This is a genomic window from Corynebacterium sp. BF-R-2 (assembly GCF_024586525.1).
Classification (GTDB): domain Bacteria; phylum Actinomycetota; class Actinomycetes; order Mycobacteriales; family Mycobacteriaceae; genus Corynebacterium; species Corynebacterium singulare.
This window is the reverse complement of the sequence record NZ_JAMFTP010000008.1, coordinates 113,415-160,859: the sequence shown is the minus strand read 5'-3', so window position 1 is coordinate 160,859 and position 47,445 is coordinate 113,415. Positions and strand designations below refer to the sequence as shown.

Here is a 47,445-nt window from a genome sequence, read left to right as displayed (position 1 = left end):
AGCAGCAGGGAAACGCCCGGACCCATTCCGAACCCGGAAGCTAAGCCTGCCCGCGCTGATGGTACTGCAACCGGGAGGTTGTGGGAGAGTAAGAAACCGCCGACACCAAACAACAACAAACAACTCAATACAACGAAAAGAGACCGTTGAAGCAACACCGCTTCAACGGTCCCTTCCGGTTTTCCACAAACCCACCGCACCCACGCCGGGACACTTCATCAACCCCGCCGATGTAAAAGTACAGACCCAAAAGGCGACACACCCAGCTGGCGAAACACCCACCCAACAGCCCCGGCACACCACCACCTGCAGGTCTGCACTTCCACGTCTGGACACATAGAATCCACACCAAAAGAGGAGGTGCTGATACGTCCAGAGCTTTGCTGGGGGAAGTGGCAAAGGGCGTCACATGGATACCCGCCAACCCAAAAGCTGGGCTAGCGGGCTATTTGTATAAAGGTAAAAGCTGGAGGTTGGGCTTAGGCGCTTAACCCTTCTTGCATCCGCGGGTGTCATGCAAACCGCACTGAGGAATACCAAGGAACGACAGCGCGATAGATGAGAGCGTGACTGGGATAGCGATGATGCCGTAAATAGGGGAGTCGACGACGAGCTCATTGAGATCGGTGGACGGGCCCTGGTTGGAGTTGTGCAGTGTGCTGTCTTCAGCGTGGGCAGTGGGGGCTGCTGTCATAAGCAGTACGGTGGCGCCGATGATAGCTAGGGGCTTTTTCATCCTGACAGGTCCTTTCGGATAGGGAAGTATAGGGGATTCCTAGGCTATCGGACCGAAAAGTCAAAAGCAATGGGTCGCCAGCTAGCGCAACACTCACCGAAAACACCGGGATATCGCGACCTGTAGGTCGGTACTTCCACGTCTGGACACATAGATGATTCCGCAGCTGCGAGCAGAGGGGCCGCGACGATGATCGCCTGGGCGTGCTCGCCACTACTTAAGGTTGCATCGTCAGGATCATAAACAGGCACACCGTGAGTAGCGAGTAGATCATTGATTGGTTTCATGGGTATCAGTCTTTCCTTAGTGGTGGACGCGCATGCGCAATCACTAGAAAATATTTTCTATAAGTGCTTTATTAAACAGGATGCTGCATCGGTCGTCGCGTGCACGCTGACCCCAATCTGAGTGTTCCCGATACTGCCCAGGAGCAGCGAGCCCATATGACTACTTGTTCAAGCCGGTTAGAGTCCAAGCACTACCCGGATTATCCAGAGAAAAACTGAGAGCAACTGTCGTTGACTCCATGATTACAGAAGGCGGACTTGATGGAGAACACAGATCGAGAGCCTGTCGAGAGAACCTCACCCATTGTTCGCTGTCGCCCTTTCCTCTAAGAAAGAGGAAGTTTTCGTGATCGTCGAAGCCGTGTTCTGGAACAGGGGGATCATCAACCATAAGTGTTTCTTTGACTGTTTGATACGGAGTGTATGGGCACACGAGCGAAAACTCAGTCCACTCTGGTCCGTAGAGTTCCTCCAGTGTGATGGACTCAGTAACGGGGATTGCATGTCCCGATCGTCCTAGGGACGCGAGATGAGAAGCCAATGGGTCATTAAAACTACAAGAGGAGAGTGATAGGGAGACAATACTAGTGAACCCTATCCGTGCCATCATGCGTCTCATTAACATAGCCTCCTTCTCGTGCCTATCCTAGGATAGTGTATCGGGACCCACACCCACATCACGCGCGACCAGGCTAACTGCCTCGCCTGCAGCCACTCGCTCAATAGCAGCATCTTTAACATCCTTCGGAGTCCAACGCGTCACAACTACCTCCCGGTCGAAGTGGCGCATTCACCCCTTGACAGCACGGCTTAATGAGTCGCCTTCCAGGTCTGGACATGTGCAACCCCACCACACACCGCACGACCACAACACCCGCCCACCCAGCAGGGCGCGCGCTTACCCCATAAGGCCACACGCCATTAGCAGTACCCACACATCCCCAACACTGCGCCCACACCCAATACCTAGCTCGCTACAACGTCAGCGGCCACTACGCCGCCAAAAACATCGCGGTACCCTCTGATGCTGCTAGGAGAAAACTAGCGCCGCCGGGGTACTTCCGGAGCGGTCATTCTGGAGTAGGCGGTTAGTACAAATGCGAGTGGAACGTGAGGCGTACGGCGTGTTCGAATCGTTCGGTCGGGGTTCCGAAGGCGGGTTCGTAGTGCGGTTGTGACATGTGAGCTAAGTTTGTGAGGCTTAGCGGGGCCCGCCGGTTAGCCGGGGTATTCTCCCCAAAGTGGACTAGATCCCCAGAACTGATTTTGCGATGAGGAAGTAGATAATCAGGCCCGTCGCATCGCAGAACGTGGAAATAAACGGGTTAGAAAAGACTGCCGGGTCCGCACCCACGGTCTTGGCAACGATGGGCATAAGACCGCCGACTGTTGCCGAAATGGAGCAGATGAGAAAGAGGGTCGAACCGATCACGATTCCGATGTCGAGTCCGTAGACCAGGGTGGCGAGCACCAGTCCTGCTGATCCGAGGACGGCGCCGAGTAACATGCCGACGCGTAACTCGCGCCACATGACGGCGATGAGGTCGCGCGTGCGGACGTCGCCAAGCGCCAGCGCACGGGTTACCGTCGTTGCTGCCTGGTTTCCCGTATTACCGCCGGTTCCTGTCAATAGCGGGATAAACAGGGACAACACGACGGCCTTCGCCAGAGTTCCCTCGAAAGAGTCGAGTACCTGCACCGTGAGCAACGCGGAAACCGCCAACACCAGTAGCCATACGATGCGCGAGCGCACCAGCTTGAGCAAAGGCGTGGAGAGATAGGGCTGCTGCAGAGCCTCAGTACCACCGGCGCGCGCGGAGTCCTCACTATCAGCCTCTTCAACGATGTCCGTGGCATCGTCCCACGTGAGCAGACCCACCAAGCGGTGCGAGTCATCGACGATGGGAAGCGCGAGGATATCCAGGGGCAGGAACCAACGCACGGTTTCCTCGGCGTCATCGCTGGCATGGGCGTAGATCGGATCCTGCATGATGGATTCGATCAGAACACCTGATTGCGTAACGAAGATTTCGCGCAAGCTGACGACACCGACCAATCGGCGGTCAGATCGCGTAACCGGAATGGTGTAGATGGTTTCCAGCTCATCGGCGGTATCACGCAGGGTGCTCAACGCATCATCAACGGTCATAGACGGCAGAATCTCGGGGACTTCCGGCGACATTCGGCGGCCCACCGAACCTTTCGTGTACCCCAGAACCACACCGGTGACATCGCGGTCAGTCTGGTTGAGAGAACGTAGGAGGCGGTCCGCAATTTCCGCGGGCAGCTCATCGAGCAGCGCCACGCGGTCTTCGGGATCAAGCTCATCGAAGAACTCATAGACATCGGCGTTGCCTAGTTCATCAATGACGTCAGCTTGGTGCTTGGCATCGAGTGCATCGAAAACCGCAATGGACTGTGCTCGCGGCAGCAAGCGCAGCGCCAACGCGGCACGCACAGCATTTTGGCGCTCCACGATGGCAATAAGCTCCTGCCGAGGTACCTCAGCGAGAAGCTTCTGCAACTTTGGTGCTTTCTTCGGGTCGATGGCATCGTCCTGCTTCAGCCAGGCCTCGACGACTTCGCTGGCCTGCTCAGTTGTATCTGCCATTGCCCAGCGCCTTTCTTCTCGACGTCTAACCCCCTCAGACTACGCTAGAACTGTGACGGCGTTAGTATTGCTCACATGCTGTCGCTCTACCGTGATTTTCCCGACGATGAGATCCTTCAGGCAACTCTCACCAATGAGGCAGCGGAGTTCTTATTCATCGCCCCTACAGCCCCGCAGAGGTCAGAAAGCGAATCACCTTACTCCGAAGATAGGACGCACATTCAGCTATTGAGCATGGGCGGTCTCGCCCTCCGGTTCTTGCCGGATGGAGAGCTGATTACTGGTGACATCGACGTGCGCTACCCACAGCTTTTTCAGACCTCCGGAGGAAAAACGATATGGGATCCGCGGGAGCTCGCTGATTTAGAGCCTTTCACCGTGTACCGCGCGCGGGGAGCACGCCATTTCCATGAGAGAAGTCAGCAGCATTATGTCGATATTTGGGAGATTCTTCCTACTATCGCGGATCCTGCTATGGACGCCTTGGTGGCCAAGCTCGCGGCTCCGGTCATCCTTAACTCCGACCACGGGCCATTGGTGCTCGATCGTGCGTCGAACACGTTCGACGGGCGGGCCGAGGACCTCGGAGTGGATATCAGCATCGTGTATGAGGGGGAGGAGCTTCTCCTTGCGGACACAAAGAAGAACTTTAAAGCACAGCTGAAAATAATCAACAAGGTTGTGAACGCTGGTTTCCTTGATAAGGCGCGTCGCTTAGCCGCGAAGAAAACCCTCGCTGCAGCCAACCGCTGGCGCACCGATGTGGCGCAGGCAGAGGGCATAGATGCTCCCATCCCAGAGCTGAGCGTGGAGGACGTCTACCGCGCAGTGACACCGGTTGCCGTCGAGGTCCCCCAACGCGGGCACATTATCGTCGAGTTCGATGACGGCTACCTCTTCGGCGGCCATCCCGTCACGGTGACGACGAGGAGAAACGGCACGCCCGTAGGATGTGAGCTGGACGCCTAGCGCTGCTCGCGCATCCGTGTGAGCACGTTCTGGGCGGAAATGAGACACATCGGCACGCCCACGCCGGGCACCGTGGTGCCTCCGGCATAGTACAGGTTAGAGAGCTTGCGCGACACGTTGCGTCCGCGGAAGAACGCCGACTGCCGCAGCGTGTGCGCAGGGCCCACGGCGCCGCCGGACCACGAGTTGTACTGCTCGGCAAAGTCGCTGGGGCCGAGCGTGCGCTTGACGACGACCCTCCCCTCCAGATCCTCAATCCCCAACCAGGACCCCAGTTGCGCCACGGCAGCGTTAGCAATGGCACTTACTCGGGCAGATTCTTCAGCACCATAGGCATCGCCATGGCCATAGGATTCGTCCGCCGGGACGGGAACGAGGATAAAGAGGTTCTCATAGCCCGCGGGTGCCACAGTCGGATCGGTTGCGGATGTCTTTGATACATAAATTGACTCAGAGGCTCCCAGCGGTCGCGTTGGCTCTGGTCCGTGGTAGACGGCTTTGAAGTCGGGCGTCCAATCTTTGCTGAACAGCAGCGTATGGTGCGCAAGCTGCGGGACAGAGCCTTTCACGCCCAGAAAGACTAAGACCGTGCCCAGACCAGGATTTCGCCGCGCGAAGTAGCACTCGGGGTAGGTTCGTGCTTCGTCGGGAAGCAACGCGGTTTCGGTATGGCGCAGGTCAGCGGCGGAGATAACGGCATCGGCGGGGATGACGTGGCCATCGGCCAGCGTGACGCCCGTTGCGCGGCCATGGGCGCAGTTGATCGCCGTCACCGCCGTGCCCAGGTGAAACTTTGCCCCCGCTGCCTGCCGCGCAATCGCCTCCACTACCGCGGCGAACCCGCCCTGCGGATAGCGCACGCCCTCCACTAAGTCGGTATGGCTCATCAGCGAATACAGCGCCGGGGCAGCCTTCGGCTCGGTGGAGAGAAACACTGCCGGATAGGTCAGAATCTGCCGCAGACGGTAGTTCTGAAACCGCGCCGCCACTAGGCCATCGAGAGAACGCGTGAGCAGCAGAGTGAGCGTGCCCAGCCGGCTGAGAACATCCCGCGCGAGAAGCTCCGTCGGGCGGGAAAACGTGGTGTAGAGAAAGTTGCGCAGCGCGACAGCATAGACGTTGGACGCCTGCGTTAGGTACGCCCGCACCCGCGCGCCAGCGCCTGGCTCCACGGCCTCAAAAAGCTGAGCGACCTTCTCCACGCCGGTTTCCACGTCGAGAAACTCGCCGTCCTCGTTGTACACCCGGTACGCCGGGGAGAGGTCAACCAGCTCTAACTCGCGTTCAGTACTCGTTCCGCAGGCCCGGAAGAACTCTTCGAACGCTTCCGGCATGAGGTACCACGATGGTCCCGTGTCGAAGCGGAAGCCGTCCACCTCCAGCTTCCCCGCGCGCCCACCGACGCTGCTCTGCTTATCGACGACCACCACGTCCCACCCCTCACGCTGCAACAATGCCGCAGTGGCCAGGCCAGCGATGCCCGCGCCAATAACAACGGCCCTCACCTCAACGCTCCTGCTGCAGCTCGGCTCACCAAGATGGCCTTACGCGCAGCCGGAACCGACACGCGAGTCTCCATGATGTCAGCGGCGGGCGTGGCCTCGAGCAGGTCGGTGAGCTCGGTGAACAACGCCGTGGCTGCAGCCACGCCGATGCGTGAGCCGCGCGGCAACAACGTCGTGGCGGTGCGCGCCTCGGCGAGATCTGTGCGAATATCCGCGATAATTGCGGCCTTTGCCTCCTCATCCAATCGTGTGGGATCCGGCAGGGAGGGGAAATACGACCGACCCAACTCTGCCGAGTCCTCGTGAAGATCTCGCAGGAAGTTAATCTTCTGAAAGGCAGCGCCTAAGCGCCGAGCGCCGTTGTCCACACCCTCCGGCCGCGGCCCACCCGAGAAGAAGGCATCCACGCACAGCAACCCAATGACCTCTGCGGAACCACAGATGTAGTCCTCGAAGGACTCCTGCGTGTGCGTGCTCCGGGTCAGATCGCTGCGCATCGAGGAGAAAAACTGCGCCACATGGTCGTCCTTAAATCCACAGCGCCGAGCTGATAGTGCATACGCATGCACTATGGGATCGGTGTGGAAGCGCTGGGAAGGGGAGTGGCGGACGGTGGCCTCGTAGGCGTCGAGAAGCGCGGCGGCGTCGTGGGGATCAAGCCCCGCATCGACGATTTCATCGGCCGTGCGCACCATGGCGTACAGGTTACGGATATCCACTCTCACCTGGGGTGAAAGTAGCCGGGTGGCCAGGGAAAAGCTGGTGGAGTAGTGGCGCATCACCTGCGCCGCGGCGGCCACGGCGCTGCGGTCATAGCGTTCCAAAGCGGAAAGAGAAGCGCGCATGGCCCATATTTTAGACCACATGCGTCACACAACTCACCTTGAGCAAGATAGGGTAGTGACGTTACTTTCCCCATCTATAAGGAGAACACGTCCATGACCACCCCAACGATGACTGCTGCGGCCCGCGCCGTTGACCTGTTTAAGCAATACGGGCAGGGAGACACCGCAGTTACCGCGTTGGACCACGTCAACGTTGAGTTTGCGCGCAACGCCTTCACCGCCATCATGGGCCCGTCTGGTTCCGGTAAGTCCACTCTCATGCACACCATGGCGGGTCTGGACTCCGCGACGTCCGGCTCGGCCTTCATCGGTGACACCGACATGTCCCAGCTCAGCGATAAGGACATCACCGCACTGCGTCGCGACCGCCTCGGCTTCATTTTCCAGTCCTTCAACCTCGTGCCTACGTTGACCGCGGCAGAAAACATCACCCTGCCGACCGACATTGCGGGCAAGAAAGTTGACAAGGAGTGGTTCGATGAGGTCACCACGCGCCTTGGTTTGGCCAAGCGCCTGGAGCACCGCCCGGCGGAGCTTTCCGGTGGTCAGCAGCAGCGTGTGGCCTGCGCCCGCGCGTTGGTGTCGCGCCCGGAAATCATCTTCGGTGATGAGCCCACCGGTAACCTCGACTCCAACTCCTCCGCCGAGGTGCTCGATATTCTGCGCACCGCCGTCGATAAGGACGGCCAGACCGTCGTCATCGTCACCCACGATGCCAAGGCCGCGTCGTATGCCGATCGCGTGGTGTTCTTGGCCGATGGCCGCCTCGTCAACGAACTACACAACCCGACTATGGAGTCCATCCACGCTGTGATGGCAGAAATCGAGGGCTAAAGCATGGCCACGAAGAACTCCATGCGCACGGTATCCGTGCGCAACATTCTGGCGCACAAGCTGCGCCTTGCCCTGACGCTGTTGGCAGTGGTGCTGGGTACCGCGTTCATTTCCGGTTCCTTCATGTTCACCAACGCGTTGTCCAATACCTTCGACTCCGCCGTGGACACCGCCTTTACCGGCGTGGATGCCGCGGTCAGTCAGAAGGAGGGCGGACCGGTTCTGGATAGCAAAATGCGAGAGGACATCGCACACGATCCGGAGGTCCGCGCAGTTAACGTGCAGAGCAGCCAGACCGTCGTTGTTGCCAACAAGGACGCCGAGGCTTTTCAGACCGGCGGCGGCACCTCGAGCGTGCAGCCGTATTATTCCGCGGATCAGTCTGTAGGCGAGCCCGCCGAGCTTGTCGACGGCTCCGAGCCCCACGGCACCGGTGAAGTCGTCATCAATGATTCCGCGGCCGAGAAGTTCGGTATCACTATCGGTGACACTATTCTCGTAGTCCACCCAGACCAGCGCGATGAGGTGAAGGTCGTCGGTGTGGTCAAGCCCGCCGTGGATCAAGGGGCCAGCCTGACACTGCACATGGACCACGAAGGATTCACCGAACGCTACGGTGATTCCTCCCAGCTTAAGGTCGCCGCCGCTGAGGGAGTGAGCGCCGAGGAACTCGTGGATCACCTCAACGAAACCTTTGAGGTGGAGGCCGAGTCCGGTGAAGAGCTGGCCAAGGAAATCTCTGACCAGATTTCCTCTGCGCTGAAGTTCGTCAACTACTTCCTCATCGCCTTCGGCCTTATTGCGCTGCTCGTGGGCACGTTCATCATTGCGAATACGTTCTCTATGATCGTCGCCCAGCGCACGAAGGAATTTGCGCTGCTGCGCGCACTGGGCGCCTCCCGCGGCCAGATCACGCGTTCGGTGGTCACTGAGGCCATCATCGTGGGCATCGTGGGCTCTGCGGTCGGCGTTGTCGCTGGTGTGGGGCTTGTCGCGGCGATTAAGGCGGTGTTCACCGCGCAAGGTATGCCGATGGGTGGCGGCTTGGGCTTGAGCCTGAGTGCTGTCATCGTGCCGCTGATTCTGGGCACGGTAGTCACCGTGATTTCTGCGTGGGCGCCGGCTCGCCGCGCCGGTGCAGTCAAGCCGGTGGAGGCCATGCGTACCACCGAATCCGCCGCCGGTTCCTCCCTGATGGTGCGTACGGTACTGGGTGCGCTGTTGCTCGTTGCCGGCATTGCCTTCGCGGTGTTGGGCGTGCTTATCGACGCCAAGACGGGCCTTCGCGCCGCCCTCGTCGGCCTCGGTTCCCTGAACCTTATTGTTGGTTTCTTCCTTGCTGGTCCGGCGATATCGCTGCCGATTGTGCCGTCGATTGGGCGCGTCGTGGGCGCTCCCTTTGGCGCCGTGGGCAAGTTGGCGGCGACGAACTCTGCGCGTAACCCGCGGCGCACCGCGGCGACCGCTTTTGCTCTCATGCTGGGCGTGGCGCTGGTGACGGCCATCGGCATGCTGGGCGCGACGATGAAGGCCTCGGTCTCCGATGCCATCGATGAAGATATTCGCGCCGATTACCTGCTGGCCGGCCCCACCACCGGCAACTTCCCTACGCCGAACGAAACCGCCCAACGCGCTCGCGATACTGAGGGCGCTGGACAGGTTGTGGCGATGAGCTCTGCGCCGCTGCAGGTGGATGGGCAGGCCTCGATGAACTATGGCCCGGAGCTTGCCATCAGCCAGGTCATTGGTGGCAACGCCGATGACATCCTCAACCTCACTGTGGCGGAGGGCTCGTTGAAGTTGGGTGATGAATCCGGATTCATCGCCGATACCGACCTTGCAGCCGAGCAGGGATGGCAGGTGGGCCAGAGCTATGAGCTCACTGGCATGGACCCGAACCGTACCGCACAGGTGACACTCATCGGTACCTATGAGCCGTTCCAAATGCTTCCGCGCCTGGCTGTATCCGAATCCGCGGCAACCGAGGTGATCAACCCCGAGGGCCTCGACACGATGATGGTGGCGGTCAATGCCGCCGAGGGCTTCGACAAGGAGAAGCTGCGCTCCAACCTGGAGGAGTCCGTCAAGGACCTCGTCGTGGTGCAGGTGCGCACTGGTGAAGAGTATGCGGGCGAGGCAGCCGGCATGATCGATCAGATGCTCACCATCCTCTATGCGCTGCTGGCGCTGGCGGTGATCATCGCCATCTTGGGCATCGTCAACACCTTGACCTTGGGGGTTATTGAGCGCCGCCAGGAGATCGGCATGTTGCGCGCCGTGGGTACTCAGCGCCGCCAGATTCGCACGATGATCACGGTGGAATCGGTCCAGATTGCCTTGTTCGGCGCCATCATGGGCATGCTCCTCGGCCTCGGCTTGGGCTGGGCGTTCATCTCCGTGCTTGCCGACGACGGCCTCGACTCCGCCACCGTCCCGTGGCCGATGCTCATCATCATGTTCGTCGGTTCGGCTCTCGTGGGCGTGCTCGCCGCCATCTGGCCGGCGCAGCGCGCGGCGAAAACCCCGCCTCTCGACGCCATCGCGGATTAAAAGTCGGGTACTCCGGCTAGGCCAGGAGGGAGCCTACCCAGGCTCCGCGCCAGGCCGCCACGATACCCAGGCCAACCGTCCAGAAGAGGTAACGAGCCAGGCGCCACCAGCGCTTGGCTTTTATCATTTCTCCGAGTTCCTTGGCCAGCGTGGACCAAGTTGATAAGCCGCCTGCTAATCCTGCCGCCAGCAGTGGGAGTAGATACTCAGGGGCTTGTGTATGCGCGGCATAGCCATAGGCCACGCCAGCGACCGCCGCGCCCGTAATATTCGCTGCAAACGTGCAGGTGGGGGAAGGCAAAATGCGGGTCAGGGCGAAACGCCCGCAACCGCCCAGAAAACCACCAACAAGCACGGCGAGGGCAGAGATGATGATCATGCGGGCCTCCGGGAGACGTCGCCAAGCACGTATGCCCCCGTACACCCCACCACGGTGGCCAGCACGTACGCGCCCGCCTGTGCCGGGTCGAACCCAGAGGTGAGGAAGGCAAACGTGGCGAAGCTGGTAAACCCGCCCAAGAAGCCCGTGCCCCAAAAAGCCGACGGCTTGGTGTAGCCCATAACGGCGCTGCCCACCACGTTGATGAGCAGCAGCGGCAGTGCACCACCGCCGAGGATAGTGGAGAGGGCGAAACGAGCCAGCGCCCCGAGCGCCGCCCCGCAGCCCACAAGAATGGTTTGTGGCATGCGCACCATCCTAATTGGGATGCGAAACCTCTGCGAAGAAGGCAAGCTAAAGGTATATCCACGTCTCAAGGAGGAAACAATGGCACACGAGCGCGCCGGCCAACTAGCCCAGCCTTCCGATCTCATCGACATCGCGGAGCTGGTCACCGCCTACTACACCCGCACCCCCGACGCTGACAATCCCGACCAGCAGGTCGCCTTCGGCACCTCCGGCCACCGTGGCTCCGCTCTGGACACCGCGTTCAACGAGGCCCACATCCTGGCCATTACCCAGGCCATCGTGGACTACCGCACTGAACAGGGCACGACCGGCGCCATCTTCATCGGCCGTGATACTCATGCCCTGTCGGAGCCCGCTATGGTCTCCGCCCTCGAGGTCCTTCTGGCCAATGAGGTGGAGGTTCGCGTCGATGACCGCGGCCGCTACACCCCGACCCCGGCCGTCTCCCACGCCATCCTCACCAACCCGGGCACCGACGGCATCGTTATCACCCCGTCCCACAACCCACCGCGCGATGGTGGCTTCAAGTACAACCCACCCACGGGTGGGCCGGCTGACACCGATGCCACCGACTGGATTGCTGCCAAGGCCAACGAGTATCTGCGCGCCGGGCTGGAAGGCGTGAAGCGCGTGCCGGTATCGGGTGTGCTTGATGAACGCTGCGTGAAGCACAACTACCTGGACACTTACGTGGCGGACCTCGAGAACGTCGTGGACATGAAGGCCATCAAGGAGGCCGGCGTGCGCATCGGCGCGGACCCGATGGGTGGCGCGTCCGTGGACTACTGGGCGGCGATTGCGGAGCACTACGGGCTCGCCATGACCGTGGTGAACCCGGAGGTGGACGGCACTTTCCGCTTCATGACGCTGGATACTGATGGCAAGATCCGCATGGACTGCTCCTCGCCGAACGCGATGGCGTCGTTGGTGGACAACCGCGCGAAGTACGACCTGGCCACCGGTAATGATGCTGACGCGGACCGCCACGGCATCGTCACCCCGGATGCGGGCCTGATGAACCCGAACCACTACCTGGCTGTGGCCATCGAATACCTGTTTAGCCACCGCCCGCAGTGGGGTAACGCCGGCGTGGGCAAGACGCTGGTGTCCTCTTCCATGATTGACCGCGTGGTGGCAAACTTGGGCCGCGAGCTCGTCGAGGTTCCGGTGGGCTTCAAGTGGTTTGTGCCGGGGCTTGTCGACGGCTCCCTCGGCTTCGGCGGCGAAGAATCCGCCGGCGCCTCCTTCCTCCGCTTTGACGGTTCCGTGTGGTCGACGGACAAGGACGGCATCATCCTGGATCTGCTGGCCGCGGAAATCCTGGCCGTGACCGGCAAGACCCCGTCCCAGCGCTACGCCGAGCTGGCGGAAGAATATGGTGCGCCGGCCTACGCGCGCACCGATGCCCCCGCCAACCGCGAGCAGAAGGCGATTTTGAAGAAGCTCTCCCCGGACCAGGTCACCGCGACGGAGCTGGCAGGCGAAGAAATCCTGGCCAAGCTCACCGAAGCCCCAGGCAACGGTGCCGCCATTGGTGGTCTCAAGGTGACCACCGAGAACGCTTGGTTTGCCGCCCGTCCATCCGGCACGGAGGACAAGTACAAGATCTACGCCGAGAGCTTCCGTGGCGAAGAACACCTCAAGCAGGTGCAGGAGGAGGCACAAGCGCTGGTGTCACAGGTCCTCGGCTCGTAGGTACGCGTCTATGCTGAAGGGCTATGGCTTCTCTTCAGCTCGCGCGTGTGGCAGACATCATCAGCGCACTTGCTCGTTTCGGTATGGCGGCGGTGTGGATCATCGCCGGCGTGCAGAAGCTCAACGCCCAGATGGACATGGCCCAGGCCATTCAGGCTTATGAAATCTTCACGCCAGAATGGTCTGGATACCTGGCTGTGGCGATTGGCCCGCTCGAAGTCATGGGTGGGGTGCTGCTCCTGCTGGGACTGTTCTTGAGGGAGGCGTCGGCAGTCGGCGCCGTCGTCCTCGTGCTTTTTATGGTCGGTATGGCCCAGGCGTGGGCGCGCGGGCTCGTCATTGATTGCGGATGCTTTGGCTACACTGCCAACAGCGGTTCCCAAGGGATGAACTACATGCTGACACTGCTTCGTGACATCGTGTTCCTTGCCCTCACCATGTGGACCATCCGCCGCCCCTATAGGCGGTTCGCTATTTATTCATAGTTAGGAATTAAAAGTACTGGTAGTTGGTTTGCTAGAGTGAATTCGTGGCACAAAAGAAGATAAGCGTGGCGCTGGTGCTCGACATCATCAGCGCGTTCGCGCGGTTTTACATGGCCTACGTCTGGATTAAGGCCGGCCTGTCAAAGTTTTCCGACCAGCTCGCGGTGACGCAGAGCATCGAGGCTTACGAGATCTTTACGCCGGAATGGTCGCACTACCTGTCGTATCTCATCGGACCCCTCGAGGTATGCGGCGGATTGCTGCTGCTTCTCGGATTGTTCCTTCGCCCCGCGGCGTGGGTAGGCCAGGTCGTACTGACACTGTTCATGATTGGTATCGCCCAAGCTTGGTTACGTGGGCTGGGTATTGATTGTGGTTGCTTTGCTCCAAATCCCAATGACGATGCGCAAGTGATGAACTACATGATGACACTGTTGCGCGATCTCTTCTATTCTGTCTTAATGGTGTGGACAATTAAGCGTCCGTTTACCAAGTTTGCACTGCATCCCTAGCCACGGTGTGTAGGCTTCCATCTGTTCCAAAAAGTCATGAAGGCAAGGTTGTTCAATGAGCACAGTTAAAGACCCCAACTCCAAGGGTAATAGTGGATTCCTTTGGGGCCTCGCTGTTTTGCTGGTGATTGTCGCCGTGGTTATCGGCTACATCGTCTACCAGGGCCGCGGCGCACAGACCGACGCGCTGGGAGACTACGCTGCTGAAGATGTCAGCATGGACATGTCTCTCGCGGATAACGCTGTGACTCTCAAGTCCCCGGACGCGGCAAAGGATGCCGTCGAAGTTGAGCTCTACGAGGATTACTCCTGCCCTCACTGTGGCGACCTGGCGAAGGAAACCGATGGCCAGATGAAGGATGCTATTGATGAAGGCAAGCTCATCGTCCATGTTCGCACCTTGAACTTCATCGACGGAAGCCAGAACGGTCTTGAGAGCATCAAGACCAACAAGGGGCACTCGTCCAAGGCTGCCGCTGCGATGGAGCAGGTGGCAAAGTCTGGTGATGCGAAGCTGTACTGGAATATGCGTAAGTACCTCTTGGAGAACCAGTCCAAGGTCTACAACAAGTGGGAGCTGAACGACTTTGCTGATGCGGCTAAAGCACTGGGTGCTGACCAGGACATCGTGAAGTCCATTCAGGAGGCCAAGGTGGGCGAGGGTAATGAGCTGGCCACCGCTAACTACAAGAAGCTTGATGCCGATACGGGCTCGGTTTCCTCGCCGCGCATCATCAAGGATGGCAAGGACATTCCTGAGGATAAGAACACCTCCATCATGGAGTGGGTTGACCTCGTCGTCGAGTAATAAATAATGTCTCCCGAACACGCGATTTGGTTCGTTAATTGGGAGGCGATATATTGTTACGAGTTGCACCCGCGGAGGTTGCACCTCGTATGAGGGGCTATGGCGCAGCTGGTAGCGCACCACACTGGCAGTGTGGGGGTCACGGGTTCGAATCCCGTTAGCTCCACTTTTAAAACTAAATATCATTTTGGGGCTATGGCGCAGCTGGTAGCGCACCACACTGGCAGTGTGGGGGTCACGGGTTCGAATCCCGTTAGCTCCACCGTTGGCCGTCTCCTCCGCGGGGCGGCCTTTTTCTATGCTGGGGTGCATGGATGTGTACACGAAGAAGGTTTCTCGTCCCGACCAAGCCGGTGCGGAGGCCGCGAGCCTGCGGTGGTTGGCGGCCGCGCGTGCGGATGTAGTGGTAGAGGTAGCGGGGGTTACGGAGACAAGCATTAGCACTCGACGAGTGATGGAGTCGCGGCCGAGTCTTAAGGCTGCGCAGTCGTTTGGTGCGGCACTACGCGAGGTCCACGAGGCGGGTGCTCCAGCATTTGGCGCGGCGCCCGAGGGCTGGGAGGGCGCGAATTTCATCGGGCGCGTGGAGCAGCCCTGTCAGCCATGTGAGAGTTGGGGAGAATTCTATGTTGAACAGCGGGTGCTGCCTTTCGTGGAAACGCTGCCGAAGGATCTTCAGGATGTCGTGCGTGTGGCAAGCGACGCGGTTCGATCAGTGGACTGGGAGGTAGCGCCGGCACGAATCCACGGTGACTTGTGGGCCGGCAATGTGCTCTTTACTGCGGAATCCGCGGTAATGATTGATCCAGCAGCGCATGGTCGGCACCCCTGGACGGATTTGGCCATGCTAGAGCTGTTCGGGACGCCCCTCTATGAGGAGATCTTGCGTGGCTACGGCGTGCCGAAGGAGTACGAGCGGTGGGTGCCCATGCATCAGCTGCATCCGTTGGCTGTGCACGCGACCACGCACGGTCCTGCGTATTATCGGCCCCTCGGGAAGGCCGCGGAAGCCACAATCGACGCTTTGCGCTGAGTGCACGATCGCCGACGTGCCCGCTGGCCGTGGTGTGGTTGGCGGGTTTCGGCGTAGGGTGCGTGTGTCTGCCTGCGGCGGGTTTAGCTTGCGCCTGGTGGTGGGTCGGGTGGTTGTCCTGCTGCTTGTTCGGTGGTGAGTCTGGTTACGGCTTGTTGGTATTCGGGTGTGGCGGTAATGGGCAGTCCCCAGGGTGGGATGTAGCCGATGCCGGTGTTGAGTCTGAAGACGTAGCCTCGTCCGGTGGGCCGCGATGGGTCATCATCGTTAATACCGTTGTGGTAGGCGCACAGGAAGGTCAGGTTCTTAATGTTGGTGTAGCCACCGGCTTGCCAGGGGATGATGTGGTGAACCTGGCAGTAATCGGCTGGTTTGTTGCAGCCGGGTCTGGAGCAGGTTTGGGTTTCAGCACATAAGGTGAGGCGTTGTTTCCAGCTGGCACTGCGTTCTGCGCGGTAGGAGTTAATGGGCCCTTCCACGGGGTGGACGATGGTGGCATACCCGATGGAGGCGAATTGATAGGACAGGAATTCTGCCCCGGTCATGCGTGCACCATTCGTCAGCTGTAACTCAATCTCGTCACCGTCGCCGTTGATGATGCGATCGAATTCGTCCAATGTCACTACGACTTGGGCATGCACGGCGGGTTTAGTGCCCACACTGCCGGTGACGATGACGGTGCGTGCGGCGTCGAGGAGGTTGTGTTTGTTGACGGATTCGAGGGTGCCGCGGATATCGGCGATGACGGTGGCGTCATCGGTGATTGTCATGGAGTTGGGTCCGGTGGCCCGGTAGGTAAACCGCACCCCGGGTTTGGGTGTGCGTTTGGCTCTTAGTTCTTTGAGTCTTTTTACTGCGATGTCGCGGATTTTGTGGGCTGGTGTGGAAGCAAGTTTGATGCGGAGGTTCCAGGCGTCGAGGTCTTTTTTGACTTTGGCGGTGTAGGACTCAATCAGGGAGAGGGTGGCAAGGCCGTGCTGTTGGTCTAATGCAGCGGTGCGCGCTTTGCGTTGTTTGCCGCTAAAGCGGGTGTGCCCGAAGTAGGTGCGGTGCAGGTGCGCCAATTCTGCGGCGTCAGACGCGTCGGCGCCGAGCGCGCGGAGCTCATCGGGTGAGCTGGATGCATGTTCCACGAGCGCAATCCCCGAATTGCGGTAGTGGAAGTAGGTTTCTAATACCCCCATGACCCGGAAGCCTAAAACAGGTCTAACGACCCCGCAACCGGAACGTGGTTATTGTGGGCCAGGGGGCATGATGCGCTTATGGGCGCCGCGGCGCCAGAGGGTCTCGATGCGCTCGCGGGCGTCGGCAGGAACGGCTTTGCCCTCGAGGTAATCGTCGATGTGGGTGTAGGTGACGCCGAGGGCTTCTTCGTCCGAAAGCAGCGGGCGGTCATCCTCAAGGTCCGCAGTGGGGATCTTGGTCCACGTGGATTCAGGCGCACCGAGGTATTCAAGGAGCTGGGCGCCCTGGCGCTTGTTGAGGCCGGCTAATGGGATGAGATCGGCGGCGCCGTCGCCCCACTTAGTAAAGAAGGCGGTGATGTTCTCTGCAGCGTGGTCGCTGCCAATGACCAAGGCGCCGACCTCGCCGGCTACCGCGTACTGAGCAGCCATGCGCAAGCGAGCTTTGAGGTTGCCGCGATTGAAATCACTAAGCGTAGAGGATTCGAGGGCAGAGGCCACGGCGCTATCGAGTGCTGAGGTGGCGTCAGCGATATTGATGGTGAGGCGGTAATCAGGCTGGATGAAATCGAGAGCCACCTGGGCATCGTCCTCGTCGGCCTGCACACCGTGAGGAAGACGAATGGCCCAGAAGTGGGTGCCCTCGACGCGGTCAACGGCCAGCTGCGCCAAACGGCCAGCCAGCGTGGAATCCTGGCCGCCGGAAATGCCCAAGACATACCCCTTCGCGCCGGTGTCACGAAGGTAATCGGCGAGGAATGTGACGCGGCGCTCAACCTCCTCGGCTGGATCGATCAAGGGCTTAGTGCCCAGGGCTTTTATGATGCTGCGCTGGAGATCAGTGGATTCGTGTGACATGACGACCATGGTAGCCGCCTGCGACAATTGGCACCCGTGAAAAACGATACCTACGTGATGATCGTCGCCAGCGTCGCTGCGCTCGGCGGCCTTCTTTTTGGCTATGACACCGGCGTGATGTCGGGCGCGTTGCTCTTTGTGGGGCCAGAGTTTGGCATGTCTGCCCACGAAGAAGGATTAGTGACCTCAACCTTGCTGGTTGGCGCGGCCGCGGGCGCACTGGCGGCCGGGCGCGTGGCAGACCGTCTGGGCAGGCGGCGCACGCTCATCGCTGGTGGCCTCATTTTCCTCGGCGGTTCGGTGTGGTGCGCACTGGCGGGGTCGACGGCAATGCTGGCTGCTGCCCGTACCGTTCTGGGGCTGGCGGTAGGTGCAGTGTCCATCGTCTCGCCCATGTACATCTCTGAAATTACCCCGGCGGCAGTACGCGGCCGGATGGTGTCGCTTAATACGCTCATGATCGTGGTGGGCCAACTGTTGGCCTATGGGGTGAACTCGGCTCTGGCAGCAAGCGGCAGCTGGCAATGGATGCTAGGGCTGGCGGCGGTGCCGGGAGCGGCACTGGCCATAGGTATGTTCTTCCTGCCCGACACTCCAGTTTGGCTCGCCGCGCAGGGCCGCCACGACGCTGCCGCTGAGGTGCGCGCACGGGTGGGGGCGACTGCGGAGGCGACGAGGGAGGCGTCGGAAAGCGCAGGCGAATGGGCCGCACTCACAGCACACCGATGGATGCGCTGGGCGGTGGGCCTGGCCATGCTCATGGGGCTGACACAGCAGATTACGGGCGTAAATGCGATTGTGTACTTCGCGCCGACGATGATGAACCAGGTGGGCATCTCGACGACAAACGCTGTGTACACGTCCATGGTGATTGGCGCTGTGTCCGTCGTGGCATGCGTGGTGGGCATGCGCGTGGTGGACCGCGTAGGGCGACGCCGGCTGCTGCTGGTGGGGCTGGGTGGCAACGTGGTTGCTCTGGTGGTGCTGGCGGTGGTTTATCACTACGCCACAGAATCGACGGCGATGGCGATGGTGTCGCTAGCGTGTATGGCGGCCTTTATTGCGTGCCAGCAGGCGGCGGTGTCGCCCGCAACGTGGCTGCTCATTTCCGAGATTGTGCCGCCGCAGGTGCGTGGGCTAGGTATGGGAATCGCGGGCCTCGCCCTGTGGGTGAGCAACTGGGCTGTGGCGCAGTTCTTCCTGCCGGTCGTGGAATGGCTGGGAGGCTCGCTCGCCTTTGGGGTCTTCGCGGTCTTAGGCCTAGTGGCGCTGGGATATACGCGGGCGCTGGTGCCGGAAACGATGGGTAAGACACTAGGGGAGGTCTCCCGGGAACTGCAGTCGCGATACTCTGCTACGTGAGTGTTTTGGTATTGACGCGCTTGTGCGGTAACATTTTTCCTCGTGTCATTGCTGGGCGCTTCGCCCGGCTGTGCTTGAACTAACCATTCGCATGAAGTTTGCGCATAACGAAAGGAGCGCCCGATGAAGGTTCGCAAGTCGCTTCGGTCGCTGAAGAAGAAGCCGGGCGCCCAGGTTATTCGCCGCCACGGTAAGGTCTTCGTGATCAACAAGAAGGATCCGCGCTTCAAGGCTCGCCAGGGCTAAGAATCGAAGGATTCCCATTCCGCCTCTTCCGCTACGTTCGGGGGAGGCGGATTTTTTATGCTCATTCACCTCGCCACATTAGGGTAAAGGGTCAGAAAGTCTGTCTGGGATCGGGGATTTTTAGGCCCTGACCTCTAAGTTAGCGTCAAATATACGCTTTGAGTGCGTATATCTGAGGTCCAGATGCGAAATGCGCGGTGTGGTAGCACGCGGTGGTGCGGATGTGGTCAACAGTGACCGTGGGGAACTGTGCGGGGCCGAGCTGCGGCTCGTTTGTGGTGTTTGTCACAAAATAGGTGAACGTTTGGTAAACTTGCAGGAAATGCCACCCGTGTAGTTACGACGGTGGTGGCGGTGCTGAGCGTGAGAGGTCAACATGTGGGGTCGGGGTAGCTTACATCCTGGGAATATCATCGTTGTAACTACTATATGTAGTGTCAGTTGCGGGGTTTCGGCACAAAGTATAGTGTCGTTGATGTTGCTCAGGCAGCGGCCCTACACCGCGTAGCCAGAGCTAAAAGTCACTCAGCAGAATTCATTAGTCACTCCTCGTGCAGCGTTAAAGGAAACCGTCATATGAGCATCACTCTTTACACCAAGCCCGCGTGCGTTCAGTGCAACGCCACCAAGAAGGCCCTGGACCGTGCAGGTCTCGAATACTCCACCGTGGATATTTCCCTGGATGATGAGGCCCGCGACTACGTCATGGCTCTGGGCTATGTTCAGGCGCCGGTTGTCGAGGCCAATGGTGAGCACTGGTCCGGTTTCCGTCCTGACCGCATTAAGGCCTTGGGCTCCTTGGCGGCGACTGCCTAAAGATTCTCCATGTTGGTCGTGTATTTCTCTTCCGCTACGGAAAATACGCACCGCTTCGTTGAGAAGCTCGGTCTTCCCAGCGTTCGCATTCCCCTCCGCCTGACCGATGAGCCACTCATCGTCAACGAGCCCTACGTTCTGGTCTGCCCGACGTACGGGGGAGGGGCGTCGATAAGCAAGCAGAATACGAGGCCCGTGCCCAAGCAGGTCATCCGTTTCCTCAATAATGAACACAACCGCAGTTTTATTCGTGCGGTCGTGGCTGGAGGAAACAGCAACTTCGGCACTGACTTTGGCAAGGCCGGCGACGTCATCGCCGCCAAGTGTAAGGTGCCTTATGTGTACCGCTTCGAACTTCTTGGTACCGAGGAAGATGTCACAATTTGCCGCGAAGGCCTATTAGCCAACGCAGCAGCCCTGGGTCTCGCAGCCTAGGGCTTCTCCTTATATATTTCGTGTAGATTTTTCGTCTCTCCAATTTCGCCATAGTAAAGAAAGGCACGTGAACGTCGTGACCACGCAACTGGGTAAGACCGTCGCAGAACCTGTGAAGCCTGAAGAGCAGCTGGATTACCACGCGCTGAATGCACTGCTCAACCTGTATGACGAGAACGGTAAAATTCAGTTCGACAAGGACCGTGAGGCCGCGAACCAGTTCTTCCTCCAGCATGTCAACCAGAACACCGTCTACTTCCACGATCTGGAAGAAAAGATGCACTACCTGGTGGAGAACAAGTACTACGAGCCGGAACTGCTCGAGCAGTATGACTTCGAATTCATCAAATCCCTGTTCAAGCGCGCCTACTCGTACAAGTTCCGCTTTAAGTCTTTCCTGGGTGCCTACAAGTACTACACCTCCTACACGCTGAAGACCTTCGATGGCCGCCGCTACCTGGAGCGCTTCGAAGACCGCGTATCTATGACAGCTCTCTTCCTCGCAGATGGCGATACCGAGGTGGCTGAGCACCTCGTGGATGAGATCATGACCGGCCGTTTCCAGCCGGCCACCCCAACCTTCCTCAACGCAGGAAAGGCCCAGCGCGGCGAGCTCGTATCCTGCTTCCTGCTGCGCATCGAAGACAACATGGAGTCCATCGGCCGCTCCATCAACTCCGCCCTGCAGCTGTCTAAGCGCGGCGGTGGCGTGGCGCTCCTGCTGTCCAATATTCGTGAGTCGGGCGCCCCGATTAAGCACATTGAGAACCAGTCTTCCGGCGTTATCCCCGTCATGAAGCTGCTCGAGGATTCCTTCTCCTACGCCAACCAGCTTGGCGCACGCCAGGGAGCAGGCGCGGTCTACCTCAACGCTCACCACCCGGACATCATGAGCTTCCTCGACACCAAGCGTGAAAACGCCGATGAGAAGATCCGTATTAAAACCCTGTCCCTCGGTATCGTCATCCCGGACATCACCTTCGAGCTGGCCCGTAAGAATGACGACATGTACCTGTTCAGCCCGTACGATGTCGAGCGCGTCTACGGCAAGGCTTTCGGTGACATCTCCGTAACTGAGCACTACGAGGAGATGGTGGAAGACCCGCGCATTCGCAAGAAGAAGATCAACGCGCGTCACTTCTTCCAGACCATCGCGGAGCTGCAATTTGAGTCCGGCTACCCGTACATCATGTTCGAGGACACCGTAAACCGCGCGAACCCGGTCAAGACCGGCCGCATCAACATGTCCAACCTGTGCTCCGAGATCCTCCAGGTCAATGCTCCTTCTGAGCTCAATGACGACCTGACCTACAAAACCCTCGGCAGCGACATCTCCTGCAACCTGGGCTCCCTCAACATTGCGACCACCATGGATTCTCCGGACTTCGGCCTAACGGTGGAAACCGCCATCCGTGGTCTGACCGCCGTGGCGGACAAAACCTCCATCAACTCCGTGCCGTCGGTACGCAAGGGCAACGATGATTCCCACGCCATCGGTCTGGGCCAGATGAATCTGCACGGCTACCTTGGCCGCGAGCACATCGAGTACGGTTCCGAGGAAGGCCTAGACTTCACCAACGCCTATTTTGCTGCCGTCCTTTACGCCGCTCTGCGTGCTTCCAACAAGCTGGCCCGCGAACGTGGCGAGTACTTCACCGAGTTCCCGCAGTCCGAATACGCCAGCGGCGAGTTCTTTGACCGCTATGATCCGGCAGACTTCGCTCCGCGCACGGAGAAGGTGAAGGAGCTCTTCGCCAAGTCGTCCATCCATACCCCATCAGCGGAGGAGTGGGCGCAGTTGAAGGAGGACGTCGCCAAGCACGGCATCTACAACCGCAACCTGCAGGCCGTGCCGCCGACCGGCTCCATTTCCTACATCAACAACTCCACCTCGTCCATCCACCCAATCGCCTCCAAGATTGAGATTCGCAAGGAAGGCAAGATCGGCCGCGTCTACTACCCGGCGCCGCATATGGACAACGAGAACTTGGAGTACTTCAAGGACTCTTATGAGATCGGCCACGAGAAAATCATCGACACCTACGCCATTGCCACCAAATATGTGGATCAAGGCCTGTCGCTGACTCTGTTCTTCAAGGACACTGCCACCACGCGTGATATTAACCGCGCGCAGATTTATGCATGGCGCAACGGTATTAAGACCCTGTACTACATCCGCCTGCGTCAGATGGCGCTGGAAGGAACCGAGGTTGAGGGCTGCGTATCCTGCATGCTCTAGGCCTCTTTCGCACGTGCCGCCGTGAGGATGGCACGTGCGATTTTTTCTGCCTCGACGGCGTCGCTGCGGTGGATAGCCTCCGCTAGATCCAAGTGGAGGCGCGCTGTTCCAGCGGTGGGGTTGCGCTTGTGTGACCCAAAAACTGAGCGCCCGCGCACCATGGAGAGAAGGAATGGGCTCAGCGCTGCGAACATTTCGTTTCCTGAGGAGTGCAGAACCATGGTGTGAAAACGCAGGTCCGTGGCTAGTTGCTCACCCACGCGGCGTGCAGGGGTGTCCTCGAAAGAGTGAAGGCGCTGTGCCAACGACAGGATTTCCTCTTTATCTTCTGGGGATCCGTGCTGCGCTGCGAGTGCTGCGGCGGTGGGCTCGATAGCGAGGCGCAGCTCATTGAGGGAGTTGCGCTGTCCGTCCCGTGATTTTTCCGAGTTCAATCGCCACGTGATGATGGAGGAATCGTACACAGCCCACTCGCTAATCGGCAGCACGGTAATACCCACGCGCCGTGAGGACGCAACCATGCCGAGTTGCTCGAGTGCGCGCATCGCTTCGCGGGCAACGGTGCGCGAAATGTCGAAACGCAGACAAATATCGTTGAGGGTGAACCGTTCGCCGGCAGGGAGGGTGCCGCTGACGATGTCTGACCCCATGGTGTCCAACACGGCGCTGAGTAGGGGAGTGTGCGACTCTTGTGTGGCTGTCACGATGTCGGAACCTTCCTGCGCGTGGGGAAAATGAACTCGAAACGTATAAAAAATCAGTATAAATTAACCGGCCTGACGTGCATGTTCCGTGGGGAGTTGCGACACTTACCGGAACGGTGGCCGAATGGGTACCATGGTCACAGAACACAGTAGAAGTAGAAAGACGAGGTAACGCGCGTGTCTCAAGAGTATGACGACTACATCGCCAGCCACGAGGCGCCGGTGAAGGCAGTTAACTGGAACACCGTCCCGGATGAGAAGGATTCCGAGGTGTGGGACCGCCTCACTGGTAATTTCTGGCTCCCCGAAAAGATTCCGGTGTCTAACGATCTCCCCAGCTGGAAGACGCTGACGGAGAAGGAGCAGGAAACCACCATGCGTGTCTTTACCGGCCTGACACTCCTGGACACCATCCAGGGTACGGTGGGCGCGGTGTCGCTGCTTCCCGACGCCACCACGCCACACGAAGAGGCTGTCCTCACCAATATCGCCTTCATGGAGTCTGTGCACGCGAAGTCCTACTCCAACATCTTCATGACGTTGGCATCGACGCCGATGATCAACGATGCCTTCCGCTGGTCTGAAGAGAACGAGAACCTACAGCGCAAGGCCAAGATCGTCATGTCCTACTACCGCGGTGGCGATCCACTGAAGAAGAAGGTGGCTTCCACGCTGCTGGAGTCCTTCCTCTTCTACTCCGGCTTCTTCCTGCCGATGCACTTCTCCTCCCGTGCGAAGCTGACGAACACCGCGGACATCATCCGCCTCATCATTCGTGACGAGGCCGTGCACGGCTACTACATCGGCTACAAGTTCCAGCAAGGCTACAAGCAGCTGTCGGAGGAGCGCCAGGAGGAGATGAAGGGCTACGCCTTCGACCTGCTCTACGACCTCTACGAGAATGAGATCGACTACACCGAGGACCTCTACGACGAGCTGGGGTGGACCGAAGACGTGAAGCGCTTCCTGCGTTACAACGCCAACAAGGCACTCAACAACTTGGGCTTCGAGGGGCTCTTCCCGGCGGATGAAACCCGCGTTTCCCCGGCCATCCTGTCTTCCCTGTCTCCGAACGCTGATGAGAATCACGACTTCTTCTCCGGTTCTGGTTCTTCCTATGTCATTGGTAAGGCCGAGGAGACCACTGATGAGGACTGGGACTTCTAGGTAACTCCAGTCGCTTCGGGAAGAAACGCCACTTCCACACCAGGCTGGCATGACACGCACCTCCCGTCAGGATCATCCGAAAGGTTGATTCTTTCAGGGGGTGCGTTTTTCCCGTTTTAGTCAGCGCCTGCCCCCGGTGCTGTGTTCTGGATCACCGGCTGGCGAGGGGGTCGAGAGGGTGTCGGTGCAGGGGCTGCCCGCGTGCAGGCAGTTCGTGGAACTTTCCGGCTCCAAACGGGGTTAGCAAGCTTGGCAGAAGTTAGGGGAGCGCTGGAAATTTATCCGTGGGGTGCCCTAATATAAGGCGAGTAAACCTAGGTGTTTGATCACGTAGTGCGCAACGCGAGTCCTCGCGTGCACACGTGCGCGATGAAGCACTTGTTCTTCAGGAGGATTTTATGACCGCTGTGGCGCCACGGCTCGACGATTACGTCGCGCCCACACGTCCAGAGCCGACTGGTAACGCAAAGACTGGTTCCAAGGCTTGGACGCTACTGACCACCACCGACCACAAGCAGCTGGGCATCATGTACATGATCATGGCCTTCAGCTTCTTCTTCCTCGGTGGCTTCATGGCACTGCTGCTCCGTGCTGAGCTCTTCACCCCGGGTCTGCAGCTTCTGTCCAACGAGCAGTTCAACCAGCTGTTCACCATGCACGGCACCGTGATGCTGCTGCTCTTCGCAACGCCAGTTGTGTGGGCTTTCGGTAACTACGTGCTGCCCCTGCAGATTGGCGCACCGGATGTGGCCTTCCCGCGACTGAACGCCTTCGGCTTCTGGATTACCCTGACCGGTGGTGTCGTCATGTTGCTCGGTTTCGTCACCCCGGGTGGCGCCGCTGACTTCGGCTGGACCATGTACATGCCGCTGGCTGACTCCGTTCACACCCCGGGCATCGGCGCTGACATGTGGATCGTCGGCGTTGGCGCTACCGGTGTCGGCACCATTGCTTCGGCTGTCAACATGATCACCACCGTGCTCACCCTTCGTGCGCCGGGCATGACCATGTTCCGTCTGCCGGTCTTCACCTGGTGTGTCTTCACTGCATCCGTCATCGTGCTGATGATCTTCCCGCTGCTGACCGCAGCCGCCCTGGGTGTTCTGTATGACCGCAAGCTTGGCGGCCACATCTATGACTCCGCGAACGGCGGCGCTATCCTGTGGCAGCACCTGTTCTGGTTCTTCGGCCACCCGGAGGTCTACGTCCTCGCAATCCCGTTCTTCGGTGTTATTTCTGAGGTCATCCCGGTGTTCTCCCGTAAGCCGGTCTTCGGCTACATCGGCCTGGTCTTCGCCGTTCTGGCCATTGGTGCACTCTCCATGGCTGTGTGGGCTCACCACATGTTCGTGACCGGCGCCATCCTGCTGCCGTTCTTCTCCTTCATGACCTTCCTTATTGCGGTTCCGACCGGTGTGAAGTTCTTCAACTGGGTCGGCACCATGTGGAAGGGCCACATCACCTGGGACACCCCGATGATTTTCGCCATGGGCTTCCTGGCAACCTTCCTCTTCGGTGGCATGACCGGTGTCATGCTGGCTTCCCCGGCACTGGACTTCCAGCTGGCTGAGTCCTACTTCCTCATTGCCCACTTCCACTACACCCTGTTCGGTACCGTGGTGTTCTCCGCCTTCGCTGGTCTGTACTTCTGGTTCCCGAAGATGACCGGCCGCATGCTGGATGAGCGCCTGGGCAAGATTCACTTCTGGCTGACCTTCATCGGCTTCCACGGCACCTTCCTGATTCAGCACTGGGTGGGCAACATGGGTATGCCGCGCCGTTACGCCGACTACTTGGAGTCTGATGGCTTCACGGTCTTCAACCAGATTTCCACCATCTTCTCCTTCGTCCTGGGTGCTTCGGTTATCCCGCTCATCTGGAACGTGTTCAAGTCCTGGCGCTACGGTGAGATCGTCACCGTGGACGATCCGTGGGGCTACGGTAACTCCCTCGAGTGGGCTACCTCCTGCCCGCCGCCGCGCCACAACTTCGTCTCCCTGCCGCGCATCCGCTCCGAGCGTCCGGCCTTCGAGCTGCACTACCCGCACATGGTCAAGCGCATCCGCGAGGAAGCCCACTACGGCCACTAAACTAGCGGGTCTCCCGCGCCGTCCCGGTGCTCTCTGCACCTCGGTAGCGTAGAGAGAAACGCATACTCCTGAAAACGCCGCCTCCCCATCGTTGTGATGGGGAGGCGGCGTTTCTCGTTGAACTGCCTTCTGGCTACGAGCACGACGCCTCAAAGGTTATCGGTGGCCAACCTGAACGTGCGATAATGAGCAACGTGGATAACCAGATTGATCACCCCAACCAGACAGCTTTCGCCGTCGTGACAACCTCCGGTCCCGACAAGCCCGGTGTATCCGCGGCCTTCTTTCGAGTGCTGAGCTCGTACAACGTTGAGCTTGTCGACGTCGAACAGGCCATTTTCTCCGGCCGCATCTCCCTGTCCGCGTATATCCGAGTCGATAACGCACGAATCGAGGCAATGGAGAAGGGGTTGCGCAATACGCTGAGCATCTACGCACAGTCGCTGACCGTGGAGCTGCGCGCCGATGAAGTCACCTCCCGCCCGCGGTCCACCCACGTTGTTGTGGTACTGGGCCGACAGCTCAACGCCAGCCACATCTCCGCCATCGCGCAGGAGCTGGCTAACTTTAACGTCAACATCGATCGTATCCGCGGGCTGTCCACGTACCCGCTCAATGGGTTAGAGCTGTACATCACTATCGACGGTTCCTCGGATCCCGTTCGCGCGGTCCTTGCGCGCTTGGCCACCGAGCAGGGCGTAGATATCGCGATCGAGCGCTCTGGTCTGCAACGCCGCTCCAAGCGCCTCATTTGCTTTGATTGCGACTCCACCTTGATCACGGGCGAGGTTATCGAGATGCTTGCCGCTCATGCGGGCAAGGAAGCTGAGGTCGCGGCCGTGACCGAGCGCGCGATGCGCGGCGAGTTGGACTTCGAGGAATCCCTCCGCGAACGAGTGGCTGCGCTAGCTGGGTTGCCGGAGTCGGTCATCGCGCAGACCGCGGCCGATATTGAGCTCACGTCAGGCGTGCGCACCACTATCCGCACCCTCAAGCGCATGGGCTACCGCGTTGCGGTGGTATCCGGTGGCTTTATCCAGGTTCTGGAGGATCTGGCGAAGGAACTCGAACTAGACTACCTGCGCGCTAACACTCTTGAAATTGAGGACGGCAAGCTCACTGGCCGCGTCATTGGTGACGTTGTTGACCGCAAGGCTAAGGAGAACTTCCTCCGCGAGTTCGCCGCCGATTCCGGCCTCAGCATGCGCCAGACGGTCGCGGTTGGTGATGGTGCCAATGACATCGACATGATTTCGGCCGCCGGACTAGGCATCGCCTTTAACGCGAAGCCGGCGTTGCGCGAGGTCGCCGATACTTCGGTCAACTACCCGTATATGGACGAAATCCTGCAGATTCTTGGTATCCCCATGGAGGAGGTTGCCAGTGAGTAATCTTCGCGAGGCCCACCGCCGCCTTGTCGAGGCCTGTAGCGAACGTAGCTGGCGCGATGATCCTGAGGACCCGGATAAGCCGGAGACTATTCAGGCGATGCAGATTGCGCTTCACCTGCCAAAGCAGGATCCGCCAAGTCGCACCGACGTGTTGGAGGCGGCGGGAAGGGCCGTCGTCAAGCTCTGCCTTGATGAGCGCGCCGGTCAGGACGGTGCCTTCGCGGAGGCCCTGGGGCAGTGGTACGGGCACCGGATTCGCAAAGTCGCGCGCCGCGGCCGTAACAAGGCATGGCGTGACGTGCAGACTCTGCCCGGTGTCACCGTCGAGGATCGTGCCCGGGCCTTCGTCCCCTCGGCTGTGTCGGAGGTTGATCCGCTCGTGGCGAAGCTCCAGATTGGGCACACGGATCTGCCGATGGATGAGCCAGGGCCCGCGCTTGCCGACGTCCCCCTTATCCTCATCGACGCCTCCCTCACGATGAGTGCGGGCAAGGCCGCAGCCCAGGTTGGCCATGGATCGATGCTGCTGGCTGCGGCGATGAGCCTGGAGGACGTCGAGCAGTGGGCTGAGCGCGATTTCCTCTTGTCCGTGCGTGAGGTGAGCTCGGAGGACTTTGCCGAAGCCTGTAGCCGCGAGGGTGCTGTTGTTGTGCGCGACGCCGGCTTTACCGAGGTTGCCCCAGATTCGGCCACGGTGTGCGCACTGCGCCGGCCTTAACTAGCGTGACTCGACAAGCCGCTTGAGCGCGCCCTGCACGATCTCCGGATCAGTGGTGCGCCACATCTGCGGCATAGAATCGCGCAGGTAGGAGCCGTAGCGTTTGGTTTCCAAGCGGTTGTCTAGAACTGCTACTACGCCGCGGTCATCAACTGAACGCAGCAGACGTCCCGCGCCCTGCGCCATGAGGAGGGCCGCATGCGTGGCGGAGACCTCCATGAACCCGTTGCGCCCGGCCGCCTTCGCCGCCTCCGTGCGAGCCTGCATGAGCGGATTATCCGGGCGCGGGAACGGGATGCGGTCAATGAGAACCAGGGAGCAGGAGGGGCCGGGCACGTCGACGCCCTGCCATAAACTTAACGTGCCGAAGAGACACGAGTTCTCGTTCTTCGTGAACTTGTCCACCAATGCGCCGATGGAATCCTCTCCTTGCAGGAAAATGTCGAAGGGAATCTTCGGCTTGAGCGCCTCCGCCGCCTGCTGGGCAGCGCGGCGGGAGGAAAAGAGCCCCAAGGTGCGCCCGCCGGCGGCCATGATGAGCTCGCGGATCTCCTCGAGAGTTTCCGGGGATAGACCATCGCGACCTGGCTGTGGCAGGTGGCTCGCGGTATAGAGGATGCCGCTGCGGGCGGGATTAAAGGGGTAGCCCACGTCGAGGGAATCCCACGTGCCCTTCGGTAGACCCCACTGCGCTGCCATGGCATCAAACCGCCCACCCAAAGCCAGCGTGGCCGAGGTCAGCACGACGGTCTGCTCGCCAAAGAGCTTCTCATGGAGCATGCCCGCGATGGACAGCGGAGCGACGGCGAGGGTATCGGTGAGCGTGCGCTCATCGCGCTCCAGCCACACCACGTCGGCGTGGGCAGCTGGGTCCCCGGTGGCGAAGACATCAAGGATGCGGGCAATGGCCTCCACCAGGGTGCTCAAATGATTGGCTAGGTTCTGGCGCTCAGCAAACTTCTCAGGATCGGACGCTTGCTCGCCCTCCGGGGTACGGGCAATAGTGTCGCGGCAGGAGGACAACGTGTCCGCCAAGGCCATGAGCTGCTGCTTGGCTTCCTCGGGAAGGTCTGTCCAGCGGCCCGGGAGAAATTCACCGAGCAGTTGGGTGAGCTCGGCGGCCTGTTCAGTGAGGCGCTGGTCCTTGCCATTGGCGCCTAGCGATTTGGCGCGGGTAGCTGCCATTTTGAGCGCACGGCCGGTGATTTCCGCGGTAGAGACCGACGTGATGCGGCCATCGAGCTCATGCGCCTCGTCGATGATGACGACGTCATGCTCAGGCAGGATGTTCACATCTGCGACGGCGTCGATGGCCAAAAGCGCGTGGTTGGTCACGACAACGTCGACATCGGCAGCCCGGCGCCGCGCCAGTTCCGCGAAGCAGTCTTCGCCGTGGGGGCAGCGCGTCGCGCCCAAGCACTCGGCGGAGGTCACTGAGACTTGGCGCCACGCCAAGTCCGGCACGCCCGGTTCGAGATCCTCGCGGTCACCAGTCTCGGTGTCTTCGGCCCACTCGTAGACGCGCTGGACGTGGCGGCCGAGGGCGGAGGGGGAGTCGGCGTCAAGCAAGGTATCCTCACTCTCCAACTCGGAGGCGCGAGATACCTTGTTGAGGCAGACGTAGTTGGAGCGGCCCTTCATGATGGCGAAGGTAGGTTTCTTCGCCAGATGCGGTTCGAGGGCCTCGGCTAGGCGCGGAAGATCGCGTTCCACGAGCTGGCGCTGCAGGGCCAGCGTTGCGGTGGAGACGATGACGGTGCTGCCGGTTTCCTGCGCATGGCGGAAGGCGGGAACCAGGTAAGCCAAGGACTTACCTGTACCGGTACCTGCTTGCACCGCGAGGTGGCGCTCCTTCTCCAACGCGGAGGCCACCGCAGTGGCCATGCGCACTTGGCCCTCGCGGCGCGCACCACCTAGGGCGGCGACGGCGGCGTCGAGAAGTTCAACCGTTGCTGAGTGCTCGTCCATTTGCCCCAGTGTAGTGCTACTCGCACGCCATGCTGCGACGGCGGGTGGCTAGGAGTCGAACCCGATGAAGCGGGTGGGCACCGCCGGCTCGTCACGGGTCAACGCCAGGCCCTCCCATGGCAGGGTGGTGATGGCCTGAGCCAGGTACTCGCGGGATTCATGGAGGGTAGGCAGGCCCTCCACAATCTCGCCGTCGCGCATGAGAGGAACAGTCATCTCGCGGGTGCTCAGGGTGCCGGTGTCCGGATCCTGGGCGTCGAAAGGCAGCACGAGCTCCTCGACGGCCACGCCGGACGAGCGGTACGTGCGCAGCGCGCGCTTGGAACCACCGCGAGACTTTTTGGAGGAAGAACGCTTGGCCACCGGATGGCCATCGACCTCGACGACCTTGTAAACCATGCCTGCGGTTGGAGCGCCGGAACCAGTGACCACGGAGGTGCCCACGCCGTAGACATCGACCGGGTCGCCGCGGAGACCAGCGATGGCAAACTCATCGAGATCGGAGGAGACCACGATCTTGGTGTTGTGGTTTCCCAGGTCATCGAGCTGCGCGCGTACGCGACGGGTAACCGCAGCCAAGTCACCGGAGTCGATGCGGACACCGCCGAGTTCTGGGCCCGCAACCTTCACGGCGGTTTCCACCCCCTTGGTGATGTCATAGGTATCGACGAGCAGCGTGGTGTCCACACCGAGGGTCTCGATCTGGCCGCGGAAGGCAGCCTCTTCATTGGGGGTGCCATCCTCGTTGACGTGGGCCAGCGTCCAGGAGTGCGCAGCAGTTCCCGATACTGGGATGTCATAGCGGTAGCCCGCCTCCAGGTTAGAGGTGGCCTCGAAGCCCGCCAGGTAGGCAGCGCGCGCGGCAGTCACTGCGGCATACTCGTGCGCGCGGCGCGAACCCATTTCAATGATCGGGCGGCCATCAGCCGCTACGACCATGCGAGATGCCGCGGAGGCCACTGCGGAATCAGAGTTCATGATGGAGAGGAGGACCGTCTCCAGGATGAGGCACTCACCGAAGGTACCGCGCACCGTCAACAGCGGGGAGTAAGGGAAATAGATTTCGCCTTCGCGATAACCATCAATCTGACCGGAGAAACGATAATTGGCCAGGTAGTCCTTGGTCTGCTCATCGAGGAAATCCATCTCTGCCAGCTGCTGGGCTGTGAAGCGGAAGTCTCGCACCGCGCGCAGCACGCGCTCGGTTCCAGCGACGACGCCATAGCGCCGCTCGTTGGGCAGGCGGCGAGCAAAGACCTCGCAGGCAACTGTGCGGTGTGCAGAGCCATCACGGAGCGCTGCCTGCAGCATGGTGAACTCGTATTTGTCGGTGAGGAGGGCCGTGGAACGGTCAGAAGGAGCGCTTCCGGTCTCCACAACGTGTTCTGAGGTATTAGTCACATCAAAGATGCTACTCAGTGTGCCGCGAAAATTCAGTAAAACTATTCTTCGAGCTGGATGACTACGTAGACTTCGCCGTCACTGTAGGCCACGCCGACGGCGGCGGTGCTCATGCGGCGATCCCGAAGCGCAGCAAGGTGGGAGGGGGACTGGCGGAAGGCCTCGACAAATTCATAGCCGCTGGCTTGGTCGAGCGGAAGGTGGTGCTGCACCATCTGAACATTCTCATCCGCAGGTTTCTGGCTGTGTGTCACCGCGTTGCATTCGGCCTTTTCGCGAGCAGCGGTCTGGCGTTCGATCCACGGCAGCAGGGGCCCTTGATTGTCTTCCTTGCGCCACTCATTGAGGGCCTCGATGAGGTCAGTTTGAATATCCTGGAGCTGACGCTGCACGTAAACCTCAGGGAGCTCATAGTCGCACGCTGCTGGTGCCGGTTCGGGGGCCGGAGTGTCCTTCGAGCTGCCATCCTGTGAGGGACTAGTCAGGCTGATGATCGCGGTAACAAGGGTGCCACCGAAGACGACGGCAGTCAGGACACGCTTCAGGAGCAGCACGAGGTCATCTTTGGCCGGGCCGCGTCCGGCGAGGAGATCCGTCACGACGGTGGGGAGGAGAAAAGTGTTCATCGAAGTGCAGCCATCTGGAAGTGAAGTCACATATTGAGTCCCCGCTAGTATAGCGGCTCACAACGCCGGATTTTTTGGCTAGGGTGGAGGGCATGAATGCGCACCAAGAAACCTCCGCGGGCGTGGTAATGAGTTCGCCCATGGCCACCCCGGAACTGGATGAGGCTATTGAGGTCGACGTTGCCACGAGCGAAAACCTGCCGTGGATGTGCATCGTCTGGGATGATCCCGTCAACCTCATGAGCTACGTTTCCTATGTCTTTCAGACGGTCCTGGGCTATGACAAGAAGCGGGCTAACGAACTCATGATGCAGGTCCACACCGAAGGTAAAGCCGCCGTGTCTAGCGGTGAGCGCGATAAGGTTGAGGCCGATGTGAAGAAGCTCCAGGTCGCCGGCCTGTGGGCCACGATGCAGCAGGCGGGCTAAGGAGAAGAAACAGTATGCAGGCGTGGAAGAAGAAAAAGTCTCTCATGCGCGGTGCTAAGTTCACCGCTGTTTTCGAGCCAATGGAGCGCGAGGTCATTGGGGATCTCACCGCGACGGTCTCCGAAGCCATCATCGCCCGCGCCCAGTCCGCGCCGAAGGATGAATTGGCGGACCTTGTAGATATGCCCACCGGTCACACGGAGGCCCCGGAGGATCCTTCGCTGGCTCGCCTCTTCCCGGATTTCCAGAAGCCCGGCGATGAGGAATTCGATGGTGATAATTCCCTGCTGCGCTCGCTGCACGAGAATGATATTGCCCGCGCCAAGCTGGAAAACCTCCAAATCATCAACGAGGCGCTAGGCCCCACCGGTGGCGTGGAGGTCACCGTCAGTGAGGAGGAGGCCCACGCCTTCCTCGCCGGACTCAATGATTTGCGTCTTTTCGTTGCGGCGGGGGATCTTGATGACCATTCCCAGGGCGCAGACCGCGACACCCTCGTCGAGTGGCTGGCCTTCTGCCAGGACTCTTTGCTCAACGTCATTCTGGATTAAGCCCATGCGGAGTTTGCCCGAGATCGGATTTTCTGTCGGCCACGCCACGCGCGAGGATACTGGGGTTACCGTCATCTATTGTGGCGAGCACGGCGCAGTGGCCAGCGTTGACGTGCGCGGCGGCGGCCCCGGCACGCGCGAGACAGACTTGTTGGAGCCGCACAATACCGTCGAGCGTATCCACGCCCTAGTGTTGGCCGGCGGCTCGGCTTTTGGCTTGGCAGCCGCGGACGGAGTCATGCGCGAGCTTGCGGAGGCCGGGGTCGGTTTTCCCGTCTTTGGCGAGGACAAGCCGGGCCCACGCGTGCCTATCGTGCCCGGTGCGGTCATCTTCGATCTGTTGGCTGGCCCGCAGCGCCCTACCGCGGAGGATGGTGCAGCGGCCTTGCGCAGCGCATTGAGCGGTCATGACGCCTCTACAGGCAGCGTGGGTGCAGGGGTGGGGGCGTGCGCAGGCAAGGTGCGCGGGGGAGTGGGCATAGCGCTTATCGACGTCTCCCCCTACACCCTTGCCGCTGTCATCGTGGCCAACCCCGTGGGTAACGTCATCGATGGTGAGACCGGCCGGCTGTTCGGAGCTCCGGAGAAAACCCCCGTGGACGTGGAGCGCTTCGCCGCCGCACAGAGCCTGGCGGAGGCCCACCTCAACACGACCATCGGGGCTGTGCTCACAGATGCACCCATCACCAAGGCTCAGGCCAAGCGTTTAGCCTTGGCCGGCCACGATGGTATTGCGCGTGCGGTGCGCCCGGCGCACTCGCCACTGGATGGTGATGCGATCTTCGCGGCGTCGTCAAGCGCGGCGGGAACCGCCTCCGACGTAGACTCTGAGGTTCTCGCTACCTTGAGCGCCGCGGCGGCAGATGCTGTCGAGGCCGCAATCGTGGATGCCGTGGTGAGCGCCTCCCCGGGGCTGGGCTTAGAGGCGTACTCATCGCTGTTGGCTTGCTAAAGTTGGGACATTATGACGAGCAATGGACCGTTCGGCCAGAAGAATTCCCATCAGACCAACCCCTTCCAACCCATCCCGGGAAGCCCCGGGGTGAGCCACCAGCGCACCGTGAATTCGGGTGATTCGAAGAATTACACGCGCACCGGGAGGCTCAAGACGGCCGCAACTCTGACCGTGGGGTTCCTGGTCGTTGAGTGGGTTATCCACATCATCAACTTCCTCGTTTTCCGCAACGGGCTGGGTCAATACGGTATTCACCCGTTGGACTTCAACGGCATTTGGGGAATCTTCACCGCACCGCTGTTGCACGCGAATTTTGAGCACCTCATTGGAAACTCCCTACCAGGTGCGGTGTTTTGCTTCCTGATCGGTCTGTCCGGCCGCAAGGCGTGGTGGGAGGTCACCATCATCGTCGTGCTCATTGCGGGCGTCGGCACGTGGCTTCTGGGCGGGCCGGGTACCTCCCACATTGGTGCCTCGGGCATGGTCTATGGCTGGTTGTCTTACCTCATCGTCCGCGGCATCTTTAACCGGTCGCTGACGCAATTCCTTGTCGGTCTTGGTTTGGGCTTTGCCTACTCCGGTCTCATTTGGGGTGTGCTGCCTATTTATGAGGGCGTGAGCTGGCAAGGACACCTCTTCGGTGCGATCGGTGGCATCGTGGCGGGCATGGTGATTACCTCCGATGACCCGATCAAGAAGGTTACGCCGACGCCTAGGGCAGGGATGCGCTAATGCCTGATGCATCGTCCCCCATCGGCATCTTCGATTCGGGGGTGGGCGGGTTGACCGTGGCGCGCACCATCATTGAGCAGCTGCCGGACGAGTCCATCATGTACATCGGTGATACCGCCCATGCGCCGTATGGCCCGCGGCCGATTGCCCAGGTCCGTGAGTTGTCCACGGCCATTGCGGATGAGCTTGTGGAGCGCGGCTGCAAAATGCTCGTCATTGCCTGCAACACCGCCACTGCCGCCTTTCTTCACGACGCCCGCGAGCGCTACAGCATCCCCGTCGTGGAGGTTATCCGCCCGGCCGTGCGCCGAGCCATCGCCACGACACGCAACGGCAAGATTGGTGTCATTGGCACTGAGGGCACCATCAACTCCGGTGCCTATCAGGACCTGTTCGCGGTCAACCCCCATGTTGAATCGTTTTCCGTAGCCTGCCCGGACTTCGTGAATTTTGTGGAGCGCGGTATTACGGCCGGCCGCCAAATTCTGGGGGTGGCGGAGGGCTACCTCGCGCCTTTGCAATCCGCGGGGGTGGACACGCTCGTGTTGGGCTGCACGCATTACCCGCTGCTCACCGGGGTTATCCAGCTGGCCATCGGTGACAACGTTACGCTTGTGTCCTCCGCGGAGGAGACAGCGAAGGATGTCATGCGCATTCTCACCACAACAGACATGCTGGCGCCTCAGGGGCATACACCGACGCGCAGCTTTGAATGCACCGGTGACCATGAGTCGTTCTCCCAGCTGGCTACCCGCTTCTTGGGACCCCAGATTTAGCGGGACTCAACAGGTACAATCGACGCAAATCCAGCAATCCGCTTTGTTTCGTGGGACTATTGAACGCATGAAGTTGACCATCCTAGGCTGTTCCGGCTCGGTGCCGACTATCGGTAACCCCGCCTCCGGCTACCTCGTGTCTTTCGACTCTGCCCCGTCCATCGTTATGGATCTGGGCCCTGGCACCCTTGCTCGCCTGCAGGAACATCAAGATCCGTGTGATGCCCACGTGGCGTTGACCCACCTGCATGCAGACCACTGCCTGGACTTCCCTTCGCTGATGGTGTGGCGCCGCTTCCATCCCACGGCGCCGGCAGCTTCTCGCAATTTCTGCCTCGGTCCGAAGCGTACGGAATCCCATTTGGGCCGGTTGTCCTCGGATGACCCCGAGGGCGTGGATGACATGAGTGATACCTTCGCGTTCAGTCCCTGGGTGGACCGCGAGCGCCAGCTTGTCGACGATGTCTTTATCACCCCGTTCCGCACCGTCCACCCGGTAGAGACGTACGCACTGCGCATGGAGCACGCGAAAAGTGGGGCCACCTTGTGTTATTCCGCGGACTCGGCCTATACGCCCGCGCTTGTCGATGCCTCCCGCGGCGCCGACATTTTCCTTTGTGAAGCCGCATGGGGCGAAACCTCGGAGGACAAAGCACCGGACATGCATATGTCCGGCGCGGAGGCTGGACGCCTAGCCCGCGAGGCCGGAGTTAAGAAGCTCGTGCTCATTCACCTGCAGCCGTGGGGCGACGCCGCCGCTACCTATGCGGCCGCGGCCCGCGAGTTTGACGGTGAGATCGTCCTCGGTGCGTCCGGGATGGAGTTTGAGCTCTAAGGCCTGACGGTAGGGTAGGGGGCATGACTGATTTCACTCGTGCTGATGGTCGCGCGCTCGACCAACTCCGTAGCGTCCGCATTACCCGCAACTTCACCACCAACCCGGCTGGGTCGGTCCTCGTGGAGTTCGGCAACACCCGCGTCATGTGCACCGCCTCCGTCGAATTCGGAGTGCCCCGCTTCAAGAAGGATTCCGGCGAGGGATGGCTCACTGCCGAGTACTCCATGCTGCCGTCGTCCACGCATGAGCGCATGCCGCGTGAATCCATGAAGGGCAAGGTCAAGGGCCGTACCCACGAGATTTCTCGTCTGGTGGGGCGCTCCTTGCGTGCTGCCGTTGACCTGTCTGAGTTGGGCGAAAACACCATCCAGCTGGATTGCGACGTACTCCAGGCTGATGGCGGTACCCGCACCGCATCCATTACGGGCGCCTACGTGGCTTTGGCTGATGCGATTGCATACCTCAAAGAAGAGGGCGTTGTACCAGGCGAGCCCCTGCTTGACCCGATCGCGGCAGTCTCTGTGGGCATCATCGATGGGCACGTCTGCCTGGACTTGCCTTATGAGGAGGACTCCCGTGCCGAGGTGGATCTCAACGTGGTCATGCAGGAAGGCGGCGACTTCGTGGAAATCCAGGGCACCGGTGAGCACGGCCTCTTCGGCCGCCAAGAGCTCAACGACATGCTCGACGTAGCCCAGACCGGCTGCGCGCAGCTGATTGAGGCCCAGAAGGCGGCCCTGGGATGGTAAAGCTTCTCGTTGCCTCCAATAACACCAAGAAGCTTAAAGAGCTGGAAAAGATTCTGGCAGAGGCGGGCATCGCGGGTATCGAGCTTCTTCCGCTGTCCGCGGTGGAGGCCTACCCGGAGCCAGTTGAGGATGGCCGTACTTTTGCCGACAACGCTCTGATCAAGGCTCGCGCCGGGGTGGAGCACACCGGCCTGGCTACGATTGCTGATGACTCCGGCCTCGCCGTCGAGGAACTCAACGGTATGCCGGGTGTTCTTTCGGCGCGCTGGTCTGGCGGCCACGGTGATGATGAGGCGAATAACCGCCTTTTGTTGGGGCAGATGGCCCACGTTCCGGCTGAGCGCCGCGCAGCAGCATTCGTCTCGGTGTGTGCACTTGTGACCCCAGACGGTCTGGAGCACGTGGTGGAAGGCCGCTGGCCTGGTTCCCTTCTCACTGCGCCGCAGGGCGAGAATGGCTTCGGCTACGACCCTCTCTTCCAGCCCGAAGGCGAGGAGCGCTCCGCAGCCGACATGTCCCCGGAAGAAAAGAACGCTGTGTCGCACCGCGGCCGTGCTTTGGCCCAGCTGCGCGAACCGCTCGCTGCTCTGGCTAGCCGGTCCTAGGCATTCGCCGAGCCACGGCAGCATCTGACCGGGGGAGTCGGGTTCCTTAGCCCAAGCAACAAGGCCTGTGTTGAAGTACATAGCTTCAGCACAGGCCTTAACGTTGTGCGCCCGGTGAGACTTGAACTCACACGTCATAAGACACTAGAACCTAAATCTAGCGCGTCTGCCAATTCCGCCACGGGCGCAAACACAATTGCCACAGAGCACAGTGTGCTCGAAGCAACGCTGAATAGCATACAGGGCGGCAGGCCATCGACGGAAATCCACTTTTCAGATCGAGGTGGGTAGGCTGATACGCGTGAGCACCAACCAAGCCCCGCGAAAGAAGATGAAGGCCCGATGGTGGCATATCGTCCTCATCGTGTTTTTCGTCGTGCTCTTTTTGTTCCTTGCCTACTGGCAGTGGACGCGCTTTAAATCTGGATCGGGTACCTTCCAGAACCTAGGCTACGCCTTCCAGTGGCCGCTCTTTGCCGTGTTTGTGGTCTATGCCTATCGCACCGCGATGCGCTATGAGAACGAACGCATTGATACGGAGAATGAGGCCCTCGAAATGGGGCAGGAGCCTGCCCAATATGAAGCCACGCCCAAGGACGCCGCGCAGGAACAGCAGGTGACGAAGATCGACGAGGATTTCCTGCCGCCGCGGCCGCAGGTGGACGTCGAGACGTTTAACGCCATGAACAAACAGCGCCGCCGTCGCGGCACCGAAGAGGAGAACCTATGAGCAACCCAGCGACCAATGCCGTGCATCCAGACCGCAAGGAGCGTATCCGCGGTCCGCTGAAGTTCTTTTCCATCGCCGCTACGATTACGGGTATTTTCCTGCTCATTCTCGTTGTGCGTATGATCTTGCAGTACGGCGTGGGCATGGAGATGCCTTCCTGGGCCACCCTCATTGCCCAGGCTCACGGCGTCGCCTACATGGTCTACCTGGTATCCATCCTCATTCTTGGACCGCGTGCACTGTGGCCGGTGGGCAAGCTCATCACTACTGCCCTGGCCGGCGTGGTGCCTTTCCTGTCCTTCTGGATGGAGCACAAGCGCCGCAGTGAAGTAACCGAGCAGTTCCAGCTCTAAGATCCATGACGAGCCGCAAACTCAGCACCATGCTCATTGCTATCGTGGTGCTTCTTTCTTTAGTCTGCGCTGGCTTGGGCGTTTATGCTGTTCGCCAGCCACATGACGTCTATACGGCCCCAGTAGAGTCCACGAACTCACAGGTTGTCACGGCCGTGGAACGGCAGGAACAGGTTGTCTTGCTTAGCCTCGGAATCCAAGGTTTGGCGGAAAAATCTTCCGCTGGTGAGGTCTTTGGTGTGCGAGTTCCATGGACCGACCGTACCCAATTTGTCCAGTACTCCTATAAAGCCAAGCTCGGCATCGAAGGCAAGGATGTCCGCGTCACCGAGACGAGCGAGCATGCTTATACCGTTGACATCCCTGAGTTCATTTTCATTGGTCACAGCGATGAAGAGTTCAAGACTGCGGTGGAGGACAATGGTGTGCTGAGCTGGACCACGCAGCCGCTGGATGCCGCGTCCACGGTGTCTGATGTGTTGAGCGCCGATAAGAAGCGCAAGGATATCAACGACAATCGGGAGCTACTCCAAGACCAGGCCCGAGCCTTCTACGAGGGCATTATCCGGGGCGTGGACCCAGAGGCCCACGTCACCATGACATTCAAATAGCCCCACGTCTCCCCGTGGAGTGTCCTCCTCACCGTCGAATGACCCGCTTGTCGTCGAATGACCTGCTTGTCGTCGAATGAACTATGTTCATTCGACCTCGGTGAACTTGCGGTCCCAGTAGGCGCGCACCGGGTTGGCGTCTGCGAGGAGGATGTCGAAGCGGTCATTGGCAATTTCGATGATTTCGCTCAGGATGACACGCTGCTCTAGCTCATCGGAGTTGGCCAGGCGGCGCACGCCTTCGTCGATGACACGGTCGGCAGAATCGTTGGTGTCCAGGTAGGCAACGAAGGGCATGTCGAAGCGTTCGCGGTAGGCCTGGGAGACGTCGATAAGCTGCTGCGTCTGCACGTCATCGAGGTCATCAAGGGCTAGTGAGCCGCGGTCGGCGGAGATGGTTGCTGCGGTGTCGGCATCGGCCAAGAGCAGTTCATCCATTGCGGGGTAGTCGTGGATAAGTGTGCGGCGCTGCTCGCGCGACGCGGTGAGCACGGCGACCTGAATGGCTTCCCGCAACTGGCTGACATCGGCGAAGGGACGGGATTCCCACGCTGCTTCGAGCGGCCAGGTCTCATTGTTAAAGAGCGGGCGCAGCGCACCGACAAAGTCCTCGCGCTCCATCGCGTTGAGTTCCTTGAGTGAGACACCGGCGCCGTCGATGCGGCTGATGTCGTCACCAGACTGCGTGCCGATGTGGAAGAACAGTAGGTTGAGCAGAATGGCGGTGATTGCACCGATGGACATGCCGGAGGAGACGAAGATGCGCGCCCACTCCGGGAAGGCCTCAGCCACGTCGGGCTTAAAGGTGACGAGCATAGCCAGCCCCAGTGCAGTGGTGACGATGGCGGCGTTGCGTCCGTCAGCAATGTCTTCCTTTGCAATGGTCTGCAGGCCGGCCCACGCGACGTTGGCGAAGAGTGCCAGGGAAGCACCGCCCAGAACGGGGGAGGGGATAGCGGCGACGATGGCCGCAGCCTTGGGGAGCAGGCCCAGCACAATCATGAAGCCTGCGGCCGAGGCGGCAACCCAGCGTGACTTCACGCCGGTGAGGCGCACGAGGCCGACGTTTTGCGCGAAGCAGGTGTAGGGGAAGGAGTTCATCACACCGCCGAGGGTGGTGGAGAGGCCGTCGGCGCGAATCGCACGCACAACATCGTCACGTTTGATTCGCTTTTTCACAATCTCACCGGTGGCAAAAACATCACCGGTGGTCTCCACCATCGTGATGATCATGACGATGATGAGGGAAAGAATGGCAATGATGTCGAACTTCGGCATACCGAAGTAGAAGGGCGTGGTCACGCCGATGGCATCGGCCTCACGAACGCCGTCGAAGGACGTGTCACCCAATGCGAGGGCCACGCCGGTACCGATGACCAGCCCCAGCAGTACTGACAGCGTTCCCAGGAAGCCACGGAAGAAGCGTTGGACGATAATGATGATGGCGAGCGTGCCGAAGCCATACAGAAGATCGCGTGAGGCAGGAACCCCCTCGGCGTAATTGATGAAGTCATTGGCCGAGACCGCAAGCAGGGACGTACCCATCACGAGCAGCACGGTGCCGGTGACGATCGGCGGAAAGTATTTGAGGACGCGTCCGAAAACCGGTGCGGCGAGGAATGTGAAGATACCGGCGGCAATAATCGCGCCGTAAATGGTGGGCAGAGGCTGTTCACCCGCGCTCATGCCGATGGCGATGATGGGGCTCACCGCGGTGGTGGTCACGCCCTGGATGATGGGCAAGCGAACGCCAATGTGCTTGCCGACGCCCACCGCTTGGATCAACGTCGCCAGACCACAGGTCAACAGGTCCGCGTTGATGAGGTGAATGGTCGTCGCTTCATCCAGGCCGAGGGAGCCGGCGATGAGCAGCGGCACAATGACAGCGCCGGCGTAGAAGGCTAGGACGTGCTGGAGGCCGAGCGCCGCCAGTTTGGGAGCCGGTGGAACGGCATCCACGGGATGCACTGGAACAGTGGTTGGGCTGGCGGTGGCGGCGGTGTCAGACACGCTGAAAAGCTCCTTGGTGGAGGGCGAGATGAAGATACTGCGCATAACAATAGAGCGCGGCACAGACACGCACCAAGATCGAGCCAGAAACGTGTGTTAAACGCCACGTCAGGGGGTGATTTACCCCCGGTGCAAATAGTACGGTCGTTTCTTATGACAGCGATGACCAGTGGGGTGCTCGAAACGACAAGCGTTAGTGATCTGGAACATAAGAAGCGAGATATGAGCTATCCCGGCTTTGCCCCTACTATGGGCTACAGAGAGGGGTTCGGTGACGAACGTGTTGATCGATTTACCCGTGAGCTGGCGTCACCCGTAGCCCTTCTGCGACAGATTTCAACACGTCGTGTGAACTACGAAGGGAGTCATTATAGTGACCACCGCAACTGAGCAATCCGTGCAGTTTGAGGGTTGGAAGGGCTTTGAAGAAGGCCCGTGGACCGAGGGGATCGATGTCCGCGACTTCATCCAGCGCAACTACACCCCGTACGACGGAGATGCTTCCTTCCTCGCCGGTCCGACCGAGAAGACCAAGCGCGTCTGGGACCATCTGGAGGAAAATTACCTGTCCGTTGAGCGTCAGAAGCGCATCTTCGACGTGGACACCCATACCCCGACGGACATCGATGCCTTCCCCGCTGGCTACATCTGTGAGGATGACAACGTCATCGTCGGTCTGCAGACTGATAGCCCGCTCAAGCGCGCCATGATGCCGTACGGCGGCTGGCGCATGGTCAAGCAGGCCATTTTCGAGGCTGGCAAGGAAGTCGACCCGGATGTGGAGAAGATCTTCACCCGCTACCGCAAGACTCACAACGACGCCGTCTTCGATATTTACACCCCACGCATCCGCGCTGCTCGTTCCTCCCACATCATTACCGGCCTGCCGGATGCTTATGGCCGTGGCCGCATCATCGGTGACTACCGCCGTGTGGCCCTCTACGGTGTTGACTACCTCATTGCTGAGAAGGAAGCATCCAAGCATGCAGTGGGCGATGTTGGATTCTCCGAGCACTGGGCTCGCTACCGTGAGGAGCACTCCGAGCAGATCAAGGCCCTGAAGAAGCTCAAGAAGATGGCTGAGTCCTATGGCTTTGACATCTCCAAGCCGGCGAAGACCGCTCACGAGGCAGTGCAGTGGACCTACTTCGGCTACCTGGCTTCCATCAAGTCCCAGGACGGCGCCGCGATGTCCATCGGCCGCCTCTCCGCCTTCTTCGATGTTTACTTCGAGCGTGACCTTGCCGCTGGCATCATTACTGAGGAAGATGCCCAGGAGATCATCGACCAACTGGTGCTCAAGCTGCGCATCGTGCGCTTCCTGCGCACCGAGGACTACGACCAGATCTTCTCCGGTGACCCGTACTGGGCAACCTGGACCGACGCTGGTTTCGGTTCCGATGGCCGCCACATGGTCACCAAGACCTCCTTCCGTCTCCTGCAGACTTTGGTCAACCTTGGCCCGTCCCCGGAGCCGAACATCACCATCTTCTGGGATCCGAGGCTGCCGGAGGGCTACAAGGAATTCTGTGCCCACATCTCCATTGAGACCTCGTCCATCCAGTACGAGTCTGATAAGCAGATTCGTGAGCAGTGGGGCGATGACGCGGCGATTGCGTGCTGCGTGTCCCCGATGGCCGTCGGCAAGCAAATGCAGTTCTTCGGTGCCCGCGTGAACGCCGCCAAGGCTCTGCTTTACGCCATCAACGGTGGCCGCGATGAGGTCAGTGGCAAGCAGGTCGTCGATGGCTATGAGGCTATTCAGGGTGACGGCCCGCTCGACTTCGATGAGGTCTGGCAGAAGTACGAGGAGATGCTGGACTGGGTTGTCGGCACCTACGTCGAGGCCCTCAACATCATCCACTACTGCCACGACAAGTACGCCTACGAGGCCGTCGAGATGGCGCTGCACGATTCCGACATCGTGCGCTCCATGGGCTGCGGTATCGCCGGTCTGTCCATCGTGGCTGACTCCCTCTCCGCCATCAAGTACGCCGACGTTTACCCAGTGCGCGATGAGACGGGCCTCATCGTGGACTACAAGACCGAGGGTGACTTCCCGTTCTACGGCAACGATGATGACCGCGCCGATGACATCGCCGCCACCATCGTTCACACCGTGATGTCCAAGATTAAGGCCATCCCGATGTACCGCAACGCCATCCCGACCCAGTCCGTGCTGACCATTACCTCCAACGTTGTCTACGGCAAGGCCACTGGTTCCTTCCCGTCCGGCCACGAGGCAGGTACTCCGTTCGCCCCGGGCGCAAACCCGGAGAACGGTGCGGACAACCACGGCATGGTTGCGTCCATGCTGTCCGTGGGCAAGCTGGACTACAAGGATGCGCTCGACGGCATCTCGCTGACGAACACCATCACCCCGTCCGGTCTGGGCCGCACGCCTGAGGAGCGCATCACCAACCTGGTGGGTGTCCTCGACGCCGGCTTCATCATGGATTCCAAGTAAACCTCTTTCACACCACTTTCCAAAGGAGAACACATCATGGCTACCCCAACTTTCGACGAGCGCCTCGCAACCATGAAGGCCAACCGCAGCGCCAACAACATGGACTCGGGCCTCTACCACGCCAACATCAACGTTCTGGACAAGGCCACCCTCGAGGACGCCGTTGAGCACCCGGAGAAGTACCCGAACCTCACCGTTCGCGTCTCCGGCTACGCGGTCAACTTCGTCAAGCTGACTCGCGAGCAGCAGCTCGACGTCATCTCCCGTACCTTCCACCAGGGCTCCTAAATGGCAGATGGCATTACCGGCGTCGTCCACCTATCCCCTGAAGAGGGAGACAAGGTGCGCGGCGCCGCCGCCGGTTTGGGCACAGATAATAACCTCGACGACATCACCCGCCCAGAGTTGATGCAGGCACGCCGTTCTGGCGATATTGCCTTGGTTCACTCCTGGGAGATCGTGACCGCCGTGGATGGACCTGGAACCCGCATGACCATGTTCATGTCGGGCTGCCCGCTGCGCTGCCAGTACTGCCACAACCCTGACACGATGGAGATGAAGGTCGGCACACTGGAGCGCATCGACGATGTGGTGAAGCGCATTAAGCGTTATAAGCCTATCTTCAACGCCTCCGGCGGCGGACTGACGTTGTCGGGTGGCGAGGCGCTGTTCCAAATCGCTTTCACCCGGCGCCTGCTCAAAGAGGTCCATGACGCCGGTATTCATACGACGATTGACACGTCGGGATACCTAGGCTCACGCGTGCGCGATGAGGACATGGACAACATCGACCTGGTTCTTCTGGACGTTAAGGCGGGTGACGAGGACACCTATAAGGAGGTCACGCGCCGCGAGCTGCAGCCGACCATCGACTTCGGTGACCGCCTCAACGAGATTGGCAAGCCAGTGTGGATCCGTTTCGTGGTGGTGCCCGGCTTGACTGACTCTCCGGAGAACGTCGCCAACGTTGTCAAGATTGTCTCCCGCTGGAAGAGCAACGTCGAACGCGTCGAGGTCCTGCCCTTCCACAACATGGGCGCGGACAAGTGGCGCGAGTTGGGCTACCCGTACACACTCGAGGACACCAAGCCGCCGAAACCGGAAGATGTTGAATCTATCCGCGATGCGTTCCGCGAGGAGGGTTTCGTGGTCTACTAGAAGCATGAAACGCTTCGGCCACACCATCAAGGAACACACCCTCACCGTCCCGTGGGACTACACGGACCCCACCGCGGGTTCGTTCGAGCTCTACGCTCGCGAGATTGTCCCGCCGGGCGGTGAGAATTACCCGGCACTGCTCTATAACCAGGGCGGGCCGGGTTTTCCCGCGCCAAGGCCCATAGGCGCCGCCGGGCTCATCGGGAAGGGCTTAGAGCGCTACCGCTGGATCCTCATGGACCAGCGCGGCACGGGTCGCAGTCACCGGATTGATGAGTTGAGTCCTGCTGAGGACCGCACCGCCACACGCTTAGCCCAGTTGCGCCAAGAGAATATCGTTCGGGATGCCGAGCGTTTGCGCGAATTCTTAGGGGAGGAGCGCTGGGATCTTTTCGGCCAGTCCTTCGGTGGCTTCATCATCACCGCATATGCGTCGATGTACCCGGAATCTATTGGCCGCGCTTTCCTGACCGGTGGTCTGCCCACCCTGACCAAGGACGCGGACGATCTGTACCGCACTACCTTTGCCAAGCTCAAGGTGCGCCACGACCGTTTTACCGCGCAGTTCCCGTGGGCGCAGTCCCGCATCGAAGAGATTATTCACCACCTGGACAACTCCGAGGAGTTCTTGCCCACGGGCGAGCGCCTGTCCTCGCGCCGTTTCCGCACCATCGGCATTGAGCTGGGCCGTGGTGCCGGGTTCGATGCGCTGGGCTACCTGCTGGAGGATCCTTTCCGGACCGTGGGCGGGCAGAAGCGCCTGCGTTCGGACTTTCTGCTGGACGTGGGGCAAAGGGTGAGCTTCCAGGCCGGGCCGTTGTACGCGGCGATTCATGAGTCCATCTACGGCGGCGTCGGTGGTCAGTCCGTCACAGGGTGGGCGGCGCATCGCATGCGTGAGGAATTCCCCGAGTTCGCCGAGGACGGCACCTACCTCACCGGTGAGCATGTTTTTCCCTGGCAGTTCGACGAGGACCCGGCGCTGCGCCCCTTCAAACAGGCCGCGGAGGAGTTGGCCGCCCACGAGTGGACACGGTCGCCGTATGATTCCGCTGCGCTTTCCGACGGCTCCCTCATCGCCGCTGCCGCCATCTACCTAGACGATATTTTCGTCCCGTTTGAGGACTCCCTCGCCACGGGGGAGGCCTACCGCGACCTGCGCCCGATGGTGACCAACCGCTTCCAGCACAACGGCGTTGCTGAAGACGGCACCGGGATTTTGGGCGAGCTGTTCCGGTTAGCTGATGAACGCTAGAGCATACTCGGGGCGGCTCATATTACTACTTGGCAACGATTCCTGGGGAGTGATCCGCATGGTCTCGTGGCGAGCATCACGCTGTGGCAAAATAGTTGCGAAAAGTGAAGTGATCCTAGAAAGGCTAGTTCATGGGACCTCTGATTATTATTGGCGTGATCGTGTTGATCATCGCTGCCACCGTCTTTGACGGCTTTTTTATCGTTCGTACGAAGGAAGCCGCCATTATCGAGCGTATGGGTAAGTTTGTCAACGTTGCCCACGCTGGTCTGCACCTCAAAGTGCCTTATGTTGACCGTGTCCGCGCGAAGATCAGCCTGCAGATCCGTCAGCTCGACGTCATGGTAGAGACCAAGACGAAGGATAACGTCTTCGTCCAGATTCCCGTCGCTGTGCAGTACGAGGTAGTTCAGGGTGCTGAACGCCAGGCTTTCTACACTTTGTCCAATCATGAACAGCAGATT

44 protein-coding genes, 3 tRNA genes, 1 rRNA gene and 1 pseudogene (1 of these 49 cut by a window edge) are annotated in these 47,445 nt (G+C 60.2%); 35 read left to right on the top strand and 14 right to left on the bottom strand.

Annotation, left to right across the window (positions count from 1 at the left end):
• Nucleotides 1–105: ribosomal RNA gene (gene rrf, locus M5J09_RS07390) — 5S ribosomal RNA — on the top strand; the annotation flags it as partial.
• 382 nt (nucleotides 106–487) lie between these two features.
• Here rrf and M5J09_RS07385 read toward each other — a convergent pair.
• Together M5J09_RS07385 and mgtE are read right to left on the bottom strand one after the other, a co-directional pair.
• Entirely contained in the window at nucleotides 488–736 is a 249-nt protein-coding gene (locus tag M5J09_RS07385; RefSeq protein WP_257157433.1) for a hypothetical protein, read from the bottom strand.
• Between the two features lie 1,533 nt (nucleotides 737–2,269).
• Nucleotides 2,270–3,634 (bottom strand): magnesium transporter, encoded by a 1,365-nt coding sequence (mgtE, locus tag M5J09_RS07380; protein WP_257157432.1) that lies wholly within the window; start codon nucleotides 3,632–3,634, stop codon nucleotides 2,270–2,272.
• Nucleotides 3,635–3,709: 75 nt separating this feature from the next.
• Here mgtE and M5J09_RS07375 point away from each other — a divergent pair, with 75 nt between their 5' ends.
• Nucleotides 3,710–4,603: a DUF2262 domain-containing protein gene (locus M5J09_RS07375; protein WP_257157431.1), complete on the top strand. Its 894-nt coding sequence runs from the start codon at nucleotides 3,710–3,712 to the stop codon at nucleotides 4,601–4,603.
• Here M5J09_RS07375 and crtI read toward each other — a convergent pair.
• Both crtI and M5J09_RS07365 read right to left on the bottom strand, forming a co-directional pair.
• A complete protein-coding gene (gene crtI / locus M5J09_RS07370; RefSeq protein WP_257157430.1) occupies nucleotides 4,600–6,108 on the bottom strand; it encodes a phytoene desaturase family protein in 1,509 nt (502 codons plus the stop codon). The genes M5J09_RS07375 and crtI overlap by 4 nt on opposite strands.
• Entirely contained in the window at nucleotides 6,105–6,953 is an 849-nt protein-coding gene (locus tag M5J09_RS07365; protein ID WP_257157429.1) for a squalene/phytoene synthase family protein, read from the bottom strand. The genes crtI and M5J09_RS07365 overlap by 4 nt, the downstream gene beginning before the upstream one ends.
• 93 nt (nucleotides 6,954–7,046) lie before the next feature.
• Here M5J09_RS07365 and M5J09_RS07360 point away from each other — a divergent pair, with 93 nt between their 5' ends.
• Nucleotides 7,047–7,787 carry an ABC transporter ATP-binding protein gene (locus tag M5J09_RS07360; protein ID WP_042532157.1) on the top strand — a complete coding sequence of 247 codons (741 nt, stop codon included), beginning with the start codon at nucleotides 7,047–7,049 and terminating at the stop codon, nucleotides 7,785–7,787.
• A gap of 3 nt (nucleotides 7,788–7,790) precedes the next feature.
• Nucleotides 7,791–10,337 carry an ABC transporter permease gene (locus tag M5J09_RS07355; RefSeq protein ID WP_257157428.1) on the top strand — a complete coding sequence of 849 codons (2,547 nt, stop codon included), beginning with the start codon at nucleotides 7,791–7,793 and terminating at the stop codon, nucleotides 10,335–10,337.
• 16 nt (nucleotides 10,338–10,353) lie between these two features.
• Here M5J09_RS07355 and M5J09_RS07350 read toward each other — a convergent pair whose 3' ends face one another.
• A complete protein-coding gene (locus M5J09_RS07350) occupies nucleotides 10,354–10,716 on the bottom strand; it encodes a CrcB family protein (protein WP_257157427.1) in 363 nt (120 codons plus the stop codon).
• Nucleotides 10,713–11,024 carry a fluoride efflux transporter family protein gene (locus M5J09_RS07345; RefSeq protein ID WP_257157426.1) on the bottom strand — a complete coding sequence of 104 codons (312 nt, stop codon included), beginning with the start codon at nucleotides 11,022–11,024 and terminating at the stop codon, nucleotides 10,713–10,715. Before M5J09_RS07345 ends, M5J09_RS07350 begins: the two co-directional genes overlap by 4 nt.
• A gap of 79 nt (nucleotides 11,025–11,103) precedes the next feature.
• Here M5J09_RS07345 and pgm point away from each other — a divergent pair, with 79 nt between their 5' ends.
• The 7 genes from pgm to M5J09_RS07310 all read left to right on the top strand — a co-directional run bounded on the left by pgm (nucleotide 11,104) and on the right by M5J09_RS07310 (nucleotide 15,558).
• The gene (pgm, locus tag M5J09_RS07340; RefSeq protein ID WP_257157425.1) at nucleotides 11,104–12,720 is read left to right on the top strand and encodes a phosphoglucomutase (alpha-D-glucose-1,6-bisphosphate-dependent); all 1,617 of its coding nucleotides are present in this window, start codon (nucleotides 11,104–11,106) and stop codon (nucleotides 12,718–12,720) included.
• A gap of 23 nt (nucleotides 12,721–12,743) precedes the next feature.
• Entirely contained in the window at nucleotides 12,744–13,205 is a 462-nt protein-coding gene (locus M5J09_RS07335; protein WP_042532149.1) for a MauE/DoxX family redox-associated membrane protein, read from the top strand.
• A gap of 44 nt (nucleotides 13,206–13,249) precedes the next feature.
• Complete coding sequence (locus tag M5J09_RS07330; RefSeq protein ID WP_042532147.1) at nucleotides 13,250–13,717, top strand: MauE/DoxX family redox-associated membrane protein; 468 nt, start codon at nucleotides 13,250–13,252, stop codon at nucleotides 13,715–13,717.
• Nucleotides 13,718–13,772: 55 nt separating this feature from the next.
• Complete coding sequence (locus M5J09_RS07325; protein WP_257157424.1) at nucleotides 13,773–14,525, top strand: thioredoxin domain-containing protein; 753 nt, start codon at nucleotides 13,773–13,775, stop codon at nucleotides 14,523–14,525.
• Between the two features lie 93 nt (nucleotides 14,526–14,618).
• Nucleotides 14,619–14,691, top strand: a tRNA-Ala gene (locus M5J09_RS07320).
• Between the two features lie 23 nt (nucleotides 14,692–14,714).
• Nucleotides 14,715–14,787: transfer RNA gene (locus M5J09_RS07315), tRNA-Ala, on the top strand.
• Nucleotides 14,788–14,835: 48 nt separating this feature from the next.
• Nucleotides 14,836–15,558, top strand: a complete 723-nt coding sequence (locus M5J09_RS07310) for a fructosamine kinase family protein (RefSeq protein WP_257157423.1) — start codon at nucleotides 14,836–14,838, stop codon at nucleotides 15,556–15,558.
• Between the two features lie 83 nt (nucleotides 15,559–15,641).
• Here M5J09_RS07310 and M5J09_RS07305 read toward each other — a convergent pair whose 3' ends face one another.
• Both M5J09_RS07305 and nadE read right to left on the bottom strand, forming a co-directional pair.
• Nucleotides 15,642–16,742, bottom strand: a complete 1,101-nt coding sequence (locus M5J09_RS07305; RefSeq protein ID WP_257157422.1) for an HNH endonuclease signature motif containing protein — start codon at nucleotides 16,740–16,742, stop codon at nucleotides 15,642–15,644.
• A 48-nt stretch (nucleotides 16,743–16,790) separates the two neighbouring features.
• On the bottom strand, nucleotides 16,791–17,609 hold the full coding sequence (gene nadE, locus M5J09_RS07300) for an ammonia-dependent NAD(+) synthetase (protein ID WP_257157421.1): 819 nt from the start codon (nucleotides 17,607–17,609) through the stop codon (nucleotides 16,791–16,793).
• A 27-nt stretch (nucleotides 17,610–17,636) separates the two neighbouring features.
• On the opposite strand from nadE, the gene M5J09_RS07295 reads away from it, so the two are divergent.
• From M5J09_RS07295 to nrdE, 5 genes are all read left to right on the top strand, one after another.
• Nucleotides 17,637–18,962, top strand: a complete 1,326-nt coding sequence (locus M5J09_RS07295) for a sugar porter family MFS transporter (protein WP_257157420.1) — start codon at nucleotides 17,637–17,639, stop codon at nucleotides 18,960–18,962.
• Nucleotides 18,963–19,085: 123 nt separating this feature from the next.
• The gene (gene ykgO, locus M5J09_RS07290; protein WP_003847162.1) at nucleotides 19,086–19,208 is read left to right on the top strand and encodes a type B 50S ribosomal protein L36; all 123 of its coding nucleotides are present in this window, start codon (nucleotides 19,086–19,088) and stop codon (nucleotides 19,206–19,208) included.
• Between the two features lie 576 nt (nucleotides 19,209–19,784).
• Nucleotides 19,785–20,024, top strand: coding sequence for a glutaredoxin-like protein NrdH (nrdH, locus tag M5J09_RS07285; RefSeq protein WP_042532136.1), 240 nt, complete (start codon nucleotides 19,785–19,787; stop codon nucleotides 20,022–20,024).
• A gap of 9 nt (nucleotides 20,025–20,033) precedes the next feature.
• On the top strand, nucleotides 20,034–20,459 hold the full coding sequence (gene nrdI, locus M5J09_RS07280) for a class Ib ribonucleoside-diphosphate reductase assembly flavoprotein NrdI (protein WP_042532134.1): 426 nt from the start codon (nucleotides 20,034–20,036) through the stop codon (nucleotides 20,457–20,459).
• Between the two features lie 76 nt (nucleotides 20,460–20,535).
• Nucleotides 20,536–22,698: a class 1b ribonucleoside-diphosphate reductase subunit alpha gene (gene nrdE / locus M5J09_RS07275; protein WP_257157419.1), complete on the top strand. Its 2,163-nt coding sequence runs from the start codon at nucleotides 20,536–20,538 to the stop codon at nucleotides 22,696–22,698.
• Here nrdE and M5J09_RS07270 read toward each other — a convergent pair.
• Nucleotides 22,695–23,348: a FadR/GntR family transcriptional regulator gene (locus tag M5J09_RS07270; RefSeq protein ID WP_257157437.1), complete on the bottom strand. Its 654-nt coding sequence runs from the start codon at nucleotides 23,346–23,348 to the stop codon at nucleotides 22,695–22,697. The genes nrdE and M5J09_RS07270 overlap by 4 nt on opposite strands.
• A 231-nt stretch (nucleotides 23,349–23,579) precedes the next feature.
• Here M5J09_RS07270 and nrdF point away from each other — a divergent pair, with 231 nt between their 5' ends.
• The 4 genes from nrdF (at nucleotide 23,580) to M5J09_RS07250 (ending at nucleotide 28,768) form a co-directional block, all read left to right on the top strand.
• Nucleotides 23,580–24,569, top strand: coding sequence for a class 1b ribonucleoside-diphosphate reductase subunit beta (gene nrdF, locus M5J09_RS07265; protein WP_257157418.1), 990 nt, complete (start codon nucleotides 23,580–23,582; stop codon nucleotides 24,567–24,569).
• Nucleotides 24,570–24,967: 398 nt separating this feature from the next.
• Nucleotides 24,968–26,659, top strand: a complete 1,692-nt coding sequence (gene ctaD / locus M5J09_RS07260) for a cytochrome c oxidase subunit I (RefSeq protein WP_257157417.1) — start codon at nucleotides 24,968–24,970, stop codon at nucleotides 26,657–26,659.
• Nucleotides 26,660–26,844: 185 nt separating this feature from the next.
• Nucleotides 26,845–28,050, top strand: coding sequence for a phosphoserine phosphatase SerB (serB, locus tag M5J09_RS07255; protein ID WP_374982107.1), 1,206 nt, complete (start codon nucleotides 26,845–26,847; stop codon nucleotides 28,048–28,050).
• Nucleotides 28,043–28,768 carry an aminoacyl-tRNA hydrolase gene (locus M5J09_RS07250; protein WP_257157415.1) on the top strand — a complete coding sequence of 242 codons (726 nt, stop codon included), beginning with the start codon at nucleotides 28,043–28,045 and terminating at the stop codon, nucleotides 28,766–28,768. Before serB ends, M5J09_RS07250 begins: the two co-directional genes overlap by 8 nt.
• Here the strand turns inward: M5J09_RS07250 and M5J09_RS07245 are convergent, their stop codons facing one another.
• Genes M5J09_RS07245 through M5J09_RS07235 form a run of 3 tightly spaced genes read right to left on the bottom strand, consistent with a single transcriptional unit; the run spans nucleotide 28,769 to nucleotide 32,763 of the window.
• Nucleotides 28,769–30,736, bottom strand: a complete 1,968-nt coding sequence (locus tag M5J09_RS07245) for an ATP-dependent DNA helicase (protein ID WP_257157414.1) — start codon at nucleotides 30,734–30,736, stop codon at nucleotides 28,769–28,771.
• A 48-nt stretch (nucleotides 30,737–30,784) separates the two neighbouring features.
• Nucleotides 30,785–32,137, bottom strand: a complete 1,353-nt coding sequence (locus M5J09_RS07240) for a nicotinate phosphoribosyltransferase (RefSeq protein ID WP_201773952.1) — start codon at nucleotides 32,135–32,137, stop codon at nucleotides 30,785–30,787.
• A gap of 41 nt (nucleotides 32,138–32,178) precedes the next feature.
• Nucleotides 32,179–32,763 (bottom strand): hypothetical protein, encoded by a 585-nt coding sequence (locus M5J09_RS07235; protein ID WP_246819981.1) that lies wholly within the window; start codon nucleotides 32,761–32,763, stop codon nucleotides 32,179–32,181.
• A 92-nt stretch (nucleotides 32,764–32,855) separates the two neighbouring features.
• On the opposite strand from M5J09_RS07235, the gene clpS reads away from it, so the two are divergent.
• The 8 genes from clpS to rdgB all read left to right on the top strand — a co-directional run bounded on the left by clpS (nucleotide 32,856) and on the right by rdgB (nucleotide 38,397).
• On the top strand, nucleotides 32,856–33,191 hold the full coding sequence (gene clpS / locus M5J09_RS07230; protein ID WP_070537723.1) for an ATP-dependent Clp protease adapter ClpS: 336 nt from the start codon (nucleotides 32,856–32,858) through the stop codon (nucleotides 33,189–33,191).
• Nucleotides 33,192–33,205: 14 nt separating this feature from the next.
• Entirely contained in the window at nucleotides 33,206–33,742 is a 537-nt protein-coding gene (locus tag M5J09_RS07225) for a DUF2017 domain-containing protein (RefSeq protein WP_042532118.1), read from the top strand.
• Nucleotides 33,743–33,746: 4 nt separating this feature from the next.
• Nucleotides 33,747–34,694: a P1 family peptidase gene (locus M5J09_RS07220; RefSeq protein ID WP_042532116.1), complete on the top strand. Its 948-nt coding sequence runs from the start codon at nucleotides 33,747–33,749 to the stop codon at nucleotides 34,692–34,694.
• 12 nt (nucleotides 34,695–34,706) lie between these two features.
• Nucleotides 34,707–35,429: a rhomboid family intramembrane serine protease gene (locus M5J09_RS07215; RefSeq protein WP_042532114.1), complete on the top strand. Its 723-nt coding sequence runs from the start codon at nucleotides 34,707–34,709 to the stop codon at nucleotides 35,427–35,429.
• A complete protein-coding gene (gene murI, locus M5J09_RS07210; protein ID WP_042532112.1) occupies nucleotides 35,429–36,205 on the top strand; it encodes a glutamate racemase in 777 nt (258 codons plus the stop codon). The genes M5J09_RS07215 and murI overlap by 1 nt, the downstream gene beginning before the upstream one ends.
• Nucleotides 36,206–36,272: 67 nt before the next feature.
• Entirely contained in the window at nucleotides 36,273–37,040 is a 768-nt protein-coding gene (locus M5J09_RS07205) for an MBL fold metallo-hydrolase (protein WP_042532110.1), read from the top strand.
• A 23-nt stretch (nucleotides 37,041–37,063) separates the two neighbouring features.
• Entirely contained in the window at nucleotides 37,064–37,792 is a 729-nt protein-coding gene (gene rph, locus M5J09_RS07200) for a ribonuclease PH (protein ID WP_070537721.1), read from the top strand.
• A complete protein-coding gene (gene rdgB / locus M5J09_RS07195; RefSeq protein WP_257157413.1) occupies nucleotides 37,786–38,397 on the top strand; it encodes an RdgB/HAM1 family non-canonical purine NTP pyrophosphatase in 612 nt (203 codons plus the stop codon). Before rph ends, rdgB begins: the two co-directional genes overlap by 7 nt.
• A gap of 106 nt (nucleotides 38,398–38,503) precedes the next feature.
• On the opposite strand, the gene M5J09_RS07190 is transcribed toward rdgB, so the two are convergent.
• Nucleotides 38,504–38,585 (bottom strand) — tRNA-Leu (locus M5J09_RS07190).
• Nucleotides 38,586–38,728: 143 nt separating this feature from the next.
• On the opposite strand from M5J09_RS07190, the gene M5J09_RS07185 reads away from it, so the two are divergent.
• Genes M5J09_RS07185 through M5J09_RS07175 form a run of 3 tightly spaced genes read left to right on the top strand, consistent with a single transcriptional unit; the run spans nucleotide 38,729 to nucleotide 40,091 of the window.
• The gene (locus M5J09_RS07185; RefSeq protein ID WP_257157436.1) at nucleotides 38,729–39,127 is read left to right on the top strand and encodes a hypothetical protein; all 399 of its coding nucleotides are present in this window, start codon (nucleotides 38,729–38,731) and stop codon (nucleotides 39,125–39,127) included.
• The gene (locus M5J09_RS07180) at nucleotides 39,124–39,480 is read left to right on the top strand and encodes a DUF3817 domain-containing protein (protein ID WP_042532102.1); all 357 of its coding nucleotides are present in this window, start codon (nucleotides 39,124–39,126) and stop codon (nucleotides 39,478–39,480) included. The genes M5J09_RS07185 and M5J09_RS07180 overlap by 4 nt, the downstream gene beginning before the upstream one ends.
• 5 nt (nucleotides 39,481–39,485) lie before the next feature.
• The gene (locus tag M5J09_RS07175) at nucleotides 39,486–40,091 is read left to right on the top strand and encodes a hypothetical protein (protein WP_042532100.1); all 606 of its coding nucleotides are present in this window, start codon (nucleotides 39,486–39,488) and stop codon (nucleotides 40,089–40,091) included.
• Nucleotides 40,092–40,178: 87 nt separating this feature from the next.
• Here M5J09_RS07175 and M5J09_RS07170 read toward each other — a convergent pair whose 3' ends face one another.
• Complete coding sequence (locus M5J09_RS07170) at nucleotides 40,179–42,146, bottom strand: solute carrier family 23 protein (protein ID WP_306558162.1); 1,968 nt, start codon at nucleotides 42,144–42,146, stop codon at nucleotides 40,179–40,181.
• Between the two features lie 328 nt (nucleotides 42,147–42,474).
• Here M5J09_RS07170 and pflB point away from each other — a divergent pair.
• The 4 genes and pseudogenes from pflB to M5J09_RS07145 form a co-directional block, all read left to right on the top strand.
• Nucleotides 42,475–44,856 (top strand): annotated as a pseudogene (pflB, locus tag M5J09_RS07165) (formate C-acetyltransferase).
• Nucleotides 44,857–45,726, top strand: coding sequence for a pyruvate formate-lyase-activating protein (gene pflA / locus M5J09_RS07155; RefSeq protein WP_257157409.1), 870 nt, complete (start codon nucleotides 44,857–44,859; stop codon nucleotides 45,724–45,726).
• A gap of 4 nt (nucleotides 45,727–45,730) precedes the next feature.
• Nucleotides 45,731–46,981, top strand: coding sequence for an alpha/beta fold hydrolase (locus M5J09_RS07150; RefSeq protein ID WP_257157408.1), 1,251 nt, complete (start codon nucleotides 45,731–45,733; stop codon nucleotides 46,979–46,981).
• A gap of 131 nt (nucleotides 46,982–47,112) precedes the next feature.
• Nucleotides 47,113–47,445, top strand: partial view of an SPFH domain-containing protein gene (locus tag M5J09_RS07145; protein WP_257157407.1) — the 5' portion only. 864 nt of this gene lie beyond the right edge of the window; 333 of the gene's 1,197 nt are visible here — the first part of the coding sequence; its start codon is at nucleotides 47,113–47,115; its stop codon lies beyond the right edge, outside the window.

Coding starts and splice junctions, on each gene's coding strand:
- mgtE (WP_257157432.1), bottom strand. CDS start 3,634: ATGGCAGATACAACTGAGCAGGCCAGCGAAGTCGTCGAGGCCTGGCTG.
- M5J09_RS07180 (WP_042532102.1), top strand. CDS start 39,124: ATGAGCAACCCAGCGACCAATGCCGTGCATCCAGACCGCAAGGAGCGT.
- murI (WP_042532112.1), top strand. CDS start 35,429: ATGCCTGATGCATCGTCCCCCATCGGCATCTTCGATTCGGGGGTGGGC.
- M5J09_RS07305 (WP_257157422.1), bottom strand. CDS start 16,742: ATGGGGGTATTAGAAACCTACTTCCACTACCGCAATTCGGGGATTGCG.
- M5J09_RS07375 (WP_257157431.1), top strand. CDS start 3,710: ATGCTGTCGCTCTACCGTGATTTTCCCGACGATGAGATCCTTCAGGCA.
- M5J09_RS07205 (WP_042532110.1), top strand. CDS start 36,273: ATGAAGTTGACCATCCTAGGCTGTTCCGGCTCGGTGCCGACTATCGGT.
- M5J09_RS07215 (WP_042532114.1), top strand. CDS start 34,707: ATGACGAGCAATGGACCGTTCGGCCAGAAGAATTCCCATCAGACCAAC.
- M5J09_RS07185 (WP_257157436.1), top strand. CDS start 38,729: ATGAAGGCCCGATGGTGGCATATCGTCCTCATCGTGTTTTTCGTCGTG.
- pgm (WP_257157425.1), top strand. CDS start 11,104: ATGGCACACGAGCGCGCCGGCCAACTAGCCCAGCCTTCCGATCTCATC.
- M5J09_RS07235 (WP_246819981.1), bottom strand. CDS start 32,763: ATGAACACTTTTCTCCTCCCCACCGTCGTGACGGATCTCCTCGCCGGA.
- M5J09_RS07245 (WP_257157414.1), bottom strand. CDS start 30,736: ATGGACGAGCACTCAGCAACGGTTGAACTTCTCGACGCCGCCGTCGCC.
- M5J09_RS07345 (WP_257157426.1), bottom strand. CDS start 11,024: ATGCCACAAACCATTCTTGTGGGCTGCGGGGCGGCGCTCGGGGCGCTG.
- clpS (WP_070537723.1), top strand. CDS start 32,856: ATGAATGCGCACCAAGAAACCTCCGCGGGCGTGGTAATGAGTTCGCCC.
- pflA (WP_257157409.1), top strand. CDS start 44,857: ATGGCAGATGGCATTACCGGCGTCGTCCACCTATCCCCTGAAGAGGGA.
- M5J09_RS07355 (WP_257157428.1), top strand. CDS start 7,791: ATGGCCACGAAGAACTCCATGCGCACGGTATCCGTGCGCAACATTCTG.
- M5J09_RS07150 (WP_257157408.1), top strand. CDS start 45,731: ATGAAACGCTTCGGCCACACCATCAAGGAACACACCCTCACCGTCCCG.
- ykgO (WP_003847162.1), top strand. CDS start 19,086: ATGAAGGTTCGCAAGTCGCTTCGGTCGCTGAAGAAGAAGCCGGGCGCC.
- M5J09_RS07220 (WP_042532116.1), top strand. CDS start 33,747: ATGCGGAGTTTGCCCGAGATCGGATTTTCTGTCGGCCACGCCACGCGC.
- M5J09_RS07360 (WP_042532157.1), top strand. CDS start 7,047: ATGACCACCCCAACGATGACTGCTGCGGCCCGCGCCGTTGACCTGTTT.
- rdgB (WP_257157413.1), top strand. CDS start 37,786: ATGGTAAAGCTTCTCGTTGCCTCCAATAACACCAAGAAGCTTAAAGAG.
- nrdI (WP_042532134.1), top strand. CDS start 20,034: ATGTTGGTCGTGTATTTCTCTTCCGCTACGGAAAATACGCACCGCTTC.
- nrdH (WP_042532136.1), top strand. CDS start 19,785: ATGAGCATCACTCTTTACACCAAGCCCGCGTGCGTTCAGTGCAACGCC.
- M5J09_RS07335 (WP_042532149.1), top strand. CDS start 12,744: ATGGCTTCTCTTCAGCTCGCGCGTGTGGCAGACATCATCAGCGCACTT.
- serB (WP_374982107.1), top strand. CDS start 26,845: ATGAGCAACGTGGATAACCAGATTGATCACCCCAACCAGACAGCTTTC.
- nadE (WP_257157421.1), bottom strand. CDS start 17,609: ATGGTCGTCATGTCACACGAATCCACTGATCTCCAGCGCAGCATCATA.
- M5J09_RS07365 (WP_257157429.1), bottom strand. CDS start 6,953: ATGCGCGCTTCTCTTTCCGCTTTGGAACGCTATGACCGCAGCGCCGTG.
- M5J09_RS07175 (WP_042532100.1), top strand. CDS start 39,486: ATGACGAGCCGCAAACTCAGCACCATGCTCATTGCTATCGTGGTGCTT.
- M5J09_RS07385 (WP_257157433.1), bottom strand. CDS start 736: ATGAAAAAGCCCCTAGCTATCATCGGCGCCACCGTACTGCTTATGACA.
- rph (WP_070537721.1), top strand. CDS start 37,064: ATGACTGATTTCACTCGTGCTGATGGTCGCGCGCTCGACCAACTCCGT.
- M5J09_RS07170 (WP_306558162.1), bottom strand. CDS start 42,146: ATGCGCAGTATCTTCATCTCGCCCTCCACCAAGGAGCTTTTCAGCGTG.
- M5J09_RS07270 (WP_257157437.1), bottom strand. CDS start 23,348: ATGGGGTCAGACATCGTCAGCGGCACCCTCCCTGCCGGCGAACGGTTC.
- M5J09_RS07350 (WP_257157427.1), bottom strand. CDS start 10,716: ATGATCATCATCTCTGCCCTCGCCGTGCTTGTTGGTGGTTTTCTGGGC.
- ctaD (WP_257157417.1), top strand. CDS start 24,968: ATGACCGCTGTGGCGCCACGGCTCGACGATTACGTCGCGCCCACACGT.
- M5J09_RS07310 (WP_257157423.1), top strand. CDS start 14,836: ATGGATGTGTACACGAAGAAGGTTTCTCGTCCCGACCAAGCCGGTGCG.
- M5J09_RS07325 (WP_257157424.1), top strand. CDS start 13,773: ATGAGCACAGTTAAAGACCCCAACTCCAAGGGTAATAGTGGATTCCTT.
- M5J09_RS07225 (WP_042532118.1), top strand. CDS start 33,206: ATGCAGGCGTGGAAGAAGAAAAAGTCTCTCATGCGCGGTGCTAAGTTC.